This is a genomic window from Ferrovibrio sp., assembly GCF_025869515.1.
Classification (GTDB): Bacteria; Pseudomonadota; Alphaproteobacteria; order Ferrovibrionales; family Ferrovibrionaceae; genus Ferrovibrio.
The window spans coordinates 56,747-112,725 of record NZ_JAOZVR010000093.1; the positions used below are offsets into that span (position 1 = coordinate 56,747).

The following is a 55,979-nucleotide window of genomic DNA, read 5'->3' on the forward strand; positions in this document are numbered from 1 at the left end:
CCGGCCCCGCTGCCTATGGTCGTGGCGGTACATTACCGACACTGACCGATGCGCTGGTGGTGCTGGGCCGCCTGCCTGCAACACTCGCCGGCGGACTCGCGCTCGATACGGCCGCGGCACGCCGGGTGATGGGCGACATTGCCGAGACGCTGGGCTGCGATGTCGTGGCTGCTGCAACCGCCGTGGTCGCCGCGGCTGCGACGACAATTGCCGAAGGCGTGAAGGCGCACGCCTATCGTCACGGCATAGATCCGACCGGCGTCCGGCTGATCGCCGGCGGCGGTGGCGGTGCCCAGCATGCTGCCGAAGTCGCGGAGCTGCTGGGCAGCGACAGCGTACTGATCCCCGCAGATTCCGGCATGGTGTCCGCGTTGGGCTGTCTTGCCGCTCCTGAGAGTGCAGCATCGGAATGCGCCCTCGACCTTGCGCTGAGCGATGCCGCCTGGCCGGCACTGATGAAGGCCGTGCAGGCCATTGCGGTCCAGGCCGATCCGGATACTGCCATCGCGTGGTCGCTCGAAGCCGTTTATCAGGGGCAATCTGCGGCACTGGAATTCCCCTTTCATCTCGATCGCGACGACGCGGTTACGCTGGCGCGGCGGTTCGATCAGGTCCATGAACGGATACGCGGTCATGCTTTTGCACGGACTGCGCGGTTGTTGCGTCTTCGCGGACAGTGGGTGAAGCGTCCTGCCGTGCTGCAGAAAACCGTCGGCGCGGAGACTTTGGTAACGGCCGGAGAGTCCGACCGGATCGGCCCAGTGGCCATTTTCACCGAAACCACCAGCCTCTGGATTCCTGCCGGCTGGTTCTGCCGCCAGGAGGCCGATGGCACCCTGGAGATGCGGCATACCCGCGAGCCGGAAACCCATCGGCACAAGCTGAAAGGCGCGGCATGACTGTCCGCCTGCCTTCCGCCCTTATGCCGCGGCTTGAGCCGGTGCGCCTGACACTGCAGGCCGCTGCCGACCGTATGCAGGACAGCCTGATCGGCGGCGCCTATTCGGCCATTGCACGCGAGGCCGGCGATGGTGCTGCCGCATTGTTTTTACCCGACGGCCGTCTGCTGGTGCAGGCGCGCTCGCTGCCGCTGCTGCTGGGATCGTTGATTCCCGCCGTCGAAGCCGTGCTGAAACAGTTTTCAGCTGCCGCCATGCGCGAGGGCGAGGGCTATCTGCTGAACGACCCGTTCATGGGCGGCACGCATCTGCCGGATTTGACGCTGGTGCGTCCGGTTTTCCTGCGCGATATCCTGATCGGCTTTACCGCGGCGAGCCTGCATCACCAGGATGTTGGTGGTATCACGCCGGGGTCGATCCCGCCGCATGCCACCTCGATCTTCCAGGAAGGCCTGCGCCTGCCGCCGGTGCAGTCGCATCGCGACGACCGGCTCGATCCGGTACTGAAGGTTCTGTTCGAGGCCAACAGCCGCACGCCGGACCTGTTGCTCGGCGACCTGTCCTCGCAATGGTCGGCGACATCGATGGGCGGCCGCGAGTTGCAGCAGCTGGCGATTCGCGAGGGTGAGTATTTTCCGGTTCTGTGCAATGCGCTGATTGATCAGACCGAGATTCTGACTCGCCAGGCGCTGCTGTCCTGTCCGGATGGCATTGCCAGCTGGAAGGATGCGCTGGACAGCGATGGTGTCGGCGACGAACCCGTGCCAATCCGTGTCACGCTGGAAAAGCGCGGCGACCGTCTGCGCATCGACTTCACCGGCTCGGCACCGCAGACGCGCGGACCGGTCAATGCCGCGCCGGCTGCCGTGCTGTCGGCAGCGTTGTATTTCATGCGCAGCCTGGTACCGGATGCCCCCAACAATGCCGGCTGCCTGCTGCCGCTGGATCTCCTGCTGCCCGAGGGCAGCGTGGTCAATCCGCGCTGGCCGGCGGCAGTGAATGCGCGCACCGGCACGGTGAAGCTGGCCTGCAACGCGATCATTGGCGCCTGGAGCAGGATTGCACCGGATACGGCCGTGGCGGCCAATGCCGGTGTCGCTGCCGTCATTGCCTTTGCCGGCAAAAGCGCGGACGGCCGGGATTTTGCCCTGACCGAAGTGGTGGCCAGCGGCGCCGGCGCCCATGCCGGCGGCGATGGTACTTCTGGGGTTTCCACCGATGTGAGTAACGCGCGCAACACGCCGATCGAAATTGTCGAGGCCCGTACGCCCATTCGCATCGAGCATTATGGTTTTGCCACCGATTCCGGCGGCGGCGGACGCCATCGCGGCGGTGACGGCCTGCGCCGGGTTTACCGTCTCGCAGATGGCAGCGGCACCGTATCCTATCGTGGCGAGCGACACCGACTTGCCGCGCGCGGCGCGGCCGGCGGCGCAGCCGGCGCAGTATCGCGTGCCTGGATTGAGCGCGCCGATGGCCGCATCGAGGCGCTGGGCGCAAAGGCCCAATTCGAATGGCAAGCCGGAGACCGGCTGCATGTGGAGACCGCCGGTGCGGGAGGGTGGGGAGAGTCCGAGTAACAACTGCGACTGCGACAATGATAGGAGACTGAGATGACCGGGGTGTTTTATCGAAATGTGTTGAAGGGGGTGGCGGGCCTGATGGTCGCCGCGGGTGTGACGCTGGTGTCTGCAACGCCGGCTCTGGCACAGGCGTATCCGTCCAAGCCAGTAACTCTGATCGTGCCGTTCGCGGCCGGCGGTTCAACCGACCTGCTGGCGCGCCAGATCGGTGCCAAGATTTCCGGTCCACTGGGGCAGCCGGTGGTCGTCGAGAATCGCGGCGGCGCCGGCGGTGCGCTGGGCGCCAATCTGGTCGCCAAGGCTGCACCGGATGGTTATACGCTGCTGATGGGAGTTTCAGGCTCCAATGCGATCAGCGCTGCCCTGCGTCCGGACCTGCCCTACGACCCGGTGAAGGAATTCGCACCGGTCAGCCTGGTGGTCAGCTCGCCGCTGGTTCTGGTGGTCAATGCCAGCAGCAGCTTCAAGTCGGTTCAGGATGTGATCACCCATGCCAGGGCCAAGCCCAGCACCTTCACGCATGGTTCGCCCGGTATCGGCACTTCGATGCATATGGCCGGTGAATTGTTCGGCCTGGAAGCCAAGGTCAAGCTGGAACACGTGCCCTACAAGGGCAGTGCTGCCGCCTTGCAGGATCTGCTTGGCGGCCAGATCGACAGCATGTTCGGTGATCTGCTCGTTGTGCTCGAGCATGTGAAATCCGGCCGGTTGCGCGCGCTCGGCGTCACGTCCCTGACCCGGCATCCGATGTTGCCGGATGTGCCGACCGTGTCCGAGGCGGGCTTGCCGAAATACGAAGCAATCTCCTGGCAGGGTGTTTTCGCCCCGGCCGGCATCCCGGAGCCGATCCTGGCGCGGCTGTATCAGGAAGTATCCAAGGCGCTCACGGGCGATGACCTGAAAACCTTCTTCACAGAACGCGGTTTCATGGTGGAAGCGCGCAAGCCGGCGGAGTCGAAGGCCTATGTCGCTGCCGAGGTGACGAAATGGAAGGCTGTGGTGCAGGCTGCCGGGATCAAGCCGGAATGATCGAGCATATCGGCGGGCCTGTCCTTCGCGGAGGACAGGCCCAATCCATCACATCCGTGATCCGCGTCGATGCGCCGTTGGTTTTCGTCGCCGGTCAGGTGCCGATGCTCAACGGCCAGCCGGCAGCACCGGATATCGCCGGCCAGACGCGCTACGTCATCGGCATGATCGAGGCCGAGCTGAAAAAAGCCGGCTGTGGCCTTGCCGATATCGTCAAGGTCACAGTCTGGCTCACCGACAAGGCCGACTATCCGGCCTTCAACGCGACCTATGCGGAAATCTTCGGAACCGAGCGGGCACCGACCCGGTCGACCGTGGTGTCCGGTCTCATTGCCCCGGTGCGGATCGAGATGGAGGTTATCGCGGCCGCGCAGCGATAGGTACCAGTGTCGCGTTTGTTTCTGAGATCGGGGCCGCGCAGCATCCGCATCCGTCCTCCTGATGGTTTGTGAAAGCGGTTCCTTGAAGCGCATCCTCATTATGCTTACCGGGGGGCAAATGAATATCAGGTCCGACGAAGCGATGGTGGCCGGAGGTATTCCCCCCAAGGCCGGCTTGATCTTTAAGTGGAATTTTCAGATTTCGCTTCTGGGGGCGGCGACATTCGGCCTGCGGATTTGTCCGCATACACCTTTTCGATTTGGACGAATAGGGATGTTCGATAGTCTATCGTACGTTGTCGTCCCATCAGATCGGCACCAGGCCAAACAAAAAAGGCAAATGGCAAGGTAAATTGGCCGCGCATCTACAACGAGGAGGTCGCGATGCGCCGCAAGCCAAATATCGACAAATACATTACTCTTTTACTGGGGTCTCTGGATGCCAGGGGCTTCTTTATCGAGCAGGATCCAGACCTGTCTCGCTGGCGGCGCTGCCTGGAGGGTATGCCTGGCATCGTTGGCATCAATCCCAGCTTCGATCCGGCCCATCACGATTTCGAAATCGGCGGCCCACAATATTGGCTGCGCCTGTCGACCATTCCAAATCACCCCGCGCACCAGATGCGGAAATCGAGTGAACTGGCAGCTGTCATCGCGTTTCGGGTAATTGAGACGGGCAGGGACGGCTGGACCGAGCTTTTGCGCAGCGGCAGACTATTCTCAGAGCGATTCGAGCCGCTCGGGGTACCGAAGATTCTGCAGCCGCGTGACTGCAATTGGACAGGACGGATTGGTCATCACGGTGGCCTTGTGGTCAGCGAGGCCTTTCGCAGTCAGAGGCTAGCTTATCTGCTCACCCATCTTGTCCGTGCGATCAGTATCAAGCGGTACGACGTCGACTATCATTGCGGGCTCGTTTACGAGAATCTTTATCGTAGCGGCATCCCGCTTCGTCCGGACGGTTACGGCTATACACGCGCCGATCTGGCAATGGATGGCTTTATTGCTGCTGTCGGCCGTACAGCCCGCATGTATACAACTCAGATCGACCGTATCGACATGTTAGCCCAGATAGAGGCCGGGCCATTGCCGCAACTGCTCGCCCCGGATGTTACGATGGCAGCTTAAATGTTAATGCGAGACGGCTGCGAGCGCCACACCTGGCGTGAGCGGCCGTATCAGCGTGACGACGTGCGAGACACTGCCGTCTTTTTCGAAGAATGGAAACATGGCGCGCTGGTAAACACGAACGCTCATGGAAACCTGAAAACAGGCCGGCAATTTTTCGGCCACGACTGCGGCATAGGTTTGTTCGGCAGCGATGCGGGCGGGTGCCTGGCGAATGGCGCCAAGGCAGAGATTGCTGGCATCTTCGCCATCGAGCACGAAGGGGTGGTGGTCGAAGTCGATAATGCGCCAGGCCATGACATTTTGTGGCGTCGTGTCGATGACATGGGCCGGGTCCGGGCTGAAAAGGCGGCGCATATCGGCAGTGAAAGACAGGGCGGCGCCTGCCGCACTGTCGCGACACCACAGTGTTTCGGCGAAGCTGAATTTACCATCATTCAAACGGGCTGTGGGCAGGGGAATGCGATCGACGCGGACAAGGGCGTGATCGCTGGGGATGAATATGGGCTCGGCAGTCATGCCGGCAGTCTGTCGAACGCGCCTGCAGAACACAATACTGAAGCTGGTCCCATCCGAGCCTATTGCTTCTTCCTGATCCGCTCGGCCAGGGCCGCGGCCCGCCCCAGGGCGGCTTCAAGGCTGGAACCGCCACCGGATTGCTGCACCGGATTGTCCGGTTGCCGGGCGACATAATATTGTATGAGCGTGTTGCGCTGCCGTGCCGTCAAAGGCAGGCCGAGTCTCTCAGCTTCTGTCAGAGCGAAGAGATCGGCATGTGCAAAACAGATCGCCTCGTTGTCGCGCTGCCTAAGCGTCTTGAGGATCAAAGTGATATATCGGTTTTCATCAGCAGGCAGGTCAGAGACTTCGATCACTGTTGCCGATTTTTCAGCCGCAATGCTTTGATCGGGCGAATCTGAGAGGGCCTGCAGGCAAGCTGCGCGTACTGCAGGTGAGGCAGCCTGGAAGAGGTCGAGCAACTGTACGGCGTCTTCGGCCGGCATGAAGTCTTCAGGAAGCTGAAGGGTCAGCTGCCCATTCTGATGCTGCACCGTAATGGCGGACATATGATCCATCCTATGGAGGGGTATCTAATATTCAGATTAGCCTGACCCGTAATCGGCGTCGATTGTGGGGAAATCTCGGCCGCCCGTCCCTGTGGCACTACGTGGCCGTGTTTTTTGTTGAGCGAAACAGCAGCCGTGGCAAAAAATGGTTGACCATTGCCCAATCCACCTATTGTATTATCAATGTAACAAATCAGAGTCGCCGGCGGTTGCCCCGCCGGCAGGACGCGGGATGCAGGCATGAGCCGGAGGAGCGAGGCGGTGGTGGACGAGCGGCTGCCGACGCCGCTGTATCATCAGATATTTCTGATCCTGCATGGCCAGATCGTCGAAGGCCGGCTGGTGGCCGGGGCGCAGGTGCCGGGCGAGGAGGAGCTGGCACGCCAGTTCAATGTCTCGCGCATCACTGCCCGTCGCGCTTTGGCCGAACTGGCCGCCGAAGGTATGGTTACCCGCAGCCGTGGGCGCGGCACGCATGTGACAGCGCGCGATCATGAGCCGCCGCCGGTGCATGGCGGGGTTGAAGGCCTGATCGAAAACCTCATGGCCATGGGACTGAAAACCCAGGTCACACTGCTGGATTTCGGTTACGAACCGGCGGCGCCGGATGTGGCTGCCGCATTGCAGGTGGCGCCCGGCGCCGAAGTGCAGCGCGCCGTACGTATCCGCTCGCTGGCCGACGGGCCATTCTCGCACCTCACCACCTATGTCCCGGCCGATATCGGCCGCAAATTCGGTCGCAAGGAAATGGCGCGCGAGCCGTTGCTCGGGCTGCTGGAGCGATCGGGTGTGGTGATCGGCAGTGCCGAACAGACGCTGTCAGCCACGCTGGCCGATACACGCGTGGCGCCGTTGCTGAAAACCTCGATCGGCGCGCCGCTCTTGCGCATCAGCCGCATTGTGCAGGACAGCCATGGCCGGCCGGTCGAATACATCATCGGGCTCTATCGTCCGGACCGCTATCAGTTTCGCATGAGCCTCGACCGCGTGCGCGGCGAGGATCGCAATACTTGGTCGGCCAGCGTGGCGCCGGCGACCGGGGAACCCAGCGCTGCGCCACGATCCAGAAACAGGGAGAAAAAGTGATGATCAAGACCCCACGTGTATCCCGCAGGCTTTTCCTGGCCGGTACGGCCGCTACCGCCGGCCTGGCCGGCTTCCCCGCCATCCTCAAGGCTCAGCCGCGCACCATCAAGGTCGGCATTCTGCACCCGGTGACCGGTCCGCTGGCGCCGTCGGGCCAGCAGTGCCGCCTCGGCGCCAAGCTGGCGATCGATACGATCAATGCCAATGGCGGCATCGCCTCGATGGGCGGCGCCAAGCTGGAACCGATCTATGCCGACGCGCAGTCCAAGCCCGATGTCGGTGCCGCCGAAGTCGAGAAGCTGAACGAGGCCGGCGCCACCGCCATCGTCGGGCCGTTTGCATCGGGCATCGCGCTGGCCACCACGCAGGCCGCCGCCAAGCATGGCATCCCGCATATCGTCGATGTCGGCGTGGTCGACCAGGTGGTCACCCGTGGACTGACCAATACCTTCCGCTTCGGTCCTGGCCTGAACAAGATCGTCGACAGCGCCATCGAAAACTTGGTCGCACTGAACACCCAGGCCGGCAAGCCGGCCAAGACCGTGATGATCGTGCACGAGGAATCTGCCTTCGGCGCAGGTATGGCCAAGACACTGAATGAGAAGCTGCCGAGCATGGGCTTCGAGGTGCTGGAGACCATCGCTCATGCCAACCCGACGCGCGATTTCAACAATATCGCGCTGAAGATCAAGGGTCGTAACCCGGATCTGCTGATTCCGTCGAATTACTACAACGAATTCGTGCTGCTGGCGCGTACCCTGCGGCAGCAGAAGATCCGCCCGAAGGCGATCTATGCCATCCTCGGCGGCGCGGCCTCGCAGTATCGTTTCGTGCAGGAATTCCCCGATGCGGCGGAATTCATCATGGACTGCAATCACTGGTTCGACCCGCGCAATCCGGTGGCGCTGGAACTGAAGAAGAAGGTGGAAGCCGAGAAGGCTTTCTTCTCCTATGAGGTGTTTCTGAACCACGAATGCGTGCGCCTGCTCGCCGATGCGCTGGAGCGTGCCAAATCGGCTGATCGCGCTGCCGTCACTCATGCGCTGGCGTCGTCGGGCTGGTCGAACCACTTCATGCCCTATGGCCCGACCCGCTTCGTTAACGGCCAGAATGAAGGCGCGGCTCCGGTTAACACCCAGATTCTGAACAAGGATATCAAGGTGATTTTTCCGAAGGATTTTGCCAACGCCAAGCCGGTCTTCCCGGCACCGAAGGCCTGATCCATCTGTCGTGGCGGGGCCGGTACGCCGGCTCCGCCGCAATTCTTCCAGCGTGACGCTATGCTTGAGTTATCGATCCTGTTGCCGGCGATCCTGAACGGGCTGACCACCGGCGCGATCTATGCCCTGATCGCGCTCGGTCTCACGCTGATCTACGGCGTCCTGCACATCATCAATTTCGCCCATGGCAGTCTGCTGATGTTGGCGCTGTATGGTGTGTTTTTCCTGCACAACCTGTTCGGCATCGACCCCTATCTGGCGCTGCCGGTTGCGGCCATTGCCCTGTTCGGCATCGGCTACGGCCTGCAGCGTTTCGTCATCGGCCACGCCAGCCATGGCAAGGACGAGAATATCCTGCTCGTCACACTGGGACTGTCGGTGGTCATCGAGAATCTGGCGCTTTATCTGTGGCGTTCGGATACACGCACGATCGAGACGCCGTATTCCTTCGAGGTTCTGGATTTCGGTGTCGCCTTCATTCCGGTGCCTAAAGTGGTTGCGTTTGTCGGGGCTCTGCTGGTCGCCGGTCTGCTCTGGCTGCTGATGACGCGCACGGATCTCGGCCGTGCCATCCGTGCACTGGCCAGGGAACGTCAGGGCGCCAAGCTGGTCGGCATCAATGTCGAGCATATCTTTGCCATGTCGTTCGGCATCGGCTGCGCTTGCCTGGGGATCGCTGCCTGCCTGCTGCTGCCCAGCTTCTATGTCAGCCCGCAGGTCGGCCATGCCTTCGTGCTGGTGGCATTCACCGTGGTGGTGCTCGGTGGCATGGGCAGTTTCGTCGGCGCCCTGCTCGGCGGCCTGATCATCGGCGTCACCGAAAGCCTCGGCGGACTGTTCCTTGGTGAAAGCCTGGGGCAACTCGGCATCTTCCTGATCTTTATTATCGTGCTGCTGTTCCGGCCCACCGGACTGCTGGGGCAGAGGACCTGAGTCGCATGCGTATCCTGATCGCGATCCTGGTCTTCTTCCTGGCTCTGCTGCCGCTGCCGCTGCTGATCCATTCCGACTTCTGGATCACCTGGCTGACGCTGGCGCTGTTTTATGCCTATCTCGGTCAGGCTTGGAACCTGCTGGGCGGTTATGGTGGGCAGTTCTCCTTCGGCCATGCGTTGTTCTTCGGCACTGGCGCCTATTGCACGGCGGTATTGCAGATCCAGTTCGGGGTCAACGCCTGGGGCGGTTTCGTGCTGGCAGCAGTGGCGGCCGGCATTGTCGGCGCCGGCACCGGTTGGCTGGTCTTCCGCTACGGCCTGCGCGGCTCGTATTTTGCCCTGGTGACGCTGGCCTTTGCCGAGGTCTTCCGTATCCTCGCCAATACCTTCTCCTTCACCGGCGCCGGTGTTGGTCTGCTGGTGCCGCTGCAGCCTGGCATTGCGCAGATGCAGTTCGAAACCAAGGCTGGATTCTTCTGGCTGCTGCTGCTGCTGGTCGTCGGCTGCCTGCTATTCACATGGTGGATGCAGAATGCCCGCTTCGGCGCCCGTCTGATGGCGGTGCGCGAGAACGAGGATGCCGCCCGCGCGCTGGGCGTCGATCCGTTTTCCACCAAGCTGCTGGCGATCACTGCATCCGGCGCTATCGCCGGTTCGGCCGGCGCAGTCTATGTGCAGCTGTTCCTTTATATCGACCCGAATATCGCCTATGGCCCTGCCATGTCGGTGGAGGCACTGCTGGTGCCGATCATCGGCGGACTGGGCACCATCTTCGGCCCGGTACTGGGCGCCTTTGCCCTGCATGCGATTGCCGAGATCGGCCAGCTGGTCTTCGGCGAGGCGCCCGGCCTCAATCTGGTTCTCTACGGTTTGCTGCTGGTTGTGATGGTGCTGTTCCTGCCCAATGGCCTTTTCGGGCTCGGTCGTGTGGGTTTCGGCAGCGGCGCACTACGCCGCCTGTTCAAGCGGAGCGCCCATGCTTGAGATCGTACAGCTCTCCAAACGCTTCGGCGGCCTGGTCGTAACCAACGATGTCAGTTTCACAGTGCAGTCCGGCAGTATTTCGGCCCTGATTGGGCCGAACGGCGCGGGCAAGACCACGATCTTCGCGCAGATTTCCGGCTTCCATCAGCCAGATGGCGGCGATATTCGCTTCGAGGGGCAGTCGATCATCGGGTTGACACCGGAGCGGATCTGCCTGCGCGGTATCGCTCGCACCTTCCAGATCGTGCAGCCTTTTGCCGGCCTGAATGTGCGCGAAAATATTGCTGTCGGCGCGCATCTGCACCGTGCCGGCCGCCGTGCCGCGCTGGAGCATGCCGAGAGCATCGCGCACCGCGTCGGCCTCGGAGCGCAACTCGACAAGCCGGCTGCGGCGCTGACCGTGGCTGGCCGCAAGCGGCTGGAACTGGCCAAGGCGCTTTCCACCGACCCCAAACTGCTGCTGCTCGACGAGGTGATGGCCGGGCTCAATCCGGCCGAAATCGACGAGATCATTCCGATCATCCGTGGCATCCGGCAATCCGGCGTTACCATCCTGCTGATCGAGCATGTCATGCGGGCAGTGATGAACCTGTCCGACCATACCTGGGTACTGAACAACGGCCGGCTGATTGCCAGTGGTACGCCGGCACAGATCGCCACCGACCCGCAGGTAATCGAGGCCTATCTCGGCCATGGCGCCGCCGCACGTATGCAGGCGCAGCGGACTGGAGTGCACCATGCTTGAAGTTCGGGATCTACAGGCCGGTTATGGCGAAGTGGCTGTGCTGCGCGGCGTCGATCTCGATGTGGCGAAGGGTGAGATTGTGGCATTGCTGGGCGCCAACGGTGCCGGCAAATCGACGCTGAACAACACACTCTCCGGCCTGTGCCGGCCAATGGCCGGGCAGATACGCTTCCTGGGCGAAGATATCGCCGGCGCCGGCTCCGACCGCATCGTCAGCGCCGGCCTGATTCAGGTGCCCGAGGGGCGCCGTGTGTTTCCGAATCTGAGCGTGAAGGAGAATCTGGAGCTCGGCAGTTACCGCCGTGGCCGGGCATCGCGCAACGCCAACCTGGAGCGGATCTATGGCGTGTTTCCGCGTCTGAAGGAACGCATCGACCAGTTTGCCGGCACATTGTCGGGTGGCGAGCAGCAGATGCTGGCCATCGGTCGCGGCCTGATGGCGGAACCGGAATTGCTGATCCTGGATGAGCCATCACTGGGTCTCTCCCCCTTGCTGGTCGAGGAGATGTTCAGTCTGATCCAGAAACTCAACCGCGACGGCCTGTCGATTCTACTGGTCGAGCAGAATGTGGTGCAGTCGCTGGCCATCGCCCATCGCGCATTTGTGCTGGAGCATGGCGTAATCGCCTTGTCGGGTGCCGCCGCCGACCTGTTGAACGATCCGGGGCTGAAAGCTTCGTATCTGGGGATATGACGATGACCCAGGCAATACCGATGACCCTTGCCGAGAAACTGGTGGCCCGCGCCGCCGGACGCGAGAGCGTGCGGCCGGGCGAGGTGGTCACGGCGAAAGTCGATCTGGCGATGATGCACGATTCCGGCGGGCCGCGCCGCGTAGCGCCGATGCTGGAACGCCTGCAGGCCAGACTGTGGGACCCTGACCGCGTGGTGGTGATTTCCGATCATTACGTGCCGGCGGTGGACGCGGAAAGCGCCGGCATCCTCGATCTCACCCGCAAATGGGTGAAGGCGGCGGGCGTGACGAATTTCCATGACATGCAGGGTATCTGCCATGTCGTGCTGCCCGAGCGCGGCCATCTGCGGCCCGGCCTGTTCGTAGTGGGCGGTGACAGCCATTCGCCGACCGGCGGCGCCTTCGGTACCTACATGTTCGGTGTCGGCGCCACCGAAATGTGCGGCGTGCTGGTCACCGGTGAGATCTGGCTTCGGGTGCCCGAAACCATCCTGCTGCACTGGACTGGCCGGCTGGCGCCCGGCGTCGTGGCCAAGGATATGATCCTGGCGATGTGCGCGAAGCTCGGCATGGATGGCGGCCGCTACCAGGCGATCCAGTATGCCGGCGATACCGTCGCCGGCCTAGCGATGCAGGAGCGCATGACGCTGAGCAACATGGCGGCCGAGCTTGGCGCCCAGACCGGCCTGATCGCGCCGGATACCGTGACGCGGGATTATCTGCTGGCCGCTGGCGTACCGGCCGGCGAGATCGAACTGGCCGCCTGGCAGGGCGATGCAGCAGCCGCTGCCGAACGGCATGATTTCGATGCGGCCACGCTGTCGCCCATGGTGGCGGCACCGCACAGTCCGGCCAACAGTGCTGCCGTCGGCGAACATGGAAATGTCAGCGTCGATCAGGCCTATATCGGCGCCTGCACCGGTGCCAAGATCAACGACCTGCGCATGGCCGCCGGCGTGCTGAAGGGCCGCAGGGTAGCGAGCGGCACGCGGCTGTTGATCGCGCCGGCCTCGGCCCGCACCACGGCAGAAGCCGCGGCGGATGGCACGCTGGCGGTACTGACCGAGGCCGGTGCCATCCTGCTGTCTTCGGGCTGCGGCGCCTGTGCCGGTTATGGTGCCGGCGTGCTGGCCGAGAACGAGACCTGCATTGCTTCCACTGCGCGCAACTTCAAGGGCCGCATGGGGGCGGGGTCGTCGAAGGTGTATCTCGGCTCACCCTATACTGTGGCGGCCTCTGCCGTTGCCGGCCGCATCGCCGATCCGCGTGAGTTCCTGGCATGAGCAGTGCCGCGAACAACGCCGGCCGGGTCTGGAAATTCGGCGACAATATCGACACCGATGTCCTGGCGCCCGGCCTCTATATGAAAAGCCCGCTCGCCGAACTGGCGCGGCATTGCCTCGAATCTGTCGAGCCGCGGTTTGCCAAAGAGGTGAAGCCGGGCGATATCGTGGTGGGCGGGCGGAATTTCGGCATGGGCTCGTCTCGCGAGCAGGCTGTGATGGCTTTGCGCGAACTTGGCGTCGCCGCCGTTGTGGCACCATCCTTTGCCGGCATCTTCTACCGCAACGCCCTCAATCTCGGCCTGCTGGCGCTGGTCTGTCCGGAGGCGGCACAGATCCGCACCGATGCGGTTCTGGCTGTCGATGCCACGGCTGCCACGCTGCGCGACCTCGAAACCGGCAAGATTTATGTCTGCGAGACCCTGCCGGCACACTTGCTGCAAATGATTGCCGACGGCGGCCTGCTGCCGCACCTGGAAAAGAAACTGAACGCTCAACGGTCAAAGGAGGCGCAGGCATGAGTCAGCTGCGCGAACGTCTGCATAGTGGCGATATCATTGTCGCGCCCGGAGTCTATGACGGCCTGAGCGCACTGGTGGCCAGCCAGGCTGGGTTCGAGGCGCTGTATCTGTCTGGTGCCAGTATTGCCTATACGCGCTTCGGCCGTTCCGACATCGGGCTGGTATCGATGACCGAAGTGGCAGATACGCTGGGGGCGATCCGTGAACGAGTCGATACGGCCATCATCGTCGATGCCGATACCGGATTCGGCAATGCGCTCAACGTGCAGCGCACCGTGCGCCTGTTCGAGCGCAATGGCGCCGCCGGCATCCAGATCGAGGATCAGGCCAGCCCGAAACGCTGCGGTCATCTGGATGGCAAGACGCTGGTTTCGCCGGCCGAGATGGTGGGCAAGATAAAGGCGGCGCTCGATGCGCGTCAGTCAACCGATACCCTGATTGTTGCCCGCACCGATGCCATCGCCGTGGAGGGCATCGGCCCGGCCATGGAGCGGGCGGACCGCTATATCGAAGCCGGCTGCGATGTGCTGTTTGTCGAAGCGCCGCAGAGCGTGGACGAGATGCGCAGCATCATCAACCGCTTCGGCAATCGCGTGCCGCTGCTGGCCAATATGGTGGAGGGCGGCAAGACGCCGCTGCTCTCGTCGGCCGAACTGGCCGAGATCGGCTATCGCCTGGTGATCTTCCCGGGTGGTCTGACCCGCGCATTGGCACATTGCATGACCGCCTATTTTGCCTCGCTGAAACAGGCCGGCAGCACGACGCCGTTCCGCGACCGCATGCTGGATTTTTCGGCGCTCAATGCCCTGATCGGCACGCCGGAACTGCTGGCCGAGGGCCGCAAATATGATCCCGCCCGGTACGAGGACCTGCCATGATCGATCCCATCACCCTGGCCGTGCTGAAAGGCCGGCTCGAACAGGTTGCCGACGAGATGGACGCGACCCTGTTTCGTTCGGCCTTCAATCCGATCATTGCCGAGGCGCATGATGCCAGCCATGGCCTCTATCATGCCGTCACCGGCGAAACCCTGATACAGGGCAAGTCCGGTCTGCCGATCTTCGTCGGCGCCATGGCCTTTGCCGTGAAGGCCGTGATCGACAAGGCGGTGCGCGACGGCGACCTGAAGGATGGCGACGTCTATATCTTCAACGACCCTTACGATGGCGGTACGCATTTAAGCGATTTCAAGCTGGTGCGACCGTTTTTTCGCAACGGCAAGGTCTTCTGTTATCTGGCTTCGGTCGGTCACTGGCACGATGTCGGCGGCAATGTGCCGGGCAATTACAACCCGGTCGCCACCGAATGCTTCCAGGAAGGCATGGTGATCCCACCGGTGAAGCTCTATGTCGCCGGCCAGCTGCGGCAGGATGTGGTAGATATCCTGCGCGCGAACACCCGTTTGCCCGACAGCCTCTATGGCGATATGAACGGCCAGGTGAACGCGCTGGACCTGGGCAGCAAACGCCTGCATGCGCTGCTGGACGAATATGGCGATGCCACCGTCGATGAAGCGCTGGCCGAGCTGAAAAAGCGTGCGGCGATCCAGTTCCGCAGTTTGCTGCGCGACCTGCCCGACGGGCGCTACGCCGCCGAGGACTTCTTAGATAATGACGGCATTCGCGACGAGGCCTTGCGCATCGGCCTGGAGGTGGTGATCGAGGGCGAGGCGCTGACGCTGGATTTCTCGCGCACCTCCGATGCCTGCGCCGGACCGGTGAATATCGCGCGCTCCACCGCGATTGCCGCCTGCTATGTCGCGATCAAGCATATCTTCCCAGATGTGCCGGCCAATTCCGGCGTACTGGAGCCGGTGACATTCATTATCCCGGAAACCAGCCTGATCAGCGTGAAAGCACCCAAGCCGGTCGGCGGTTACACCGAGACAATCCTGCGTGTCATCGATGTGATCTTCGAGGCCTTTGCCCAGATCGCGCCCGACCGTGTCAACGGGTGCGCCTATGGCACCATCAACGCACTGTCGCTGGCCGGTCACCGCAGGGACGGGCGGCGCTGGGTGATGTTCAGCTTCTTCGGCGGCGGGCATGGCGGTCATCCGCAAGGCGACGGCCTGAATCATGGCAATGCGCCGATCTCGATGGCGACGATCCCGCCGCTGGAAATCCTCGAAGCCGCTTACCCGGTGATGTTCACCGAATGGAGCCTGCGACCGGATAGCGGTGGTGCCGGTCGCAATCGCGGCGGGCTTGGTGCTGTTTATGAAATCGAGCTGCTGGAAGAAGAGGCTGACCTTTTCCTGTTCGGCGAGCGCGGCAAATACGCCCCGGCCGGCGTGCTGGGCGGCCATGCCGCGCTGCGTAACCGCTTCGTCTATCCGAAAGATGGCAAGCTGGTGGAACCCGGGATGGTGTCCAAACTGCACGATGCCAAACTGAAGAAGGGCGATCGCATCCGTCTGGAAACGCCGGGCGGCGGCGGCTACGGCCCGCCGGCCGAGCGCAAGGCGGAGAAAATCGCCGAAGACCTGCGCCTGGGTTATGTCACCAAAGAGGGTGCCACCCGCGATTACGGCCGTAAAGCCAAGGAGGCCGCAGAATGACCAACCAGAGCAGCATCCCGCGCTACGCCGTTGGCGTCGATGTCGGCGGCACATTCACCGATGTATTTTTCCTCGATGAGGCACAGGGGCGCATCGATATCGCCAAGGTGCCATCCACGCGCGGCGACCAGGCGACAGGCTTTATCGAAGGTCTGCGCAGCAAAGCCGAGCCGAAGCAGATCGCCACCGTTGTGCATGGTACCACGGTGGGCACTAATGCATTGCTGGAGCGCAAAGGGGCCCGCACTGGAATTATAACCACGCGTGGTTTCCGCGACGTGCTGGAGATGCGGCGCCGCGACCGGCCCAGCACCTGGGGATTATGGGGCCAGTTCGTGCCGGTGGTGCCGCGCGACCTGCGGCTGGAAGTGGGCGAACGCGTGCTGGCCGACGGTACGATCCGTCAGGCGGTCGACCCGGCCGAAGTGAAACAGGCGGCGCAGGAGCTGCTGGCACACGGCGCCGAGGCCGTTGCCATCATTTTTATCAACGCCTATGCCAATGCGGAAAACGAGCGGGTGGCGCTGACGGCACTCCGCGAAGTCTGGCCGAATGACTATGTCACCGCCTCATCCGACATCCTGCCTGAAATCCGCGAGTTCGAGCGCACCTCCACGGCGGCACTGAATGCCTATCTGCAGCCGCCGGTGGGGAGCTATCTGCGCAAGCTGGAAAGCCGGCTGCAGGGCGACGGTTTCACCGGCCAGTTCCTGATCGTGCAGTCGAATGGCGGCGTGATGAGCGTGGACAGCGCCGCGAGTCGCCCGGTGCGCACCGCGCTGTCGGGTCCGGCGGCCGGCGTGATCGCCTGCCAGCATATCGCGGTGGCGGCCGGTTTCCCCAATGTCGTGACCTGCGATATGGGCGGCACCAGTTTCGACGTCTCGCTCATCGCCGGAGGCGAGCCGGCGATGAGCGCACAGACCGCCATCGATTTCGGCATGGTGGTGCGCGCACCGATGATCGAGATCACCACCATCGGTGCCGGTGGCGGTTCGATTGCCTGGATCGACCGTGGTGGCATCCTGCAGATCGGTCCGGAAAGCGCCGGCTCCGATCCAGGCCCGGTGGCCTATGGCCTGGGCAGCGACCGGCCGACCGTGACGGATGCCAATGTGGTGATGGGCCGCATTGATGCCGAGCGACCGATCGGTGGCAAGCTGAAGCGGCTGGATGTCGAAGCGGCCAGGGAGGCTATCCGCAAGCATATCGCGGAGCCGTTAGACCTCGATGTGATGGCGGCAGCCGAAGCCATCATCAAGGTGGCGAATTCACGTATGGCCGGCGCGATCCGTCTGGTTTCCATCGAACGCGGCCACAACCCGCGCGACTTTGCTGCGATGCCGTTCGGCGGCGGTGGTGCGCTGCATGTCGGCGCATTGATCAAGGAAGTCGGTCTGGCTTCGGCGCTGGTGCCGCGCTTCCCCGGTGTCACCTCGGCGCTGGGCTGCGTGATCGCCGATATGCGGCATGATTTCGTCCGCACGGTGAACCGCACGCTGGACGATACCGATCCAGTCATTCTGGATGCCGCCATCGCCGAGGCGGCGGGTGAGGGCGGGCGCCTGCTCGATCAGGCCGGCATCGCCTTCGAGGGGCGCGCCATCTCGGTCGAGCTCGATATGTCCTATCTGGGCCAGACCCATACCGTCGCTGTGCCGCTGTCGGGTGATTTTTCTGTGCCGGTGAATCTGACCCGCGAGGGTATCAAGGCCGCCTTCGAGACTGCTTATGCCGCCGCTTTCGGCCGCGTGCTGGACAGGATCGGCATCCGCGTGCTGAACCTGCGCGTCGCCGCCATCGGCAAGCGCAAGAAATTCGACCTCGCCCTGCTGGCACCACCGACGGAGGGCACGGTGGAGGCGGCGAAGCGCACCACGCGCCAGGTCTGGCTTGAGGGTGCCTGGCACGAGGCTGGCATCTATCGTCGGCTGGACCTGCCGCTCGGCGCGGTGATCCCGGGTCCGGCGATCCTGGAACAGTCCGACACCACCATCCTGATCGAACCCGACCTGGTGGGCGAGGTGGACCGGTTCGGCAACCTGGTGGTGAAGCGGAAAGCGATATGAGCAGCACGAGACTTGATCTGAAGCACACGGCCCTGTTGATCGTCGACCTGCAGAACGATTTCCTGCATGCCGATGGCGCCTATGCGCGTGGCGGCGCCAACCTGCCCGGCGCCGCCGCCTTGATCGCCAACATGAAGGCGGTGACCGACGCGATGCGCGCGGCCGGCGGCTGGATCGTGTCGACGCAGTTTACGCTTGTGCCCGGCCGCGGTGGCGAACCGCTGATCAGTCCGCATCTGCAACAGCTGCGCCCTTTCCTGCGCAAGGGCGACTTCCAGCCCGGCGCCTGGGGCCATGGCCTGATCGACGAACTGGCACCGGCTGACTTCACGGTGGAGAAGGTGGCTTATTCCGCCTTCTACATGACGCGACTTGAATTCGTGCTGCGCAAGGTCGGCATCGATACCCTGCTGATTGGCGGTATTGTCACCAATGGCGGCGTCGCCAGCACGCTGCGCGACGCCCATGTGCGCGACTTTCACGCCTTGCTGCTGACCGACGGCTGCGCCGCCTTCAGCAAGGAGGCCCATGAGGCGAGCCTTTCCTCGTTAGGCACCATCGCGCCGAAGCTGACCTGCGCCGAGGTCGTGGCGGCGATCCGCGCCACATGAGCAAGGTCCTGCCTGCGGCGGGCCTGGATTTCCCGCTCTCGGTTCCGGTTCTGGTGATCGGCGGCGGCGCCTGTGGACTTACGGCAGCACTGACCGCTCATGATGCCGGCGCCGAGGTGCTGGTGCTGGAGCGCGATCCGTCCCCCAGCGGCTCGACCGCCATGTCGTCGGGCATGATTCCCGCGGCTGGCACGGCGCTGCAGGCGGTGCGCGGTGTGCAGGACACACCGGCGATCATGACGGCGGATATCCAGGCCAAGGCACATGGAGAGAATGACCCGGCCATGGTGGCGGCAGTCTGCGCGGCATCCGGTCCCACGGTGGATTGGCTGGTGCAGCAGCATGGTGTGCCGCTCACACTGGTGGAAGGCTTTCTCTATCCCGGCCATAGCCGGCCGCGCATGCATGCACCGGCTTCGCGCAGCGGGGCCGATCTGATCGGCGGCCTGCTGGCGGCAACCAATACCGCCGGCATCGACATTGTCTGCAATGCAACGGTGACGACATTGTTTGCCGATCCGGACAGCCGTGTGCGTGGCGTTGAGCTGGCGCGACCCGATGGCGCGACCGAGCGTATCGGTTGCGACACGCTGGTGCTGGCTTGTTCGGGCTTCGGCGGTAATAGCGATCTGGTAACGCGTCACATCCCGGAACTCGCCGGTGCGCAGTATTACGGCCACACCGGTAATCGCGGCGATGCTCTGCTGTGGGGTGAACAGCTCGGCGCCAGCGTACAGCATCTCGGCGCTTATCAGGGTCATGGCTCGCTGGCCATGCCGCATGCCATCCTGATCACTTGGGCCCTGATGATGGAAGGCGGCTTCCAGGTTAATGCGCACGGTGAGCGGTTTTCCTGCGAGCATGACGGCTATTCCGAACAGGCGATGCGCGTGATTGCGCAGCCCGGCGGCGTAGTATGGAACATCTATGATGCCCGCCTGCACAGGCTCGGCCTCGATTTTGAGGATTATCGCGAGGCTGTCAGCGGTGGCGCGATCAAAAGCGCTGACAGCATAGAGGCGCTCGCCGCTGAATGCGGCCTGCCGCCACAGGCGCTGGCAGCGACACTGGCGAAAACCCGTGCGCTGGCCGCAGCTCAGGGCCAGGACCGTTTCGGCCGCGATTTCACCGCCAGACCGACACTGGAAGCGCCATTGTATGCGGTGAAGGTGACCGGCGCGCTGTTTCACACCCAGGGTGGCCTCGCCATCGATACAGAGGCCGCTGTGCTGCGCAGAGACGGAACGCGGCTGCCGAACCTGTTTGCCGGCGGTGGCGCAGCCTGCGGCCTCTCGGGGCGCGGACGTGACGGGTATCTCTCTGGCAATGGCCTGCTCACCGCCGTGGTGCTCGGCGCAAAGGCGGGCAGATCCGCCGCGGCACTTGCATTGTCATTGTCATCGCGTTGAGCCTTGTCGGTACCCTGCTTGACTGCTGTGAAAGCGTCAGCTGAAAATTCATTATACGATAAATTGTTCGATACCAAGTCGGCCTCCTATCGATCCTGACCGATGCAGCCGGGGGCCGCGCCGTTCTGCACGGTGGAGCATGACATCGGCCTGAAGCCGGCATAATATCGGCCATTCCGGCGAACCCGGGGTGGGAGACGGCCATGCTGTTCTGTTTTCACAATATCGACAAACCGGATTCCGCGGCCCTGCGGCAGGCCTGGCGCCCGCAGCACAAGGCATATCTGGGCAAGGTGGCCGACCGGATTGCCTTTGCCGGCCCGCTGCTGGCCGATGACGGCACCACCATGCAGGGCAGCCTGCTGGTGATCGATTTCCCGGATCGCGCCGCGGCCGAGGCCTGGCTGCAGCAGGAACCGTTCACCCAGAACGGCGTTTATGCTTCGGTTTCGATCCGCGCCTTTGTTAATCTATGGCCACAGAAGACAGGCTTCCCGCCGCAATGATCAGCGGGCCTGTCGGCAGTCACTAATCCGCGGCGACAGCTTTCATGAGATCGATCGCGGAGTCGCCCTGCGAACCGTAATAGGCGAAGAAGACGAAGCTTCGCGCATAATTGACCACGTCAGCATTCATGCTGGTGCGGTTCGCCATCATGTTGTTAATTTCATATTCATGGAAGAAATCGAATTTCTGTAACCCGTGCATCAGGCAGTACTGATAGGCCAGAGAGAAGCCGGTCTGATCGATAAACTGCTCGATATGCTGCCGCTGCAGTGATTTGCGCAGGAAGAGTCGCAACAGACGGGCAAACTGGCGTCCGGTTGGTGACGGTTTCGCCAGCAGTAGATTCGCCGTGTAGCGGGAACCAAAAGATACCGATATTTCATTGCGGTTCAGCACGACATCGGAGCCGGCATGCCGTTGCAGCAGTGCGGCGACGCTGCCATTGAGCTGTAGGTCTATGTCGCTGACGATGAGCGGAATTTGGAGTGTTTCAAGCAGGAATTCGAGAGTCAGGAAACGTACCGACTGATAATAAGCTCTGGCGCAATTGGGTTCGCATCCGGTCAGGGTATAATACGAGACGGCATAAGCCGGGTTGAGCTCATTCACCAGGAAAACGAGGCGTCGATCCTGGATGCCAAGTTCCTCGATAATGCCTGACAGGCTCTTGGCGGAGCCAATCATGCAGACGATGATGACGCAATCCGTGTCGCAACGTTCGAGAATGGATGTCAGATAGCTGCGGCCATAGAGCTTCAGGTATTTTTCGTCGGCAGCGACCAGAAAAGCCAGTTGCGGGGACAGTTTTTCGACATGCGACCGCAGCGTGGAGAGATTCAGCCAGTTGCCACTGAAATCAGCGAGGGCCATGTCAGGCTGCTCGGGTAGTTCCTCGGACAGTGGCTCATTCAGAATAGTCAAATCCAGGCATTCCAGGCTGACCCGCGTCGCCCTGTCGAGCCGCTTCTGGCTCTCTGATTCAATCTCTTCCGGTCGTGCGGCAACATCAGCCTGCATGCGCTGAATGAGCTGCATTCTGCCAGGGCTGAGCGGGTGGCAAAGGATTTCGCCCACCCCGTGATAGATTTCGAGGGACAGCATTCTGTCTGGATCATTCGCCGTTCTGGGACGATGCAGGATGGCCCGCGCCTGGTGGCGCAACCGGCTGTCGATATCGCCCCGGATTTCGGCAACATCGGCCAGCGCCGCATGAGCCAGCCAGGAATTCGGATCCCGGAGCAGAAGCGCGGTCGCATACTCGATCATTCTGTCGGCATTGCGCAGTGCGCGCGCCACATTGAGAGCGGGTTCCAGGAACTTGTGCGGATAGAGTGCCGCCAAGCCGTCGATGATCGGTCCGGCACGACGGAAATCGCCGGCGGCCAGCTTTCCATTGAATGCCGTGACAGACGCGAGAACGACTTCCTGCAGATATGCGGTCTGGTCTATCCCGGGAATGACCTGGCGGCCGATCTTGCTCATGCGGCTGAGCGCTTCGGTGCAGTTTCCGGTTTGCGCCAGCGCCCTGGCAGAGGACAGCAGGATCGGCAGATTGTGCGGTTCGATGCCAAGCGTATACTCATACAAGGTCAAGGCCTGTTCAGCACGACCCTCCGCGAGCAGAGCGTCTGCCATGGTAACCAGGGCAGAGAAATCCGGCTTGTCAGCGGCCAGGAATACGCCCCGCACTGCGAGAGTGTCGTATCCGTTGCTGTGCATCATATAGCCCAGAGAACGCAACATCGCTTCGGCGGCGCGCTTATCCTGCGGCGAAAGATGCTGGCATTCATAATGAACGATCGAGGGCCGATGGTGACCGAAATCGAACATCTTCAGCAGTTCGAAGTCATAGCCTTCGGTATCGATTTGCAGCAGGTCGATCTGCTGCAGGCCATTTCTGGCAATGATGCTGTCAAAGCTGCTGCAGCGGACCGTGAGCGCTTCAGTGAGAGACAGAAGAATCTCTCGATTGGTTTCCGAATATAGACCACCCAGCGTGCCGGTTTTCTCCAGCAGGTCCGGCAGGATGAACGAGGTGATGCCGCCAAAGACGGCACCGATCGTGCCGTTTGCCAGGGCTTCGCGCGAAAATTGCCACATGGTGCGCTCGCCCTCGGCAATATCCACCGCGCAGTTCTCGATCCTGATTGCAGTGGAATCGCCATAGAGCGCCTTGAGCTTTTCAAAATGAGCCGGCACCGGTTCGACGATCACCCCGGTCAACTTCCCAGTCAGGATATGCTCGCGCAGGGGATCGTAACTGACGCCGTCATAGCCGCCGACCTGCAGGAAGGTGATCTGTCCATGGGCCTGGAGGAAGCCCTGTACGACTTGGCGGAAGCTGAAGGAATGATGCGTAGCGGCTGGCATGGACACGGTCTGTTTTGGTTATGGCTAAAGTAAGCGGACGATTGGCAGAGGGGTCTTTTGCTTATTATGCGCCAGGCCGGTCCGGTCGGTATGCTCTGCGGACTTTGAGGGAGACTGCGGCGACAGTCAGCCCATGAAGCGCCGGGCCCGCCGCACCATTGGCCATCCTTTTCCAAAGCTCTTAAGAACTGCTTAAATGCCGAATAAGATGGATTGGGTAGTCTGCTGATCAGGCCGGACGGAAACCGGCATTCTCAATCGCGGTCGCCATCCCGGCAGTGGCCGAGCGCAGACGCTGGCGGATCAGGGCGGCACTGGCCTTGGTAAAACGCACAGTCGGCACGGCGAGGTTGATGCTGCCGGCTAGCTCGCCTTGCACCAGCACGCCGGCCGCAATGCCGGTGATGCCGACGGTGAATTCCTCCCGCGCATAGGCAAAGCCTTCCTCGCGTGCCAGCCGGATCTGCTCCCAGACCTGCTTTGCCGTGGTGAGCGTCTGCGACGTGAAGCTCTCGAATTCGGTGCGCGCCAGATAGGCCTTGATCTCCTGGTCGCTCATATGGCTGAGCGCGATCTTGCCTGAGGAGATCGCATAGAGCGGCGCCTTTTCGCCCACCCTCATGGTATAGGCCAGCGCCTGCCCGCCGGTCTGGGTGGCGATTGCCGTCACATGGTCGCCGTCGCGCACATAAAAGCCGGTGGTTTCGCTGGTTTCCTGGCTAAGGCGCTGCAGCCACGGCAGCACGATCGCCTGCAACGGCAGGGCAGGGCGCCGCTTGGCCAGATCGGCGATCTTTTCTCCCAGGGCATAGCGCGATGTTGCCGCGTTCTGCAGCAGATAGCCGCGCGCGGTGAGATTGCCGAGCAGCTGAAACAGGCTGCTGCGCGGAATACCCAGCACGGTCATCAGCTGTGAGAACGAGTCACGGCCCTGTGCCACGGCCTCGAGGATATCGAGCACGCGGTCGGCCGACTTGACAGTCGCAGACGAAGCCTGTTTCATATTATGAACCAGTTTATATATATGAACTTGTTAAATCAAGTCCGAGAGGAGGAAAAATGACGCCGGAACAGGAAGATCGCCTCATCATTGCCGATCTGCTGCAGAACTGGGCGATGTGGCGTGATGCCGGCGACTGGGAACGCTTCCGCACCGTCTGGCATGATGACGGCTGGATGATGGCGACCTGGTTCCAGGGGCCGGCAGCGGATTTCATCCGCGTCAGCCAGGAGGGCTGGGCCAAGGGCGTCAGCATCCTGCATTTCCTCGGCGGCATTTCGATCGATCTCGCCGATAACCGTGCGGTCAGCCAGACCAAGATGACGATCTCGCAGCGTGCGCCCGTGCATGGCGTGATCTGCGACGTGGTCTGCACCGGCCGTTTCTACGACTTTCTGGAAAAGCGCAATGGTCGCTGGGGCGTCGTGCTGCGCCAGCCGATCTACGAGAAGGACCGTATCGATCCCGTCGAACCGGCCGCAATGCCGAAGATCGATGTGGCCAAACTGGCGACCCTGCCGGAGGGCTATCGCCATCTGGCCTATATCCAGGAAGAGATCGGGTACAAGGTGAAACGCGACATGCCGGGCCTGAAGGGTGCCGAGGTCGAGGCACTGTATCGCCGCGGCGCTGCCTGGCTGCGCGGCGAGGCCATCACGCCGCAGATGTTCATGCAGCCGATCGCGGCATAACGGGACCTATAAATATCCACGGATAAAAATCCGGGATTCGGAGGAGGAAACCATGAAAAAGATTGCAACCGTATCACTCACGCTTGCGATGGCAACCACACTGGCTGCCGGCGCGGCGATGGCGCAGGCCTGGCCGGAGCGTCCGATCCGCATGGTGGTGGGTTTCGGCGCTGGTGGCGGCACCGACATCATCGCCCGAATAGTGGCACAGCCGTTGTCGGACATTCTCGGCCAGCCGGTCGTGGTGGAAAACAAGCCCGGCGCAGGCGGCACCATCGGCGCCGATTTCGTCGCCAAGGCGCCGAAGGATGGTCACACCATCTTCATGATGAATAACGGCCATGCCGTATCTGCCACGCTCTACAAGAGCCTCCCGTATGACTCTGAAAAATCATTTGCGCCGGTTTCGCTGGTGGCGACCATGCCTCTGGTGATCACCGCCAACAAGGACTTGGCTGCCACCGATGGCAAGAGTCTGATCGCCCTGATCAAGTCGCAGCCGGGCAAGATCCGCTTCGCCAGCGTCGGTGTCGGCAGCACGCAGCATTTCGCCGGCCTGGTCTTCCGTAACATGAGCGGCGGCGAAATCCGTCATATTCCCTATCGCGGTACGCCGGCTGCCATTGCAGCGGTGCGTGGCGGTGAAGTCGAGTTGCTGTTCGAGGTGGCGGCCCCGGTGGTTGGGCAGATCAAGGGCGGTGAGCTCAAGGCGCTGGCGGTGACGTCGGCCAAGCGCTTTCCGGCGCTGCCCGATGTGCCGACCGTGGCCGAAGCCGGCCTGAAAGCTTACGACGTCACCACCTGGTACGGTCTGGCTTTCCCGGCCGGTACTCCGGAGCCGATTGTCGCCAAAATGAATGCGGCGATCAAGACGGCGCTTGGTAAGCCGGAAGTGCGCAAGCAGGTGGAAGAGGCGAATTTCCTGCCCGAAATCAGCACCGCGCCGGCTTTCACCGCGCATCTCGGCAGCGAGATCAAGCGCTGGGGCAAGGTAATGCAGGATGATGGCATCCAGCAGCAGTAACGTCTGTTCTTGATGTCGCGTCCGAAAACCATATCCAGAGACATATTCGCCGGCGGGCTGTTGCTGCTCGTCGGCGGAGGCATTTTTGTGCTCATCTGGCATTATCCGAGCGGCACCATGTCGGATATGGGGCCCGGCATGGTGCTGCAGATGGCAAGTGGCGTCATCGCGCTGCTCGGCATAATCCAGATTTTGCGCAGCCTGAAGCAGTCGGTCGATCCGGTGGAAGGTCTGCAACTGCGACTTGTGTTGCGGCCTTTTGTCATCCCCGCTGCCATGACGGTCTTCGCTCTGCTGCTGCCCTGGCTGGGACTGGCCGTGACGGCCGCATGCGCCACCTTCATCGCCAGCTACGGTTCATCCAGCCTGTCGCGGCGCGAACGCATCGTCTTGGCACTGGTGCTGGCTGCCTTCGTCACCCTGCTGTTCGGCTATGGCCTGCGCCTGCAGGTGCCGATCTGGCCAGAGTTCCACGCATGATGCAATCGCTGGAGTTTTTCATCTCCGGGCTGGGCATCGCGCTGCAGCCTGAGAACCTGTTGTTCTGCTTCCTCGGCGCGCTCTGTGGCACGCTGATCGGCGTGCTGCCCGGCATCGGACCGGTCGCCACCATCGCCATGCTGCTGCCGGTTACGTTCTACCTGTCGCCGGTGGCGGCCCTGATCATGCTGGCCGGCATCTATTACGGTTCGCAGTATGGCGGATCGACCACCTCGATCCTGATGAAGGTACCAGGCGAATCCGCTTCGGTCGTCACCTGTCTCGACGGTTACCAGATGGCGGTCCGCGGCCGCGCCGGTTCGGCCCTGGCAATTGCCGCTTTGGGCTCGTTCTTCGCCGGCATTGTCGGCACCATGCTGAATGTGCTGTTCGGTCCGGAATTTGCCAGGATCGCCCTGGCCTTCGGCTCGACGGAGTATTTCGGCCTTATGCTGCTCGGCCTGTCGATTTCGATCGCCATGTCGCATGGCTCGATGATCGGCTCGATCGCCATGGTCTGCCTTGGCCTGATCCTCGGCGGCGTCGGGCGCGACATCAACACCGGTTACGGCCGACTGACCTTCGATATCCCCGAACTGTCGGACGGCATCGGTTTCGTGCCGCTGGCGGTCGGCCTGTTCGGCATCGCCGAAGTGATGCGCAATCTGGAAGGCGGCGAAGGCGCCGGCAATATGATCAAGGCGGTCGGCCGGCTATGGCCATCGCGCGCCGAGGCGCGGCGCGCGGCACCGGCAGTGCTGCGCGGCACCATCCTCGGCACTATTCTCGGTATCCTGCCGGGCGGCGGCTCGATTCTGGCGGCCTTCACCTCCTACGGGCTGGAAAAGCGGCTGTCGCGTCGGCCCGAGGAATTCGGCCACGGCGCCGTCGAGGGGCTGGCCGGACCGGAATCGGCCAACAATGCCGCCGCCCAGGCTTCCTTCATTCCACTGCTCACGCTGGGAATTCCGCCCAACGCGGTGCTGGCCCTGCTGGTCGGCGGCATGATGATTCACGGTATCGCGCCGGGGCCGACGGTGATGACCGAACGGCCCGACCTGTTCTGGGGTCTGATTGCCAGCATGCTGCTCGGCAATATCATGCTGGTGATCATCAACCTGCCGCTGGTCGGCATCTGGGTGCAGTTCCTCAAAGTGCCGTACCGGCATATGTTCCCGGCGATCTTCCTGTTCTGCTGCATCGGCGTCTTCGGCGTGAACGGCAGCGTCTTCGAGGTCTTTCTGGCGGTCGGTTTCGGCCTGCTCGGTTATGTCATGTCGAAACTCGATCTCGAACCGGCACCACTGGTCCTTGGCTTCGTGCTCGGGCCGCTGATCGAAGAGCATCTGCGGCGCGCTCTGGCGCTGTCGGATGGCGATCTGAGTGTCTTCGCGACACGGCCGCTGGCTGCTATCCTGATCGGACTGGCGCTGCTGATTCCCTGCCTGGTCCTGCTGCCGCATCTCGGCGCACGGCGTCGCGAGATTTTCCAGGCCGAGCCTTAAGGAGTTTACTATGTCCGATACCATTCGCGTGGCCGCCCTGTGCGGCAGCCTGCGCAAAGCCTCCTACAACATGATGGCGCTGAGCACCGCCATCGAGGTCGCGCCGGCGGGCATGACCATCACACCGGCCGAGATCGGCGACCTGCCGCTCTACAATGACGACATCCGGCAGCAGGGCTTTCCGGCACCGGCCGAGCGCCTGGGCAAGGCGCTGGGCGAGGCCGACGCGATCCTGATCGTGACACCGGAATATAATTTCTCCATCCCCGGCGTGCTGAAGAATGCCATCGACTGGGTCTCGCGCCTGCAGCCGCAGCCTTTTGACGGCAAGCCGGTCGCCATCATGGGCGCTGCCATGGGTCCGCTGGGCACGGGGCGCGCGCAATACGACCTGCGCAAGATGATGGTGTTCCTGAACGCCCACCCGGTGAACAAGCCGGAAGTCTTCATCGGCATGGCGCAGACTAAGTTCGATGCCGATGGCAAGCTGACCGACCAGCCGACGCGCGAGTTCATCCAGAAGCTTCTAGTCGCCTTGCAGGCCTGGACCGTCAGGCTGAAGGGGTAGGGAGTCTCTTCATATCATTTCGAGCGGGCGGGCCTTTTTCGGCGGCGGGAAAGCGGCATCGAGCGCCACCAGATCTTCCGCCGTCAGCATCAGATCGAGCGCGGCGTGATTATCGCGCACATGCTGTTCGGCGGTGGCCTTCGGAATCGAGATCACATTGTCCTGCCGCAGCAGCCAAGCCAAAGCGATTTGTGCCGGCGTCGCTGCATGCTTCTGCGAGATTGCCTGCAATGCCTTATGCCTTGCCAGGCGGCCCTGCTCGATCGGGGAATAAGCCATGACCGGCTGCTGTTGCTGGCGCTGCCAGGGCAGCAGATCGAATTCGATACCGCGGCGCGTCAGATTGTAGAGCACCTGGTTGGTGGCGCAGGCGGTGCCGCGCGGATCGCGCGACAGCTCTGCCATGTCACCGGTGTCGAAATTGCTGACGCCCCAGTGGCGGATTTTTCCGGCCTGTTGCAGGGTTTCGAAAGCATCCAGCGTCTCGGCCAGCGGCGGGCTGCCTCGCCAGTGCAGCAGGTAGAGATCGATCCGCCCGGTGCGCAGCCGCTTCAGGCTGCGTTCGCAGGCGGCCAGCGTGCCTTTGCGGCTTGAGTTGCTGGGCAGAACCTTGCTGACCAGAAACACCTCGTCGCGCCGACCGGCAATCGCCTCGGCGACCAGCTCCTCCGAACCGCCATCGGCATACATCTCGGCGGTATCGATCAGCGTCATGCCGAGATCGAGGCCGAGCCGCAACGCGGCGATCTCGGCCTTGCGCAGGCCCGGTTTCTCGGCCATCTGCCAGGTTCCCTGGCCCAGGCGAGGTATGGTCTCCCCGCCCGGCAGGCGCACAGTTCTGTTCGTCGTCATGGCGGCTCCGTCATTGGCCCGGATGCCGCCAGACTACCGCCGTTGCACGGGTCTTTCGAGCCCCGGTTATTCTGTTTCCGTCGCCACGGCGGTTGTCACCGTCAGGTGATGTACCAGGCCAAGGCTGTCGCTGGCCAGTTGGCGCACATCCTGGAAAAGAACGGCAAGTTCCAGTGTGGCGAGGAAGGCGAGGCAGTAGAAAGATGTGGCATGGCGGGCCTCCCAGCGCAGCAGCGGCTGTGCCAGCAGAGCCGGCCGCAGCAGCATGAAAGCCAGCTGCATGATCACTGCACCGATGGCGGCGCCGACCAGAATGTCGGTGGCGTAATGATAACCGAGATAGACGCGCGGCAGGCAGATCGCCATGGCGCTCCACAGAAAGGCCAAAACACCGAGCGGCCGATGCAGTCGCCATACCGCCATCGCCAGGGCGAAAAACAGCACGGCATGGTCGCTGGGGAAAGAGCTCCAGCCATCCAGCGTATCCGGATTGACCCCGACAGGCGTGATCATGGTCAGGCTGTCGGTGTGCAGCGGTCGTTCTCGGAACGGCAGCATGATCTGCAGCACACGGGCGACGCCGATGGCGAGAATGGCGCCGGCCAGGGCGGTGAGGATGGTTTGGCGGCGCTGCGATGTCGCTGCGTCGCGCTGAAACCATTGCCACCACAGGAAGGCCATGAACAGGCCTCCTTTCAGCATGGCGGAATCGGCGAGATTGTAGATGAAGCGATCGACGGCGACATGGTCGCCGGCGAACTGGTTGAGCCAGAGGCTGATTGCGTGATCCCAGGCGATGATGGGGGCGAGAAGCATGGCGAGGTCGGTCTGCATGGCGAGCACCGTTTGACTGCGTTTTCTGTCCCCAATCTGTCACGAATCTGACATCTCGACCGTAGTCAAACGACAGGAATGCGATGACCAAACGGTGACCGGACCAGGAGACAAAATATGGCTAACGAAAATTAATACTGGATCTGTAATTTGTTACGCAGCATTGCGGCATTCAGGTTTTGCATTTTTCGCCGATTACGTTGCGCTAGACCGATGGCGAACTCTTCGGAAGGAGAACAGCCATGGTCACCGCAGTCAGCTCCACCAGCACAACCTCCGCCTCGGCCGCCAGTAGCGCCTCCAGCGTGTTGGCCAGCGATTTCGATACCTTCCTGCAGCTTTTGACCACCCAGCTCAAGAACCAGGATCCGACCGATCCGATGGATGCGAACCAGTTCACCGAGCAACTGGTTCAGTTCAGTCAGGTCGAGCAGCAGATCAATATGAACAAGAACCTGGAAACCATGATTGCGATGCTGCAAAGCCAGCAGTCGAGCGCCAATCTCAGCTATATCGGCAAGGTGGTCGATTTCGACAGCAACGAGGTCGAGCTGGCCGAGGGTGGTACCGCCTTCTGGTCCTACGATTTGCCCGAAGATGCCCAAACCGTGCAGTACAAGATTCTCGATGAGGACGGTAATGTGGTGCGCAGCGGCAGCATGAGCGCGGAGGATGCCGGCGCAGGCACCAGTGGCCGCATTGAGGTCGCCTGGGACGGCACGGATGCCGATGGCAATGCCTGCGAGCCCGGCACCTATACGCTGGAAGTCACGGCCAAGGATGCCTCCGGACAGGTGGTGGATGGCACGAATGTTTATGCCCGCGGCTATGTCGAGGCGGTCGAGAGCATCGATGGCGAGCAGTATCTGATCGTCTCCGGCATGAAGGTTCTGCCCGAGGATGTGATTGCCGTCTTCGCCATGACTGATACCGACGAATCCGACGCCTGAGTGCAGTGATGTCGCGTCCGTTCGTTTTTGTCGCCACCCCCTGCTATGGCGGGCAGGTTCACCAGGCCTATATGCAGTCGATCATCGGGTTGATGCAGCATGCCCGCAGCAGTTTCTTCGACGTTACCCTGGCGATGCTGGGCAATGACTCGCTCATCACCCGCAGCCGGAATACTCTGGTCGCGGCCTTTCTCGACATGCCACAAGCAACCCATCTTCTGTTTGTCGATGCCGACATTTCCTTCGATCCCAGGCAGGTTGAGCGCATGCTGCGGTTCAGTGAGGATGTCGTTGCCGGCATCTACCCGCTCAAGGTGCTCGACTGGGATCATGTCCGCGCGACCCGTCAGCGCGACCAGGAAAGTAACTGGGGGGAGGAGGACGCGCTGCGCTACTGCGGTACGCCATGCGGCGCGAAGGACTTGGAAATTCGGGACGGTTTCATGACCGGGATTCATGCCGGAACCGGCTTCATGTTGGTTACCCGCACAGCCATCAAGCGCATGATTGGATTCTATCCGGAACTGCGTTACAGCAGCATGTTGGTGCACCCGCCGGTGCGTGGAAACCAGACCTATCACGCCCTGTTCGACTGCATGATCGATCCGGATACCGGTACGTATCTGAGTGAGGATTATGCCTTCTGCTGGCGCTGGCGCCGCGCCGGCGGCAAGGTCTGGCTCGACACAACCGGCCGTCTCACCCATACCGGCGCACATGATTTCCATGGCAATCCGGCGCCGCGTTATGCATCGCGGCTGCAGCCATGACGGCACATAGTGAAATCCGCCATCTGTTTGCCACGCCGCTGGTGCAGGTCGATCTGGCCGGACAGCGGGCGCTGTTGGATGCGTTGCATGCGGTAATCCTCGATCGATCAGCTGTCGAACCTGGTGTGCGGCACAGCAATCGTGGAGGCTGGCAATCGCGCGATGATTTTTTCGACTGGGCCGGTGTCGCAGGTAAGGCACTGTATGCCGTGATCGATGAGGCGGTTCACAACATCACCATGGTTTGCGGGTCGAATGGCCTGGAACGGCAGCGCCTGGCCTGGAAGGTGAATGGCTGGGCCAATATCAACGGGCCCGGGGATGGCAACGATATGCATTGCCATCCCGGAGCCTTCTGGTCGGGCTGCTTCTATGTCGATGACGGCGGTATCGCCGGTGCCGAGGGGCGCGGTGGCGCAATCGAATTCTACGATCCGCGCGGCCCCTTGCCTATGGCCTATAATCCATTGGTCAAGATGGCGATCAAGGGCTGCGTCACTGCCGGGCTTGGTGAGCGGATTTTTCCGCGCAGCGGCCTGCTGCTGATCTTTCCCTCTTGGCTGCTGCATGCGGTACAGGCTTACGAGGGCGATTCCAAACGGATTTCGGTTGCCTTCAATCTGTCGCTTTGAATCCTGCGCAGGTTGCGACAACGCGTCGCGATCTCTGCACGGAAAAGCCCCTCGGTGTGAGCACTGTCACCTTGGTAAACAAGCGTTAACTGCAGAAGGCAACACTTCGTTACAAACTCATGCTTTCGCATTGCGGCATCGACTGGCATCATATGCGGACACGAAACAGTGATTCCCGCAGTGCATATTCCGATGTCCCGTACACCTCACATTCTGATCGTCGATGACGACCGCGAGATTCGTACTCTCCTGATGCGGTTTCTCACCGAGCATGGATTTCGCGTCACCCCCGCTGCCGATGGTCGTGGCATGCAGTCGGCTCTCAAGAACGGCCGCTTCGACCTGATCGTGCTTGATCTGATGCTGCCGGGCGAGGATGGCTTGCAGCTCTGCCGCCGTCTGCGGCAGGAGGTTTCCATCCCGATTCTGATGCTGACCGCGCTGTCCGGGGAGGCTGATCGTATCCTCGGCCTGGAAATCGGTGCCGACGACTATCTGACCAAGCCGTTCAGCCCGCGCGAGCTGGTGGCCCGCATCAAGGCGATTCTGCGTCGTGCCGCCACGGCATCCGCCGACGAGATCGACCGGCCGCAGGCCTATGCCTTCGGGGGCTGGACGCTGGAGATCGGCAAGCGCCACCTGCGTTCGCCTGACGGCGCCCTGTTGCCGCTCACCTCGGGTGAATTCGATCTGTTGATCGCCTTTGCCGAGCATCCCCAACGGGTGCTGAGTCGTGACCAGTTGCTGGATCTGACGCGCGGCCGCTCCACTGTGCTGTTCGACCGCAGCATCGATGTACAGGTCAGTCGGCTGCGGAAAAAGATCGAACTCGACCCGAATATGCCTGAACTGATAAAGACAGTCCGCAGTGGCGGGTATATTTTCACGCCAGAGGTACAGGCACTGCAGGCGGCATAATGAAGTTCATCGGACGGTCGCTGCGCCGGTTTGGCAGCGATCGCATCGTCTGGCGCATCGCGGGAACGATTATTCTGGCGATCCTGTGTACCCAGGTCGCCACGGTGCTGCTGTTGCAGGCAACGCGCCCGCGCGACATCCCGCATTACAGCGTCGATGCGCTCACCGCCGAGATGCGGCGCCATGTTTCCGGCCAGCCGGCTGCCGACTCCGATATCCTGATGCGCCTGGTCGATCCGGGTGAACCGCCATCGGCGCCGGCCAACCAGTCTTTCCTGCTGCGTGAATTCCAGCGTCGCATCCAGCTTGCGCTGACCGACGGACTGGTGGATCACATGATGGTGGAACTGGATCTGCCACGGCCGGGCTACATGCTGCTCTGGTCGATGATGGGGCCGCGCATAGGGCCGCCGCCAGGACCTCCGCCCGGAGTGCCGCCCGGAACGCCGCTCGGACCCCCTCCTGGTCCGCCACCCGATTTTTCGCTCGGTGATCGGCCGCCGCCACCATTGTTCAGCGCTGGGGCGGGAGATGATTTCAGCGTGCCCGGCATGTTTGCCATCTGGATCCAGCAGAATGGTCGCTGGCAGGCGTATCGCGCCAAGATCAGTTTCGAGCCGTTATCCCCGCTTGTTGTCACCCTGCTGTGGTTTGTTCTGCTGACCAGTATCATCGCCGGCCTGGCTTTCTGGTCGACCTGGCGCATGTTGCGTCCGTTCAAGCAACTGGTGACAGCGGCGCAGGGCTGGCGGGCGGAACAGGAGCCGGTCAGCCTGCCCGAGAAGGGCCCGGTGGAATTCCGCGCCATAGCAGCCGCTTTCAACGACATGCAGGACAAGATCAACCGCTTTGTGCGCGACCGCACCGAACTGGTTATCGCCCTGTCGCATGACCTGCGCACGCCGCTGACCCGGCTGCAGCTGCGGGCGGAGTATGTCGATGATCCGGAGCAGCGCCAGCGCATGCTGGATGAACTGCATTTCATGGAAATGCTGACCGATCAGCTGCTGTCCTTCGCCTCCTTCAATCCGCGCAACGAACCGATGGAGAAAGTCGATTTTGCCGTGCTGCTGGTCACGCTCTGCGACGACCGCACCGATGCCGGCGCGGTGATCGAATATTCCGGACCGTCGCATCTGGCGCTGCACTGCCGGCCGACCGCCATTCTGCGCGCGATCGTGAACCTGATCGACAATGCGATCAAATACAGCGATTACGCGTATGTGTCGCTGATCCCCGAGATCAATGGCGTACGTATCTTCGTCCGCGACAGTGGTCCAGGCATTCCGGAGGACGAGATGGAAAAGGTGTTCCAGCCCTTTTACCGCGTCGATGCCTCGCGTAGCCGCGAGACCGGTGGCCTGGGCATGGGGCTGAGCGTCGCCCGCGCCATCATCCTGGAGCATCGCGGCGCTATCCACCTGCGCAACCGCCAACCGCATGGCCTTGAAGTCGAGGTGTTTCTGCCTTTCGGTCTGGCCTGACCGCACCACTCAGCCTTTCATATCCATCACCGTGCTCATCATGGCATTGGCGGTCTGGATCACCTGCGAATTCATCGAATAGGCCTGCTGCGCCACGATCAGTTTGGTCATCTGGTTGGCGGTATCGACAGTGGATTGTTCCAGTGCACCGCCAACGATGGTGCCGATTCCGGCCCGATTGGTGCCGGCCATCGGATTGCCGTAGACGGCCGCGCCCGAATCAGTGGTGGCGATGAAGGCATTGCCGTCCACGCGATCCAGCTTGTCGGGTTCGCGGAAATTTGCCAGCAGCACCTGGCCCTGGGCGGACGTCGTCTTGTCGCTGTAGTGCGCCGTGATTACGCCCCCGTCGCCGATGCTGACCCCGGTGAAGCCGCTGCCGGCGGCATTGTCGCCGGTATCGATGGTCAATACCGATGGCGTGGTGCCGGTTCCGCTGGCCGATCCCATCAGGTAATAGCCGGCGGAATTGACCAGGCGGCCGCTGCTGTCGAGGTGGAAGTCGCCCTGGCGGGTATAATAGACGGCATTTTCAAAGCCGGTCGGTTCACCGGTTTCCGGGTCCACGCCGGTCGGTTTGGCAACCGCAAAGAAGCCGTTGCCGCTGATTGCCGCCGAAGTGTCGCTGTCGTCGTCGACGATCTGGCCCTGGCCGCGATTGGCAAAATCAGCATAGGCGATAACACCGCCCTGCTTGGTGCTGCCCAGTACCGGACTGCTGGTGGCCTGCATGCCCTGCAGCACATCGAGGAACTGCGTCTCGACCGCCTTGTAGCCAACGGTGGTGGCATTGGCGACGTTGTCCGAGATGTTGCTGATCGCCATCGACTGTGCCGTGATCGCCTGCACCGCCACGCTCATCACACCATTGATCGTCATCGCTCTGCTCCGGTTTGTCCTGTGCCGGCAGGAGCAAGGCGCGTGCCGCAGGCCGCCATCACCGCGTGACGGCGGCAGCCGGGTTTTCGACACGGTCCGCAACATGATGACGGGGCGGCGGAAATGGCCTGTGCAGGCGCCGGTGCGTGGGAGCGGGGCAGGGCGCAAGATGCCGATAAGTCGTTCTCAGAGCATCGAAAATTGTTCCTGAAATATTCTTTCAGAATGTCCCTAACCGACCTTAAGCTTTCAGTCATGCTGTTAATATTTGTTACTGGAAACAGGACCGACATAATGTACGGAATAGTATTAAAATCATTGAAACTACGCATATTTTTCCCAGCCGGCAGTTTTTGCCGGGACGGGCGGAAAGGCCGAATCGTTAACGGCACTTCACCCTTTGGCAAGAAATCCCGCTTTCCCGAGAATTTAGGATCAGAGTCATAAAGCGGCACGCTCCTTGCTGAGGAGATCGGCGACACCGCCATCCAGCCAAGGAGCCAAGCCATGTCGATTACCGGTGCAATGCAGACCGCCATCTCGGGTATGACCGGCCAGTCAACCGCGATCGGCTACATCTCGGACAACGTCGCCAATGCCAGCACCACCGGTTACAAGAAGGTGGAATCGCGGTTCCAGACGCTGATCACACAATCGAGCGCGCAGTCGAATACGCATTCTTCGGGCGGCGTGCTGAACCAGCCCTTCTTCGCCAATAACGCGCAGGGGTCGATCACCCAGGTATCTTCCACCACCTCGATTGCCATTTCCGGCAACGGCTTCATTCCGGTGTCGAAGGTCACCGGCGTCGACTCCGCCACTGGCCTGCCGACCTTCGAGACCACGAGCTATTACACGCGCGTCGGCGACTTCAATCAAAACTCGGAAGGCTTCCTGGTCAATTCGTCCGGCTATTATCTCCAGGGCTGGTCGGTCGATCCTGTCACTGGCGTGATCGATACCTCCAGCACCACCGAGGTGCGGGTGTCCAATCTGCTCGATGCGCCGGTAGCAACCAGCACGGTGGATTACGCGGCCAATCTACCGTCCAATGTCCTAGATGCGAACGACAGTTTGCCGGCCACTCTGCCGGTCAGCTCGATCGAGATTTTCGATGCGCTCGGCAACGCGCGCACGCTGAACCTGACCTGGACCCGCATCGGCGACAGCGAGTGGACCCTGTCTGTCGAGGCGCCGGACAGCACGCCGTCCAGCTTCGGGCCGGCGACAGTCAGCTTCGGTGGCTCGATCAGCGGCGCCGGCCCAGTGGCGGCCGGCGGCACCATCGGAACGATGAATTCGGCCGGCGGTCTGACGGCGAGCTTAGGCGCCGCGCTGAACGACAATGCCGCTTTCAGCTTCTCGCTTGATTTCGGATCCGGTGCGCAGGATATCACTCTCGATCTCGGCTCTTACGGCAGCACGGCCGGGACCACGCAGTTTGCCGGCGACACATTGACGCTCAACGACTTCCATCAGAACGGCGTGCCGCAAGGCACCTTCAAAAGCCTGGCGATCGACGAGCAGGGTTTCGTCTCGGTCACCTTCGACAACGGCAATGTGAAGACCTTCTACCAGATTCCGATCGCACGATTTAACGATCCCACCGAACTGGATCGTGTCAACGGCAACGCCTTTGTCGCGACGCCGCAATCGGGCTCGCCCATTCTGGCTCAGCCCGGCTCCAGCGGTGTGGGCGATTTCGTTTCGGCCGCCATCGAAGGGTCGAATGTCGATATCGCCGATGAATTCTCCAAGCTGATCGTCGCCCAGCGGGCCTATTCCGCCAATGCGAAGATCATCACGGCGACCGACGAGCTGTTGCAGGAAACCATCAGCATCCTGCGCTGATCCGGAGCAATCTGAGGAGGCACCATCATGTCCCTGACAGCGGCGCTCAACACGGCGGTCACGGGCCTGGCCACAATCCAGACCCAGACCAGCGTGGTTTCGGCCAATATCGCCAATGCGCAGAATGCGAATTACACCCGCAAGACGGTCCAGCTGACCACGCCGACCGCCGGCGGCGAACCGCAGGCCGCTCTGGTGGCGGCGGTCACGCGGGCCACCGTGCCGGAATTCCTGCAGGATTATTATGACGCGATGGCGGATTACGGCCAGCTTTCCGTCTCGGCCGACCGCGCCCGTGCGCTGGCCGAGGCACTGGGCGCCGACGACACCAGCGGCGGTCAGACCACGCTGGAATCGATGCTGACCAATTTCGAGGAAGCATTGAAGAGCCTGGAGGCAACACCGGAGGATACCTCGCTCAAGGCGCTGGTGGTGCAGCGCGGGGAGGAGCTTGCAGGCGAGATCAATCGGATGGCCGGCCTGCGCAGCAGCCTGCAGACCCAGGCCTATGACGATATCGGCACCGGCCTGGAGACGCTGAACGAGGCGAGCAAAAATATCGCCAAGCTGAATGCCCAGATTGTCAGCCAGAAGGCGGCCGGTTATCCGACCGGCGATCTGGAGGATCTGCGCGATGCCGAGGTGACCAAAATCTCCGGCCTTGTCGGCGTGCGCACGGTGACCAGCGAAACCGGTGTGATGACGGTCTATACCGATTCCGGCACTCAGTTGGCCGGCAGCAGAGCGCAGACCTTCAGCTACGATGCCACCACCAACACGATCAGCAATGGCAATGGTGATAATGTCACCGCCGGTTTCCGCACCGGATCGCTGCGCGCCAATGTCAATTACCTCGATACCAGTGCGGCGGCGCTGGCTAATTCGGACGGAAATGTCGGCACGCTGGAGAAGTTTTTCAACCAGCTCGATTCTCTGGCGCAGAATATCGCCGATGTGGTGAATACCGCCTACGGTTCGAATTTCTTCAACTATACCGCCGGCGATGCCGCCGGCACGCTGGAGGTGGACGGTTCATTCGTGGCCGACCCAACCACGCTGGATGCCACGGTCATGGGTGACGTGCAGCAGGCGATGCGCAACACCACGCTGACGGCGGCTCAGGTCAATCCGGCCGGTGATCCGAACGGGCTGAGCGTTTCCAACGTCACCATCTTCGGTCTGGCCAGCGGCATCATGGCCTATAACGCCAGGCAGACCAGCGAAAACGAAACCAACCGCGACACCGCCGAAAGCCTGATGTCTACGGTAGAGCAGAAATTCCGCAATCTCACCGGCGTCAATGTCGATGACGAATTGGCGCAGCTGACCATGCTGCAGAACAATTATGCAGCGCTGGCGCAGATCATGAACGCCATTAACGAAATGTTCGATCAGGTTATCGCTATCGGGAGCTAAATCATGGTTGCCATCACCGCTACCACCCAACTGGCCAGCCAGCTGGCCATGAGCCGCAATATCAGCCTGCTGACCACCATGCTGAACCAGCAGAACCAGCAGCTTGCCTCCGGCCTCAAGCTCGATGGCCTGATCGGCGTGTCCAGTCAGGCGCAAGAGCTGGGCACGCTCAAATCCAAGCTCGGCACGTTAGAGACCTATAACAGTGGTGTGCAGACCGCGATCAACCGCACCGATCTCTATGCGCTCTCGATCGAGAAGATCATCGACCTGGCCACCGATGCCCAGAGCATGATGATCCAGAACCGTGATACCGCTTTTGCCGCCACCTCGGCGCCAGCGGTACAGGCCAGTACGCTGCTTGACCAGATCGGCAGTATCCTGCAGACCAAGGATGGCGACCGCTATCTCTTCTCCGCCAGCAATTACGGCGACAATCCGCTGAATGGCGCGTTGTCGGCGATCCCGACCGCCTACGCCGCTGGCGCAGTGCCGGGGGTGACGCCGGGCTATGACGACCCGTTGCAGGTGGTCACCAGTGCCATACCGCTGAACCAGCCGCCCTATCTGAACACTGCGGCTGCCGACGTGCAGAACTTCTACGACATCGGCGAGGTCGGCCTCTATGTCGATGACAAAGAGAAGGTGTCCTATGGCGTTTCGGCTGCCGAATCCGGATTCCAGCGCGTGATCGACGCGGTGGTACGCTTCCGTGATGCGACGGCCGACCTCGGCACCGACGACGTCAATTATCAGACCCGGGTCGACGATGCGATCAAGCAGCTCAACACGGCGATTTCCGAACTCAAGGGCATCGCTTCGCGCAACGGCTACAAGCAGCAGCAGCTGACCGAGGTGCAGGAGCGCCATCTGCGCAGCAAGGATCTGCTGACCATCCGGATCGGTAATATCCAGAATGCCGATACGGCCGCGGTCTCCACCAGCATCGCCAACCTGCAGACCGCGCTGGAGGCCTCCTATCTGGTGACGAGCAAGACCCTGGCGCTGTCCCTGGTGAATTATCTATAAGATACTCCGGGTTGCTTGTTGGCCGGCTGGGCCGGTCAGTCCGGGGGAGCATGAAAGCTGTCATCATATCGGCCGTCCTGCTGACGCTGCCCATCCTGGCGTTGCTCGGCGGTTGCAGTTCCGCGCCAGGACGCCCGCCGGAACCGCAGCCGATCGCCAGTCCGAATGGCGAGCCGCTCGGCTATGTCACCGATAGCCGGCGTTGCGAGGCCCTGCTTGCCGACTGGTTTCAGCGCACGGATACCGACCGCGACAGCACGATCTCGCTGGCCGAACTGGAAGCCGATGCCCGGCGCTGGTTTGCCCGCGGCGATACCGATGGCGACGGGGTGATCATCGTGACCGAATTGACGGCCCTGCGCCGCAGCCTTGAACCGCCGGCCGCGCCGCGTCCCGTACGACGGTCAGGCCTGTTCGACGACGGAGACACGACAGCCCGCCGCGAGGTCGATCTGGTGATGGCTGCCGATGTGAACCTGGATTTCCGCGTCACCCTGGACGAGATGCTGGCCCTGACGGCGCGGCGCTATGCCATCGCCATCCGGCGCGGACCGTATGATCGCTCTGTGGCGACGGCCGACTGCGAGCGTCGCCGTTTTCGCTAGACGCGCCCCGATCAGGCAAACAGGTTGAGCAGGTAGCTGTCGCCGCTGCCGCTGCTGGTGCCGGCACTGTCCTTGATGCTCAGATAGCGCAGCACCATCTTCTCGATCTGGTCCGGGTCGTTCTTCAGCTCGTTGACATCGACCTTCTTTTCCACCGTGGCGATCTGCGCCTCGGTTTCCTGATAGGCCAGTTCGTCCGGAATATAGTTGGCCTTGGTGATCACCTCGCGCAGCACGGAATCACCCAGCAGCTGCACGGTGGTGCTGACATCCTCCAGCCGCCGCTTGAATTCGATGGCAATGCGCACGCCGGGTGCCTGCTCATCGAGATTCTTTTCATAGGCGGTCTGCTGGTATTTCTCGGTGATGTTCTCGATGGTCGTTGCGCTGGTCAGGGTGGTGACGCCGGAGGCGAACAGGTCGAGGTCAGCGGCCAGATTCTCGTAGCGCGGATCGGTGAAGCGGTTGGCCAGTGAATTGCTGTCGGTGAGGTCGCTTTCCAGGATTTTCCGGATCTTGCCCGGATACTGCGCCTCGCTCTCCATATCATAGGCCTTGAGGATGAAATTGAGCAGGCGCTGGTCGGCGAACAGATCATCGACCGAAGTGACGCTGCCGATATTTTCTTCGAAATAGGTTACGTCCTTCTGGATATCGGTGCGCCGGGTGAAACGGTCGAAATCCTCGCCGGCATAGACGTAGGGCTCGTCGGCATCGGTCGGCGCGGTTTCCTCGGTCAGCAGCGTCTTGGTGCGGGCCTCGCTGTAGGCCGTGGCATCGTTCGTCTTCAGGTTCGTGCCGTAGATCAGTGCGCCATCATTGTCGAGCAGGGCCTGGCCACTGCTGTCGACGGCGAGGCCGCGCAGCTTGGCCAGACCGGCGGGCAGGGCAGTTTCCACTGTATCGTCGTTGACGATATTGCCATCGGCATCCAGGCCGACCGTATTGCCATCGACATCGGTCAGCGTGCCGGTGGCGCCAAAACCGTATTTCTGCGCCAGCTCCAGATCCTTCAAGGTGCCCTGACGCGCCACCGAACTGGCATCGCTCGGGTCGCTGGTCAGGATGTCGCGCAGCTTCTGCTTGTTGCTGAGATACAGGTCTTCATAACCATTGGCATAGGCGATGACCTTGAGAAAACGGTCATCGTTCATCAGCTCGTCCACCGTGGTGGCACTGGTCACCCGGTTCTGGAAATAGCTGATATCGTTGGAAATCTGTGCGTTGACCTGTTTGTACTGGGCATTGCGCGCCTTGATGACGGCATTGTTCATCTCGCGAATCTGCGTCTGGACTTTTTCGGCCTCGGCAGCCTCGCTGGTCGCGCTTTCGTTTTCCTCTGCCGTCTTCTGCAGCTTCTTGTACATGGCGAGCGCCGACATCGAGGCGGTGCTGCTTGTGCTGCTGGTGCCGTACAGAACGCTGAGGTCGATGGTCATGACAGGCCGCTCCTGCGGGAGTCTGAGGATGCGCCGATTTTACCGGCAGTAAGGATGGCACTGGCGGTTTCCGCATCCCTGACATGAAACGTAACAACGTTTCCGGCGCAGGTTTTGCGTTGGTTAAGCGGACATAAATTTTCCTATCACGTTGTAACGGCAGGTTTCTTCCGCCGTTTCGCGATTGTTGGCGTGGCGGCCGGTTTCTAGGGTGGCGCGGCTGAAAGGCCGCCATGACGGCGGCTTCGATCCTAGAAAGGGACTGTTCATCATGACGAATTCAGTCAACACCAATATCGGCGCGCTGGTTGCCCTGTCCTCGCTGCGCGGCGTCAATTCCGAACTCGACACCACGTCGAAGCGGGTGCAGACCGGCTACAAGGTGGCCGACGCCTCCGATGATGCAGCGGTCTTCGCCGTCGCCCAGGGCATTCGCGGCAATATCAAGGCCTATGCCTCGGTGCAGTCCTCGCTGGCGGCCGGCGAGGGGCTTGGCCAGGTGACGGCCTCCGCGCTGACCGGCATTTCCGACCTGATCGGCGACATCAAGGCGAAATTCGCCAACCTGGCCGATGGTTCGCTCACCTCCGACCAGCGCACGGTCTACCAGAATGACGTGAACCAGCTGGTCAGCCAGATTCAGAACTACATCGGCCAGGCCACCTATAACGGCAAGAACCTGCTGACCGCCGATACCTCAGTCACCTTCGTCGCCGATGTGTCGGGCACCACGCTCACCCTGCAGACCGGGTCGTCGCTGTCGGCGGCGGCAGCCAGTTTCTCCAGTATGTTCACCGGCGGTTATACCGCGGCGTCGAATTACAGCTCGGCCATGGCCGATCTCGGCACGCTGGAAACCCTGGTCAATTCGATCTCGGCGCAGGTCGCGGCGCAGTCGCGGTCTATCACGCTGCAGAAGGATTTCGTCGACGATCTGGTCGATGCCACCAAAACCGGTCTCGGTGCCCTGGTCGATGCCGACGTGGCCGCCGAAAGCGCCACGCTGCAGTCGCTGCAGGTGCGCCAGCAGCTGGCGATCCAGGCGCTGTCGATTGCCAACCAGCAGCCGAATACGCTGCTCAGCCTGTTCCGCTAAAGACAGAAGCAGACAGAGGAAAGGGGCCGTATGGCCCCTTTCCTTTTGCTCACTCGACCGGATGGTCGCCATGGCCGAGATGGTTCTGGTCGCGGCTGTCGGGCATCCACAGCACGGCGAGCAATGCCAGCACGGCCATGCCGCAGACATAATAATAGAACAGTTGCTCGCTCCCGGCCTGCTTGAACCACAGCGCAACATATTCGGCCGTGCCGCCGAACAGTGCATTGCCGATGGCATAGGACAGGCCGACACCGATGGCGCGCACCTCGGTGGGGAAGAGTTCGGCCTTCACCAGACCGCTGATCGAAGTGTAGAAACTGACGATGACCAGCGCGGCCAGGATCAGGGCAAAGGCGATCCAGGGATCGGTTACCTGGCCGATCGCACGCAGCAGCGGCACGGTGGTCAGTGCGGTCAGGATGGTGAAGCAGAGCAGGGCCGGCTTGCGGCCGATGCGGTCGGCCAGCGCACCGAACAGCGGTTGCAGCAGCATGTAGACGAACAGCACGCCGGTCATCACCAGGCTGGCCGTCTTGGCATCCATGCCGGCGGTGTTGACCAGGTATTTCTGCATATAGGTGGTGTAGGTATAGAAGGCGAGCGAGCCGCCGGCAGTGAGGCCGAGCACCTGCAGGAAGGCCTTGTAATGTTTGCGCAGGCCCAGGATGGTGCCGGCTTCCTTGTTCTGGCGATCCTTGGCCGAAAGGGTTTCGGGCAGCGTCCGGCGCAGGAACAGCGCCACGATGGCCAGTATGGCACCGAGGAAGAACGGTACACGCCAGCCCCAGGCCATCAATTCCTCATGGCTCAGAATCTGCTGCATGATCACCAGCACCAGCACGGCCATCAGCTGGCCGCCGATCAGCGTGACATACTGGAAGGACGAGAAGAAGCCGCGGTGTTTGGCCAGGGCAACTTCGCTCATGTATGTGGCGCTGGTGCCGTATTCGCCGCCGACCGACAGGCCCTGCAGCAGCCGGGCGATCACCAGCAGTACCGCAGCGGCCGCGCCGATGGTCTCATAGGTCGGCAGCACCGCGATTAGCAGGGAGCCGCCGCACATCATCAGCACCGACAGGACCATGGCGGCACGCCGGCCCTGGCGGTCGGCGAAGCGGCCGAAGAACCAGCCGCCGATCGGCCGCATCAGGAAGCCGGCGGCAAACACGCCGGCGGCGCTCAGTAGCTGCGTCGTGGTATCTCCCTTGGGGAAAAAGGCCGGCGCGAAATACAGCGCGCAGAAGGAATAGACGTAGAAGTCATACCACTCGACCAGATTGCCCGACGACCCGGCGACGATGGCCATGACGCGACGCCGTGTTTCGTGCTGGGCGGCAGCTGGCTTTATGGTGCTGGACATGACGACTCCTGAATAGCAAACCGGTATGAGGCAGAACGATCTAGGTGCCTTCGGGTTGCCGTATAGGCGGCGGATCGCCGCAGGCCAAGCAAGGGACATGATGGTGTCCGGCTGCTCTGCCGCGTCGGTGTCGGGCATCACAGTTGCGTTTCGCTTTTTGCATGGCACCTGCAACACCTGCGCATGCAGGCGCCGCGGTATTTACAGGAATTTTATACGCTGAGAATGCGACGTGTCTGCAGGGCGGCGTTTTCGACGCGAATACGATGCCACAGCAATGCGGCGTTGAGCAGGCTCCAGACCAGCGCCACCGGCCAGGCGCCGAAGGCAAGCGGCAGCACGGCGATCTCTGCCACCACCACGGTGTAATTGGGATGCCGCAGCCAGCGGAACGGGCCGCGCCTTACCAGTGGCGCATCATCCAGCGTGATGATGCGTGTGGTCCAGTAAGGGCCCAGAGTGGCCACCACCCAGATGCGCAGCAGCTGCAGCAGGGCAAACACACCGAGCAGGGACCAGTCGGGCTGCGTCTCTGCCGGCACGGTCAATGCCAGTGCTGCCAGCCACGAGGCATGCAGCAGCACGAAGAGTGGATAATGCCGGGCACCGATTTCGCGGCCGCCGCGCGCCAGCAGGCGCCGTGTGTTGCGTGCCGACCAGGCCAGCTCGGCCAGGCGCTGCAGGATCACGAAAGCCAGCACGGCGTGAAAAATCGTCATGGCAGGTCGATCACCTGCAATGCCGCGGTGAAGCCCGGGCCGAGCGCCGTCAGCAATTGCCGCCCGTGCAGGCCATCGGCCATGGCGGCTGCCAGCACGAACAGCACGGTGACGGATGACATATTGCCGTGCTCGCGCAGCACCGCGCGGGCATGCCGCATCGCGCCGGGCTCCAGGCCGAAACAGTCCTCCAGCGCATCGAGAACCTTGGCGCCGCCGGGATGGCAGAGATAGCCGTCGATTTCTTCTGCCGCAATGCCATGCGTGACGAAGAAGCGATCGATCACGGGCCGCAGGTCATGGCGTACCAGGTCCGGGATATTGCCGGAGAACACCACCTTCAGCCCGTCATCGGTGACATCCCATCCCATCACCCCCAGGCTGTCGGGCCAGGTATGTTCGGCAGCCGCCCCGAGCCGCGGCCGGCCGGCATAGAGGCTGCGGCAGCTGACCACGGCCGCCGCCGCACCATCGCCGAACAGGGCTGTCGCGACGATATTGCTTTTCGAACGGTCCTGCGCGCGGAAGGTCAGGCCGCAGAGTTCGACCGCCAGCAGCAGCACATGCGCTTCCGGCTGGGCTTTGGCCAGGGCTGCCGCGCGCGACAGGCCGAGTACGCCGCCGGCGCAGCCCAGGCCAAAAACCGGCAGGCGCTGCACATCGGGCCGCAGGCCGAGCCGACCGATCAGGCGCGCGTCCAGGCTCGGCGTGGCGATGCCGGACGAGCAGATGGTGATGACCATGTCGATCTCATCTGCCTGCAGGCCGGCGGCATCCAGCGCCCTGGTCGCGGCCTCCGCCAGCAGCGTTGTCGCATTGTCGAGGAACAGCGCATTGCGATCGCCGAATGTGTGCTTCTGGCTGTACCAGTCGATCGGCACGCAGGAATGCCGATGCTCGATCTCGGCATTGCGGTAGATCGGCGTCAGCCGCTGGAAATCCGCCACCATAGGCGCGAACAATTCACCGGCGCGGCGCGCCACTTCGTCCTGCGGCAGGCCGAAGCCAGGCACGGCGGTTGCCAGCGAAACCAGATATGGTGCCGGCTGCCGGGCGATACTGCTGTTCATGAGAGCTCCGATTGAGGGCACTCAGACTAACTCTGCTGCTGCTGCGCGGTTCCTCAAGCTTTGGTGATCACCCGGGGTTCGGCCGCGTCATTCCGCCGCGGCCTGCAGCGGGGGATAGTCAGTATAACCCTCGGCGCCGCCACCATACAGTGTAGCGCGGTTGAGCTGCGCCAGCGGCGAATCGCGGCGCAGGCGTTCCACCAGATCGGGGTTGCTGATGAAGGGGCGGCCGAAGGCGACCAGATCGGCGCGGCCGCTGGCAATCGCATTCTCGGCCATGGCGCGGTCATAGCCGTTGTTGGTGATCCAGGTGCCGCGAAAGCGGCTGCGCAGGGCGCCGTAATCGAAGGGCGCGCCATACTCGCGGTCGGCGCCGGTCGAGCCCTCGATGACATGAATATAGACGAGGCCGAGGCGGTCGAGCTGTTCGACCACATGATTGAACAGCGGTTGCGGATTGCTGTCGGCGGCATCGTTGGCCGGCGTCACCGGCGAGAGCCGGATGCCGGTGCGTGCGGCGCCGATCTCCTCCACGATGGCCTGGCTCGCCTCCAGCATCAGGCGGGCGCGGTTTTCGATGCTGCCGCCATAGGCATCCGTGCGCTGGTTGATGCCGTCGCGCAGGAACTGGTCGAGCAGGTAGCCGTTGGCGCCATGAATCTCGACGCCATCGAAACCGGCGGCAATCGCATTGGCCGCACCCTTGCGATAACCGGCGACAATGCCCGGCAGTTCATCGAGCCGCAGGGCGCGCGGTTCGGACACATCGGTGAAAGTGCCATTGACGAAGGTCTTGGTCTTGGCGCGGATCGCCGAGGGTGCGACCGGCGCCTGGCCGCCGGGCTGCAGCGACACATGGCTGACGCGGCCGACATGCCAGAGCTGCAGGAAGATGCGACCGCCTCTGGCATGCACGGCGTCGGTCACGCGCGTCCAGCCCGCAACCTGTTCGGCCGAATGGATGCCGGGCGTGTCCTGATAGCCCTGGCCTTCCGGCACTACCTGGGTCGCTTCGGCCACGATCAGGCCGGCGCTGGCGCGCTGCGCATAGTATTCCGCCATCAACGCGGTCGGCACATTGCCGGCACCGGCGCGGTTGCGGGTCAGCGGCGCCATCACGATGCGGTTGGACAGCGTGAGGTCGCCGAGGCGATAGGTATCGAACAGGCCGGTCATGTGGAATCCGTCGCGCGAGAGAGGAAGACAGGAGCCATACAGAAAGTGCGCACCGGCGAAAAAGCAAGCCTGACGCCGGCGGCAGGCCAATGGTTACATGGCGGTGACTTATGCGGCGGCATGCCGCGGCGGTGTCGCCGCGCTCTGCTGCTGCAGGTAGCTGTCGAAGGCGGCGCAGACCTGCCGCACCAGCGGTCGTCCTGTTTCGGCGATCTGCAGCCGGTAACCCTGTCGCGTCACCACGCCATGCTCTTCCAGCAGCGCCAGCCGCGGCAGATCGGCATCGAAAATACGCGGTGCCATGCCATGGCGGATCGCCAGATCGGCAAGGTTGACCTGCAGATGGCACATCAGCTGTTCGATCGCGGCGCGACGCAGGCGGTCTTCCATAGTCACGGCACGCATGCGGGCAACCGGCAGATGGCCGGCTTCCACCGCTGCACGCCACGGCGCAACGGCCGGGATGTTTTGCGCATAGCCCTGCGGCAGGGTGCTGATCGCCGAGGGGCCGAAGCCGAGCAGCATGTCGCCAGCCTCGGTGGTATAGCCCTGGAAATTGCGGTTCAACTGGCCGGCGGCGGCCTGCTGCGCCAGCGCATCCTGCGGCCGCGCGAAATGATCGAGGCCGACGCGGCAATAGCCGGCATCGATCAGCACCTCTGCGGCCGCCGCTTCCTGGGCGAAGCGTGCCGCGGTATCGGGCAGGGCGGCCGTATCGATGCGGGCCTGATGCGGTTTCATCCAGGGCACATGCGCATAGCCGAACAGCGCGATGCGGTCGGGCTGCAGGGCCAGGCTGGCGCGCACGGTCTCGATCACATTCTCCACCGTCTGGCCCGGCAGGCCGTAGATCAGGTCGAGGTTGATGGAGGGTATCCCGGCATCGCGCAGCGCGTCGGCGGTGCGCGCCACCATGTCGAGCGGCTGGTGCCGGTTGATCGCGGCCTGCACGGTTTCATCCAGGCTCTGCACACCGAGGCTGGCGCGGTTGATCCCAAGGGCTTTGAGGCCCGGCAGCAGCCCGGCATCGAAATGGCGCGGATCGAGCTCGATGGCGATCTCGGCATCCGGCGTGGCCCGGAAGCGGCGATACAGTTTATCGGCGACGCGCTGCAGCCCGTCGCTGCCCAGGATGCTGGGCGTGCCGCCGCCGAAATGCAGGCCGCTCATGCGCGGCTGCGCCGGCAGATACGGCATGGCGAGATCGATCTCGCGCAGCAGCAGACCGAGGAAACGTTCCAGCGTGCCGTCGCTTTTCAACACCTGCGTATTGCAGCCGCAGTACCAGCACATCTGGCGGCAGAAGGGCACATGCACATACAGGGCAAAGGCGCTGTCCGCCGGCAGGTCGCCGAGCCAGCCGCGCCAGATCCGGTCATCGGTGGCAGGCTGGAAATGCGGCGCCGTCGGGTAAGAGGTGTAGCGCGGTACCGGCCCGATACGGGCGGCCAGGGCAGCAAGCTGGGCGGAATCTATCATAACAGCAATAGAAGCATGCCAGGCTGACGGACGGCTTTGACCTGGCGCAATGCTGCCGATGGAAAAAGAACCAGACCAGTATGATATTGTAATGAAACGATTTTATGAATTGAGTGCAATTCTTGCGAGAATAACGATTGCCAAGAATTAACTACTGGGCAATGAACAACTGTTACTAGAGTTTTCTACCCAGAACTGTGTGAGCCTATTTCGGCATGAGCCTGATCGACATCGCCATCGCGACCATTCCGGGCATGATCCTGCTGCTGGCCATCGGCATCGGCGGCGATGCCCTGTCGCGCGTGGTGAAGACCATGGCGACCAATCGCTACGATCTGCCGCGGCTGACGGCGGCCACGGAGAGCGCCCGCCGGGTCTATCAGGAAGCGGCCGGACTGCTGGCGAACCGGAACAAGGACCTGCAGGCCGTGGAATCGCAGTATCTGGGTGTGTTCCGCGAGATACAGGCGCTGCGCAATGCCGAAGAGGCACTGCAGGATCCGCAGAACAATACCGTCTTCGAGATCGGCCGTCCGGCCGCGGATGCCAGCGGCTGGTATGTCCGTGTGCTGTTGCGCCGCAAGCACGGCATGTTCAATGGTCTGGGTACAATATCCAGCGGCAGCGAAGGCTATCGCATGGGGCGGCTGGTACTCTGGGGTGTCGATGGCGACACCGCGCGGCAGCTCTGCCGCCAGCGGTTCAACAAGGAAGCCTCGGTCCTGTCGATCATGCCCTTCCGCGGCAGACTGAAGCGCGCCGATGTTTGATTTCAACCTTGATGTGATGGCGCTGACCTACCTGCTGGTGCTGGCGGCGAATCTGGCGCTGATCCTGCTGATCGGCAATCTGACCTTCGAGCGTGCACGCGATGCCTGGTTCTCGGTCAGCAATCGTGCCGGTTCCCTGCAAGCCAATCTGACCCAGCTGCAGACCGCGACGGAGACCGCCGGGACGCAGACGGCAGAAACCGTCCAGAATATCGAGGCTGCGAAACAGAAGCTGGCCAATGCCGAGGTCGAGCTTGCGGCCTTGAAGAAACGCCATGAGGAAGAACCGCTGCCCTTCGTCTATTGTGTGACGCCGACGGAGAATTTCGATCCCGGCGGTGTGATCTGGGAATTCGTCGTCCATCACGACAGCGAAGGCCAGCAGGAAAGCGATCCACATCATCCGGCCCGGCAGTGGGCTGGTGGCCGGCGCTATCTGATTCAGGCGGCAACCCAGAAGGCGGCGCATCGCCAGCTCGAACGCCATGTACCGGAAGCGGTGGGCTTCCGCATCGCCCTGGTGAAGAACCATGGCGATGCGGGTTATGCCAAAGCCGGCTGATCTGCCATTTTATCCCCGGCCTGCTGCGCGGTTGCATGACGCCGGGATGACAATTGTCATGGGTTCCGCACACGCCGCCCGGCCTGTGACCGCGGTCACAGTCACAAACGCGTGGGGCATGGAATAAGTGGTGGGTCAGCGTCGAGGGATGACCCTCGTGTTCCCCAACTAGAGACCCCGGAGCCATGTGCCCCGGGGTTTTCTTTTTGCTGCGTCGCTGTTGCCGATCAGCCGACAGACTCAGCCACCAGATTCAGCCAAACGTGTCGGCGATGATGCCGGCATACCAGCCTTCAGTATGTTCGGCCTCGGACTTGCGCTGCGCCGCGTTCGCCTGTGCCGGCGAGACGCCGCCCGAGTTCGGCACTTCGGCCACGCCCTGCGGGCCGGGACGGTATGTTCCGGTGACCGAGATGCCGTAATCCGGCGTCACCAGGCTGTAGCAGGTATTATGAAACACCGTGGCCGGCGCCGCGGCGCCGCGCAGCGACGACACGACATTGGCCGCCACCACCTTGGCCTGGCTGTTGGCCGCGGTGCCGGATTTCGGCATCGCGCCGGCGATCGAGGCATCGCCCAGCACATAGACATCGCGCGCCTTGCGTGAGGCGAAGCTGGCCGGATCGATGGCGCACCAGCCATTGGCTTCTGCAAGTCCGGCATCGATGGCGATCCTGCCGGCGGTCTGCGGTGGGATCACGTTGATCACCGCGCCTTTCTCCTTGCCGAAGCCGCCGGTGATCGTCATGCCTTTGGGGTCGACGCTTTCCACCTTGCCGCCGTCCTTGCCGGCGATCCAGGTGATCATGCCGGGATACTGGCTTTCCCAGCCGGCCATGAACAGGCCCTGCTTGGAGAAGGCATCCTTGGCATCCAGCACCAGGATTTTCGACTTCGGCTTTTTGTTTTTCAGATACCAGGCGATCATGCTGACGCGTTCATACGGCCCGGGCGGGCAGCGGAACGGATTGGCCGGCGGTGCCACGATCACCGTACCGCCATCGGTCATCGCTTCCAGCTGCTTGCGCAGCAGCAGGGTCTGCGGCCCGGCCTTCCAGGCATGCGGCATCACGGTATTGGCGGCCTGTTCGCTCCAGCCGGGCACGCCGGCATAGTTCAGCTCGATGCCCGGTGCGACCACCAGGCGGTCGTAATTCACCTGGGTGCCATTCTTGAGGCGCACGCGTTTGGCTGTGGTATCCACGGCGCTCGCCTCACCGCGCAGGATTTTCACGCCATAGCGCTGCTGCAGAGGATCGCGGCGATGGGTGATATCCTCCAGCTGGCGAAAGCCGCCCAGCACGTAGTTCGAGAACGGACAGGTGATGTAGCTCGGATCGCGCTCGATCAGCGTCACCTCGGTATTGGGCGAGAACAGCCTGATGTAGCGCGCGGCCGTGGCGCCGCCGAAGCCGCCGCCGATCACGACGACACGGCCGGCTGCTGACTGGGCGCTGGCGAGATGGGGCAGGGCGAAGCTGCTGGCGGCAGCGGCGGCACCGGTGAGAATCTGGCGACGGGAAAAATGGGTCATGGCTCTGTCTCCCGCTCAGTTTTTCGACAGGTAGTCGGCCAGCGCCTTGAGCTGCGCATCGGAATAGCCGCGCGCAATCCGGCCCATGATCGTGTAGGGGCGCTTGTCGGTCTTGAAGTCGATCAGGGCGCCGTAGATCGCATTGGCATCGGCGCCATGGATCGGCGGCATGGTGGGTGAAATGTAGGAGCCGCTGCCATGGCAGACATTGCAGGTCTGTGCCGCCAGCGCGGTATCGTCCAGCACGGCGATGCGCTGCTGTGCCGAGACGGGTCCTGCCGCCAGCAGACAAGTGGCGGCCAGAGCATAAAACCGGATTCGCATGATGCGTCCCTCCCTCTCTTCTGGAAGGAGACTAGGCGCGCCGTCTTATTTTATCAAATCAATATGTTGTTGAATTCCATATACACATAAAAAGTGTTTTAATCCGCATGCGGCCGGTTCGCTTCGCCGCGCGCCGCCAGCAGGATGGCGCCGATGATCAGCCCGGCACCGACCAGCATTGTGCCGCTCAGGGCTTCATCATAGACCGCTACGCCGACGATCAGCGCGGTAACCAGCTCGCTGGCGCCGGCCACCGCCGTGCGTTCGGCGCCGGCGATCGGCGCGCCATAGAGCAGCAGGCCGAGCGCGAAGACCGTGCTGAGCAGGGCCAGCGCCACGGTCGCACCCCAGCCGGCCGGGCTGGCCGGTGCGACGATGCGGCCGTCGATGACGAGGCCCAGCACCAGCATGGCGATCAGCCCGCCGAGAAACACGCCGCCGAGCCGCACCGGGATCGCCATGCGGCTCAGCCGCCTGGCGGCGATATGCACGAACAGCGCATAGGCCGCCGGCGGCACGAAGGCCATGGCGATGCCGGTCATGTCGATGCTCTCTCCAAATCCTGCCGGCGCGAGAATCAGGATGGCGGCCAGCAGCACCAGCAGGGCAGCGACGGCATTCGGCCAGGTCAGCCTTTCGCGGAAGCCGAGCCAGCCGATCAGAATGGTGAACAGCGGATAGGTAAAGAGGATCAGCACCGTCAGCGCCACGGTCAGCCGCTGCAGCGCCAGGAAGTAGAACAGGTTGATGCCCATATAGCCGGCGCCGGCCAGGACCGCGACGAGAGTGTCGCGCCGTGCAGCCAGCAGGCGCGGCAGGAACGGCAGCAGGCAGAGGAAGGCGAAACCGAAGCGCCAGCTCAGCAGCGACAGCGGCGGCAATCCGTCGGCATAGGCGGTGCGGGCGAATAACGGCATCAGGCCGAAGCCGATGGCGCCGAAGGCGACCAGCGCCATGCCGGCGGCAGGAGTTCTCATCTGGCCCATTTTTACCGTCATGCCACGGCTTGGCCGTGGCATCCACGAGTTTTTATGCTTGCAGGTTGGCTCAGGCGGCGAAGCTCGCGGTGATCGGCGGCATGCCGGCGATCCATCCGGTCAGTGTCGTGCCCGGCTTGAAAAACCGCAGGCCGGTGAAGGACCCGGTGGTGACGATCTGGCCCGGCTGCACTCCGCCGCAGTGATCGCCGCAGGTCCGCACCAGATCGGCCAGAGCCGTGAACGGCGTGCCGCCGGGCAGTGTGGCGGGACCGGCGCAGAGTTCCGCGCCATCGGCCACCAGCCGCACCAGCGGCCGGTCGAAATCTTCTGCGCGCCAGTCGCTTTCGAATGGCGTGCCGTAAACCAGTCCGGCATTGATCTGGAAATCGGCCAGGCGCCAGAGCGGGCTCGCCGCCTGCGGATCGGCCAGTCGGCTGTCGACGATCTCGAAGACCGGCAGTGGCGTTACGGCATCGGCCAGCCGTTCCAGGAAATCCGGCGCATCGGCGGCCGGCAGCGTGGCATCGATGCGGAAACCGATCTCCAGTTCCAGGCCGCGCAGCCGTGCTTCGGCGGGTTGCCATACGGCCGGCGAGGGACGGATCGCGGCGGCGCGGATCGGTGCGCGCACGGCCGGCTGATCGGCAGCGGAACGTCCCACCTTCCAGCCGCCCACTGGTCCCAGTGCGGCCATCACGCCGGCCTGGATGGCATAGACGTCGTCGAGAGTCTCGGGGCCGGCCGTTGCATGCACCGCATCCACCAGCGGCCCGCCGCGCCTGGCCGCCAGCAGGCGGGAGATCACATCGGCTTGGCGCGGAGTGGCTGGGGACATCGCGGCGGCTACTTGGCGATGCCGCAGAAATCGCGCGCGGAAATCCACTCGCCGTGATGCGTGCAGCCCGCTTCGCCGAGCGCGACGAAAACCTCGGTGATGTCTTCCGGTTTCGGCAGGGTATTCGGGTCTTCGCCGGGGAAGGCTTCGGCGCGCATCCTCGATTGCGTGCCGCCCGGGTTGACCAGGTTCACCCTGATGTTGCCCTGCGCCACTTCCTTCGCATAGCCCAGCACCATGGCATCGAGCGCGGCCTTGGAGGCGGCATAGGCGCCCCAGTAGGCGCGGATGTCACGCGCCACGCTGGAGGTGACGAAGATCGCGCGGCCCGATGGCGAGGCATGCAGCAGCGGATGCACGGCGCGGATCAGGCGCTGGTTGGCATGCACGTTGAGCCTGAACACCTGTTCCCACAAGTCCGGCGGATACTGGTGCAGCGGCGTCATGCGGCCGAAGATGCCGGCATTGCCGACCACGATGTCGATCCGGCCGAAGCGTTCGTAGAGCGGCGCCGCCAGACCGTCGATCATCTCGGTCTTCAGCAGGTCCATCGGCACCAGCGTGGCCGAACCGCCGGCGGCACGGATTTCGTCGTCGAGTTCTTCCAGCCCGCCAGTGGTGCGGGCGACGCAGATCACATGCGCGCCCTCGGCGGCATAGCGTTTGGCAATCGCGGCACCGATGCCGCGGCTGGCGCCGGTGATCAGCGCGATGCGGTCTTTCAGACGCATGATAAGGCTCGCTTTCTGGAAGGCGGCGGTGCCACCCGACCGGGCTAAATAGCCCAAATGGCCGGCCCGGAGAAGCGCCGGGCCGCAGTCAGGGCTGGATGATTTGCCGCAAGGCCCCATTGCTGGCCATGCGGTCAAGGGCGGTATTGACCTCGGTCAGCGGCAGCCGGTGGGTGATCAGGCGGTCGACCGGCAGCAGGCCGCGCCGATACAGTGCCATGTAGCGCGGGATATCGCGCTGCGGGTTGCAGCTGCCGATATAGCTGCCGCGCAGGGTCTTGGCGCCGGTCACCAGGGCGGCGACATCCAGGCTGAACGGCGTTTTCGGGTCGATCAGGCCCACGGTCACCACCTGGCCGCCGCGCCGCACGGCATGATAGGCGGTCTGGAAGGCCCCCAGCGTGCCGGCGGTCTCGAACGCATGATCGGTACCGCCATGGGTGAGTTCGATCACCTGCGCGGCGCCGTTGCCGCCCTCGTCCAGTACTGTGTCGGTGGCACCGAGCTGGCGGGCGGTCTCCAGCCTCGCCGGATCGATATCGACCGCGACGATACGCTCTGCACCGGCCAGTTTCGCGCCCAGCAGGGCGCTGCTGCCGACGCCGCCGGCGCCGACGATGGTGACGCTGTCGCCGGGCCGCACAGCTGCCGTGTTCAGCACGGTGCCGGCGCCGCACATCACGGCGCAGCCGAACAGCGCGGCGATCTCCGGCGCGATGCCGTCGAGCACCGGCACCACGGATGCCTCGGAAACCACGGCATAGTCGGCGAAAGCGGACAGGCCCATATGATGATGCACCGGACTGTCGCCGCTGCGCAGCCGTGTGCCGCCGCCGAGCAGCCCGCCGCTGCGGTTGGCCTGCAGGCCGGGACTGCACAGATAGGCATCGCCGGATACGCAGCTGGGGCAGATGCCGCATTGCGGCTGGAAGACCAGCACGACGGCATCGCCGCGCTTCACCCGCGTTACACCCGGGCCGGTGTCTTCCACCACGCCGCTGGCCTCATGGCCCGGCACGATCGGCATCGGCCAGGCGCGGCGGCCATTCACCACCGAAAGATCGGAGCGGCACAGGCTGGCCGCCTGGATACGCACCAGCAATTCGCCCGCGCGCGGACCTTCGGTGCTGACCTCTTCGATGCGCAGCGGGCGCGACTGCGCATAGGGTTCCGGCAGGCCGGCTTCACGCAGCACCGCAGCCTTGAAATGCAATGGCATGGAATCCCCCGGATGATTTTTGCCGGGCGGTCTGCGCCGCCCTGTCTGCCGCCGTCTGGCTGTCGCCGTCGACTAGCCGGTTTCGGCGAGCAGGGTGAGCTGGCGCGGACCGC

At 62.8% G+C, this 55,979-nt stretch carries 56 protein-coding genes (2 of these 56 running past the window's edge); 36 read left to right on the forward strand and 20 right to left on the reverse strand.

The features are described from left to right. From OJJ21_RS15695 to OJJ21_RS15715, 5 genes are all read left to right on the forward strand, one after another. Positions 1–899: the final stretch of a hydantoinase/oxoprolinase family protein gene (locus OJJ21_RS15695; protein ID WP_297687568.1), read on the forward strand. 1,075 nt of this gene lie to the left of the window's left edge; only the last 899 of its 1,974 coding nucleotides appear in the window; its start codon lies off the left edge, out of view; it ends in the stop codon at positions 897–899. Continuing rightward, positions 896–2,479, forward strand: a complete 1,584-nt coding sequence (locus tag OJJ21_RS15700) for a hydantoinase B/oxoprolinase family protein (protein WP_297687570.1) — start codon at positions 896–898, stop codon at positions 2,477–2,479. The genes OJJ21_RS15695 and OJJ21_RS15700 overlap by 4 nt, the downstream gene beginning before the upstream one ends. A 33-nt stretch (positions 2,480–2,512) precedes the next feature. Then, positions 2,513–3,511: a tripartite tricarboxylate transporter substrate binding protein gene (locus tag OJJ21_RS15705; RefSeq protein ID WP_297687571.1), complete on the forward strand. Its 999-nt coding sequence runs from the start codon at positions 2,513–2,515 to the stop codon at positions 3,509–3,511. Further along, a complete protein-coding gene (locus OJJ21_RS15710; protein WP_297687574.1) occupies positions 3,508–3,891 on the forward strand; it encodes a RidA family protein in 384 nt (127 codons plus the stop codon). The genes OJJ21_RS15705 and OJJ21_RS15710 overlap by 4 nt, the downstream gene beginning before the upstream one ends. Before the next feature lie 384 nt (positions 3,892–4,275). After that, a complete protein-coding gene (locus OJJ21_RS15715) occupies positions 4,276–5,019 on the forward strand; it encodes a hypothetical protein (RefSeq protein WP_297687576.1) in 744 nt (247 codons plus the stop codon). A gap of 3 nt (positions 5,020–5,022) precedes the next feature. Here OJJ21_RS15715 and OJJ21_RS15720 read toward each other — a convergent pair whose 3' ends face one another. Further along, a complete protein-coding gene (locus OJJ21_RS15720) occupies positions 5,023–5,538 on the reverse strand; it encodes a hypothetical protein (RefSeq protein WP_297687578.1) in 516 nt (171 codons plus the stop codon). A gap of 59 nt (positions 5,539–5,597) precedes the next feature. After that, on the reverse strand, positions 5,598–6,086 hold the full coding sequence (locus OJJ21_RS15725; RefSeq protein WP_297687580.1) for a hypothetical protein: 489 nt from the start codon (positions 6,084–6,086) through the stop codon (positions 5,598–5,600). Positions 6,087–6,326: 240 nt separating this feature from the next. Here OJJ21_RS15725 and OJJ21_RS15730 point away from each other — a divergent pair, with 240 nt between their 5' ends. The 14 genes from OJJ21_RS15730 (at position 6,327) to OJJ21_RS15795 (ending at position 20,709) form a co-directional block, all read left to right on the forward strand. Beyond that, complete coding sequence (locus tag OJJ21_RS15730) at positions 6,327–7,172, forward strand: GntR family transcriptional regulator (protein WP_297687582.1); 846 nt, start codon at positions 6,327–6,329, stop codon at positions 7,170–7,172. Further along, positions 7,172–8,392: an ABC transporter substrate-binding protein gene (locus tag OJJ21_RS15735; protein ID WP_297687584.1), complete on the forward strand. Its 1,221-nt coding sequence runs from the start codon at positions 7,172–7,174 to the stop codon at positions 8,390–8,392. The genes OJJ21_RS15730 and OJJ21_RS15735 overlap by 1 nt, the downstream gene beginning before the upstream one ends. A 60-nt stretch (positions 8,393–8,452) precedes the next feature. Then, on the forward strand, positions 8,453–9,325 hold the full coding sequence (locus tag OJJ21_RS15740) for a branched-chain amino acid ABC transporter permease (protein WP_297687586.1): 873 nt from the start codon (positions 8,453–8,455) through the stop codon (positions 9,323–9,325). A gap of 5 nt (positions 9,326–9,330) precedes the next feature. Beyond that, positions 9,331–10,311, forward strand: a complete 981-nt coding sequence (locus OJJ21_RS15745) for a branched-chain amino acid ABC transporter permease (RefSeq protein WP_297687588.1) — start codon at positions 9,331–9,333, stop codon at positions 10,309–10,311. Continuing rightward, on the forward strand, positions 10,304–11,056 hold the full coding sequence (locus OJJ21_RS15750) for an ABC transporter ATP-binding protein (protein WP_297687590.1): 753 nt from the start codon (positions 10,304–10,306) through the stop codon (positions 11,054–11,056). The genes OJJ21_RS15745 and OJJ21_RS15750 overlap by 8 nt, the downstream gene beginning before the upstream one ends. After that, entirely contained in the window at positions 11,049–11,750 is a 702-nt protein-coding gene (locus OJJ21_RS15755; RefSeq protein ID WP_297687591.1) for an ABC transporter ATP-binding protein, read from the forward strand. The genes OJJ21_RS15750 and OJJ21_RS15755 overlap by 8 nt, the downstream gene beginning before the upstream one ends. A gap of 2 nt (positions 11,751–11,752) precedes the next feature. Further along, on the forward strand, positions 11,753–13,033 hold the full coding sequence (locus OJJ21_RS15760; RefSeq protein WP_297687593.1) for a 3-isopropylmalate dehydratase large subunit: 1,281 nt from the start codon (positions 11,753–11,755) through the stop codon (positions 13,031–13,033). After that, positions 13,030–13,554 carry a 3-isopropylmalate dehydratase gene (locus tag OJJ21_RS15765; protein WP_297687595.1) on the forward strand — a complete coding sequence of 175 codons (525 nt, stop codon included), beginning with the start codon at positions 13,030–13,032 and terminating at the stop codon, positions 13,552–13,554. Before OJJ21_RS15760 ends, OJJ21_RS15765 begins: the two co-directional genes overlap by 4 nt. Then, positions 13,551–14,432 (forward strand): isocitrate lyase/PEP mutase family protein, encoded by an 882-nt coding sequence (locus OJJ21_RS15770; protein WP_297687597.1) that lies wholly within the window; start codon positions 13,551–13,553, stop codon positions 14,430–14,432. The genes OJJ21_RS15765 and OJJ21_RS15770 overlap by 4 nt, the downstream gene beginning before the upstream one ends. Beyond that, positions 14,429–16,114, forward strand: a complete 1,686-nt coding sequence (locus OJJ21_RS15775; protein WP_297687599.1) for a hydantoinase B/oxoprolinase family protein — start codon at positions 14,429–14,431, stop codon at positions 16,112–16,114. The genes OJJ21_RS15770 and OJJ21_RS15775 overlap by 4 nt, the downstream gene beginning before the upstream one ends. Further along, entirely contained in the window at positions 16,111–18,183 is a 2,073-nt protein-coding gene (locus OJJ21_RS15780; protein ID WP_297687601.1) for a hydantoinase/oxoprolinase family protein, read from the forward strand. The genes OJJ21_RS15775 and OJJ21_RS15780 overlap by 4 nt, the downstream gene beginning before the upstream one ends. Further along, positions 18,180–18,794: a cysteine hydrolase gene (locus OJJ21_RS15785; RefSeq protein ID WP_297687603.1), complete on the forward strand. Its 615-nt coding sequence runs from the start codon at positions 18,180–18,182 to the stop codon at positions 18,792–18,794. Before OJJ21_RS15780 ends, OJJ21_RS15785 begins: the two co-directional genes overlap by 4 nt. Next, positions 18,791–20,203, forward strand: a complete 1,413-nt coding sequence (locus OJJ21_RS15790; protein ID WP_297687605.1) for an FAD-dependent oxidoreductase — start codon at positions 18,791–18,793, stop codon at positions 20,201–20,203. The genes OJJ21_RS15785 and OJJ21_RS15790 overlap by 4 nt, the downstream gene beginning before the upstream one ends. Positions 20,204–20,406: 203 nt before the next feature. Further along, positions 20,407–20,709 (forward strand): YciI family protein, encoded by a 303-nt coding sequence (locus OJJ21_RS15795; protein WP_297687607.1) that lies wholly within the window; start codon positions 20,407–20,409, stop codon positions 20,707–20,709. A 22-nt stretch (positions 20,710–20,731) separates the two neighbouring features. On the opposite strand, the gene OJJ21_RS15800 is transcribed toward OJJ21_RS15795, so the two are convergent. Beyond that, on the reverse strand, positions 20,732–23,080 hold the full coding sequence (locus tag OJJ21_RS15800) for an FkbM family methyltransferase (protein WP_297687609.1): 2,349 nt from the start codon (positions 23,078–23,080) through the stop codon (positions 20,732–20,734). 229 nt (positions 23,081–23,309) lie between these two features. Next, positions 23,310–24,083 (reverse strand): IclR family transcriptional regulator, encoded by a 774-nt coding sequence (locus OJJ21_RS15805; RefSeq protein ID WP_297687611.1) that lies wholly within the window; start codon positions 24,081–24,083, stop codon positions 23,310–23,312. A 56-nt stretch (positions 24,084–24,139) separates the two neighbouring features. On the opposite strand from OJJ21_RS15805, the gene OJJ21_RS15810 reads away from it, so the two are divergent. From OJJ21_RS15810 to OJJ21_RS15830, 5 genes are read left to right on the forward strand one after another with little or no spacing between them, the layout of a single operon-like run. After that, entirely contained in the window at positions 24,140–24,772 is a 633-nt protein-coding gene (locus OJJ21_RS15810) for a nuclear transport factor 2 family protein (RefSeq protein ID WP_297687613.1), read from the forward strand. A 52-nt stretch (positions 24,773–24,824) separates the two neighbouring features. Further along, entirely contained in the window at positions 24,825–25,796 is a 972-nt protein-coding gene (locus tag OJJ21_RS15815; RefSeq protein WP_297687615.1) for a tripartite tricarboxylate transporter substrate binding protein, read from the forward strand. A gap of 12 nt (positions 25,797–25,808) precedes the next feature. After that, positions 25,809–26,276, forward strand: a complete 468-nt coding sequence (locus OJJ21_RS15820; RefSeq protein WP_297687617.1) for a tripartite tricarboxylate transporter TctB family protein — start codon at positions 25,809–25,811, stop codon at positions 26,274–26,276. Beyond that, the gene (locus OJJ21_RS15825; protein WP_297687619.1) at positions 26,273–27,781 is read left to right on the forward strand and encodes a tripartite tricarboxylate transporter permease; all 1,509 of its coding nucleotides are present in this window, start codon (positions 26,273–26,275) and stop codon (positions 27,779–27,781) included. The genes OJJ21_RS15820 and OJJ21_RS15825 overlap by 4 nt, the downstream gene beginning before the upstream one ends. Positions 27,782–27,791: 10 nt before the next feature. Further along, positions 27,792–28,349, forward strand: coding sequence for an NADPH-dependent FMN reductase (locus OJJ21_RS15830; protein ID WP_297687621.1), 558 nt, complete (start codon positions 27,792–27,794; stop codon positions 28,347–28,349). Positions 28,350–28,358: 9 nt separating this feature from the next. Here OJJ21_RS15830 and OJJ21_RS15835 read toward each other — a convergent pair whose 3' ends face one another. Next, positions 28,359–29,201 (reverse strand): aldo/keto reductase, encoded by an 843-nt coding sequence (locus OJJ21_RS15835; protein ID WP_297687623.1) that lies wholly within the window; start codon positions 29,199–29,201, stop codon positions 28,359–28,361. Between the two features lie 66 nt (positions 29,202–29,267). Next, complete coding sequence (locus OJJ21_RS15840) at positions 29,268–30,035, reverse strand: phosphatase PAP2 family protein (protein WP_297687625.1); 768 nt, start codon at positions 30,033–30,035, stop codon at positions 29,268–29,270. Between the two features lie 242 nt (positions 30,036–30,277). Between OJJ21_RS15840 and OJJ21_RS15845 the strand changes: the two genes are divergently transcribed. The 5 genes from OJJ21_RS15845 (at position 30,278) to OJJ21_RS15865 (ending at position 34,789) form a co-directional block, all read left to right on the forward strand. Further along, positions 30,278–30,985, forward strand: a complete 708-nt coding sequence (locus tag OJJ21_RS15845; protein ID WP_297687627.1) for a flagellar hook capping FlgD N-terminal domain-containing protein — start codon at positions 30,278–30,280, stop codon at positions 30,983–30,985. Between the two features lie 8 nt (positions 30,986–30,993). After that, complete coding sequence (locus tag OJJ21_RS15850; RefSeq protein ID WP_297687629.1) at positions 30,994–31,755, forward strand: hypothetical protein; 762 nt, start codon at positions 30,994–30,996, stop codon at positions 31,753–31,755. Continuing rightward, the gene (locus OJJ21_RS15855) at positions 31,752–32,387 is read left to right on the forward strand and encodes a TIGR02466 family protein (RefSeq protein WP_297687631.1); all 636 of its coding nucleotides are present in this window, start codon (positions 31,752–31,754) and stop codon (positions 32,385–32,387) included. Before OJJ21_RS15850 ends, OJJ21_RS15855 begins: the two co-directional genes overlap by 4 nt. 192 nt (positions 32,388–32,579) lie before the next feature. Further along, positions 32,580–33,305, forward strand: a complete 726-nt coding sequence (locus OJJ21_RS15860; protein WP_297687633.1) for a response regulator — start codon at positions 32,580–32,582, stop codon at positions 33,303–33,305. After that, positions 33,305–34,789, forward strand: a complete 1,485-nt coding sequence (locus OJJ21_RS15865; protein WP_297687635.1) for a HAMP domain-containing sensor histidine kinase — start codon at positions 33,305–33,307, stop codon at positions 34,787–34,789. Before OJJ21_RS15860 ends, OJJ21_RS15865 begins: the two co-directional genes overlap by 1 nt. Positions 34,790–34,798: 9 nt before the next feature. Here OJJ21_RS15865 and OJJ21_RS15870 read toward each other — a convergent pair whose 3' ends face one another. After that, entirely contained in the window at positions 34,799–35,668 is an 870-nt protein-coding gene (locus OJJ21_RS15870) for a flagellar hook basal-body protein (RefSeq protein ID WP_297687637.1), read from the reverse strand. 507 nt (positions 35,669–36,175) lie between these two features. On the opposite strand from OJJ21_RS15870, the gene OJJ21_RS15875 reads away from it, so the two are divergent. From OJJ21_RS15875 to OJJ21_RS15890, 4 genes are read left to right on the forward strand one after another with little or no spacing between them, the layout of a single operon-like run. Then, positions 36,176–37,519, forward strand: a complete 1,344-nt coding sequence (locus OJJ21_RS15875) for a flagellar hook protein FlgE (RefSeq protein WP_297687639.1) — start codon at positions 36,176–36,178, stop codon at positions 37,517–37,519. Positions 37,520–37,546: 27 nt separating this feature from the next. After that, on the forward strand, positions 37,547–38,935 hold the full coding sequence (gene flgK / locus OJJ21_RS15880) for a flagellar hook-associated protein FlgK (RefSeq protein ID WP_297687641.1): 1,389 nt from the start codon (positions 37,547–37,549) through the stop codon (positions 38,933–38,935). 3 nt (positions 38,936–38,938) lie between these two features. Beyond that, positions 38,939–39,964: a flagellin gene (locus tag OJJ21_RS15885; protein WP_297687643.1), complete on the forward strand. Its 1,026-nt coding sequence runs from the start codon at positions 38,939–38,941 to the stop codon at positions 39,962–39,964. A 50-nt stretch (positions 39,965–40,014) separates the two neighbouring features. Then, positions 40,015–40,569: a hypothetical protein gene (locus OJJ21_RS15890; protein WP_297687645.1), complete on the forward strand. Its 555-nt coding sequence runs from the start codon at positions 40,015–40,017 to the stop codon at positions 40,567–40,569. A gap of 11 nt (positions 40,570–40,580) precedes the next feature. Here the strand turns inward: OJJ21_RS15890 and OJJ21_RS15895 are convergent, their stop codons facing one another. Next, positions 40,581–42,008 (reverse strand): DUF1217 domain-containing protein, encoded by a 1,428-nt coding sequence (locus tag OJJ21_RS15895; RefSeq protein WP_297687647.1) that lies wholly within the window; start codon positions 42,006–42,008, stop codon positions 40,581–40,583. Between the two features lie 271 nt (positions 42,009–42,279). On the opposite strand from OJJ21_RS15895, the gene OJJ21_RS15900 reads away from it, so the two are divergent. Continuing rightward, a complete protein-coding gene (locus OJJ21_RS15900) occupies positions 42,280–43,104 on the forward strand; it encodes a flagellin (protein ID WP_297687649.1) in 825 nt (274 codons plus the stop codon). Positions 43,105–43,153: 49 nt separating this feature from the next. On the opposite strand, the gene OJJ21_RS15905 is transcribed toward OJJ21_RS15900, so the two are convergent. From OJJ21_RS15905 to hemN, 5 genes are all read right to left on the reverse strand, one after another. After that, complete coding sequence (locus OJJ21_RS15905; RefSeq protein WP_297687651.1) at positions 43,154–44,467, reverse strand: MFS family transporter; 1,314 nt, start codon at positions 44,465–44,467, stop codon at positions 43,154–43,156. Positions 44,468–44,679: 212 nt separating this feature from the next. Then, entirely contained in the window at positions 44,680–45,186 is a 507-nt protein-coding gene (locus tag OJJ21_RS15910) for an isoprenylcysteine carboxylmethyltransferase family protein (RefSeq protein WP_297687653.1), read from the reverse strand. Then, positions 45,183–46,256, reverse strand: coding sequence for a 3-oxoacyl-[acyl-carrier-protein] synthase III C-terminal domain-containing protein (locus OJJ21_RS15915; protein ID WP_297687655.1), 1,074 nt, complete (start codon positions 46,254–46,256; stop codon positions 45,183–45,185). Before OJJ21_RS15915 ends, OJJ21_RS15910 begins: the two co-directional genes overlap by 4 nt. An 87-nt stretch (positions 46,257–46,343) precedes the next feature. Continuing rightward, positions 46,344–47,432, reverse strand: a complete 1,089-nt coding sequence (locus OJJ21_RS15920) for an alkene reductase (protein WP_297687656.1) — start codon at positions 47,430–47,432, stop codon at positions 46,344–46,346. A 108-nt stretch (positions 47,433–47,540) separates the two neighbouring features. After that, the gene (gene hemN, locus OJJ21_RS15925; protein WP_297687658.1) at positions 47,541–48,911 is read right to left on the reverse strand and encodes an oxygen-independent coproporphyrinogen III oxidase; all 1,371 of its coding nucleotides are present in this window, start codon (positions 48,909–48,911) and stop codon (positions 47,541–47,543) included. A 215-nt stretch (positions 48,912–49,126) separates the two neighbouring features. On the opposite strand from hemN, the gene OJJ21_RS15930 reads away from it, so the two are divergent. Continuing rightward, complete coding sequence (locus OJJ21_RS15930; RefSeq protein WP_297687660.1) at positions 49,127–49,681, forward strand: hypothetical protein; 555 nt, start codon at positions 49,127–49,129, stop codon at positions 49,679–49,681. Beyond that, positions 49,674–50,243 carry a hypothetical protein gene (locus tag OJJ21_RS15935; RefSeq protein WP_297687661.1) on the forward strand — a complete coding sequence of 190 codons (570 nt, stop codon included), beginning with the start codon at positions 49,674–49,676 and terminating at the stop codon, positions 50,241–50,243. Before OJJ21_RS15930 ends, OJJ21_RS15935 begins: the two co-directional genes overlap by 8 nt. Before the next feature lie 253 nt (positions 50,244–50,496). On the opposite strand, the gene OJJ21_RS15940 is transcribed toward OJJ21_RS15935, so the two are convergent. The 7 genes from OJJ21_RS15940 to purF all read right to left on the reverse strand — a co-directional run. Next, the gene (locus OJJ21_RS15940) at positions 50,497–51,777 is read right to left on the reverse strand and encodes an NAD(P)/FAD-dependent oxidoreductase (protein ID WP_297687663.1); all 1,281 of its coding nucleotides are present in this window, start codon (positions 51,775–51,777) and stop codon (positions 50,497–50,499) included. A gap of 15 nt (positions 51,778–51,792) precedes the next feature. Continuing rightward, positions 51,793–52,101, reverse strand: a complete 309-nt coding sequence (locus OJJ21_RS15945) for a hypothetical protein (RefSeq protein ID WP_297687665.1) — start codon at positions 52,099–52,101, stop codon at positions 51,793–51,795. Positions 52,102–52,199: 98 nt separating this feature from the next. Then, complete coding sequence (locus tag OJJ21_RS15950; RefSeq protein WP_297687667.1) at positions 52,200–53,078, reverse strand: DMT family transporter; 879 nt, start codon at positions 53,076–53,078, stop codon at positions 52,200–52,202. 70 nt (positions 53,079–53,148) lie between these two features. Beyond that, the gene (locus OJJ21_RS15955; protein WP_297687669.1) at positions 53,149–53,916 is read right to left on the reverse strand and encodes a hypothetical protein; all 768 of its coding nucleotides are present in this window, start codon (positions 53,914–53,916) and stop codon (positions 53,149–53,151) included. Between the two features lie 8 nt (positions 53,917–53,924). Beyond that, complete coding sequence (locus tag OJJ21_RS15960; RefSeq protein WP_297687672.1) at positions 53,925–54,647, reverse strand: SDR family NAD(P)-dependent oxidoreductase; 723 nt, start codon at positions 54,645–54,647, stop codon at positions 53,925–53,927. Positions 54,648–54,735: 88 nt separating this feature from the next. Continuing rightward, complete coding sequence (locus tag OJJ21_RS15965) at positions 54,736–55,866, reverse strand: zinc-binding dehydrogenase (protein ID WP_297687673.1); 1,131 nt, start codon at positions 55,864–55,866, stop codon at positions 54,736–54,738. A 72-nt stretch (positions 55,867–55,938) separates the two neighbouring features. Then, positions 55,939–55,979: the 3' portion of an amidophosphoribosyltransferase gene (purF, locus tag OJJ21_RS15970; RefSeq protein ID WP_297687675.1), read on the reverse strand. The gene runs 1,417 nt beyond the window's last position; 41 of the gene's 1,458 nt are visible here — the last part of the coding sequence; the start codon falls outside the window, past its right edge — the gene reads right to left on this strand; the stop codon is at positions 55,939–55,941.

Bases quoted from the DNA above. Each gene is read 5' to 3' on its own strand.
- OJJ21_RS15700 (WP_297687570.1), top strand. From the start codon at position 896: ATGACTGTCCGCCTGCCTTCCGCCCTTATGCCGCGGCTTGAGCCGGTG.
- OJJ21_RS15705 (WP_297687571.1), top strand. From the start codon at position 2,513: ATGACCGGGGTGTTTTATCGAAATGTGTTGAAGGGGGTGGCGGGCCTG.
- OJJ21_RS15710 (WP_297687574.1), top strand. From the start codon at position 3,508: ATGATCGAGCATATCGGCGGGCCTGTCCTTCGCGGAGGACAGGCCCAA.
- OJJ21_RS15715 (WP_297687576.1), top strand. From the start codon at position 4,276: ATGCGCCGCAAGCCAAATATCGACAAATACATTACTCTTTTACTGGGG.
- OJJ21_RS15720 (WP_297687578.1), bottom strand. From the start codon at position 5,538: ATGACTGCCGAGCCCATATTCATCCCCAGCGATCACGCCCTTGTCCGC.
- OJJ21_RS15725 (WP_297687580.1), bottom strand. From the start codon at position 6,086: ATGTCCGCCATTACGGTGCAGCATCAGAATGGGCAGCTGACCCTTCAG.
- OJJ21_RS15730 (WP_297687582.1), top strand. From the start codon at position 6,327: ATGAGCCGGAGGAGCGAGGCGGTGGTGGACGAGCGGCTGCCGACGCCG.
- OJJ21_RS15735 (WP_297687584.1), top strand. From the start codon at position 7,172: ATGATCAAGACCCCACGTGTATCCCGCAGGCTTTTCCTGGCCGGTACG.
- OJJ21_RS15740 (WP_297687586.1), top strand. From the start codon at position 8,453: ATGCTTGAGTTATCGATCCTGTTGCCGGCGATCCTGAACGGGCTGACC.
- OJJ21_RS15745 (WP_297687588.1), top strand. From the start codon at position 9,331: ATGCGTATCCTGATCGCGATCCTGGTCTTCTTCCTGGCTCTGCTGCCG.
- OJJ21_RS15750 (WP_297687590.1), top strand. From the start codon at position 10,304: ATGCTTGAGATCGTACAGCTCTCCAAACGCTTCGGCGGCCTGGTCGTA.
- OJJ21_RS15755 (WP_297687591.1), top strand. From the start codon at position 11,049: ATGCTTGAAGTTCGGGATCTACAGGCCGGTTATGGCGAAGTGGCTGTG.
- OJJ21_RS15760 (WP_297687593.1), top strand. From the start codon at position 11,753: ATGACCCAGGCAATACCGATGACCCTTGCCGAGAAACTGGTGGCCCGC.
- OJJ21_RS15765 (WP_297687595.1), top strand. From the start codon at position 13,030: ATGAGCAGTGCCGCGAACAACGCCGGCCGGGTCTGGAAATTCGGCGAC.
- OJJ21_RS15770 (WP_297687597.1), top strand. From the start codon at position 13,551: ATGAGTCAGCTGCGCGAACGTCTGCATAGTGGCGATATCATTGTCGCG.
- OJJ21_RS15775 (WP_297687599.1), top strand. From the start codon at position 14,429: ATGATCGATCCCATCACCCTGGCCGTGCTGAAAGGCCGGCTCGAACAG.
- OJJ21_RS15780 (WP_297687601.1), top strand. From the start codon at position 16,111: ATGACCAACCAGAGCAGCATCCCGCGCTACGCCGTTGGCGTCGATGTC.
- OJJ21_RS15785 (WP_297687603.1), top strand. From the start codon at position 18,180: ATGAGCAGCACGAGACTTGATCTGAAGCACACGGCCCTGTTGATCGTC.
- OJJ21_RS15790 (WP_297687605.1), top strand. From the start codon at position 18,791: ATGAGCAAGGTCCTGCCTGCGGCGGGCCTGGATTTCCCGCTCTCGGTT.
- OJJ21_RS15795 (WP_297687607.1), top strand. From the start codon at position 20,407: ATGCTGTTCTGTTTTCACAATATCGACAAACCGGATTCCGCGGCCCTG.
- OJJ21_RS15800 (WP_297687609.1), bottom strand. From the start codon at position 23,080: ATGCCAGCCGCTACGCATCATTCCTTCAGCTTCCGCCAAGTCGTACAG.
- OJJ21_RS15805 (WP_297687611.1), bottom strand. From the start codon at position 24,083: ATGAAACAGGCTTCGTCTGCGACTGTCAAGTCGGCCGACCGCGTGCTC.
- OJJ21_RS15810 (WP_297687613.1), top strand. From the start codon at position 24,140: ATGACGCCGGAACAGGAAGATCGCCTCATCATTGCCGATCTGCTGCAG.
- OJJ21_RS15815 (WP_297687615.1), top strand. From the start codon at position 24,825: ATGAAAAAGATTGCAACCGTATCACTCACGCTTGCGATGGCAACCACA.
- OJJ21_RS15820 (WP_297687617.1), top strand. From the start codon at position 25,809: ATGTCGCGTCCGAAAACCATATCCAGAGACATATTCGCCGGCGGGCTG.
- OJJ21_RS15825 (WP_297687619.1), top strand. From the start codon at position 26,273: ATGATGCAATCGCTGGAGTTTTTCATCTCCGGGCTGGGCATCGCGCTG.
- OJJ21_RS15830 (WP_297687621.1), top strand. From the start codon at position 27,792: ATGTCCGATACCATTCGCGTGGCCGCCCTGTGCGGCAGCCTGCGCAAA.
- OJJ21_RS15835 (WP_297687623.1), bottom strand. From the start codon at position 29,201: ATGACGACGAACAGAACTGTGCGCCTGCCGGGCGGGGAGACCATACCT.
- OJJ21_RS15840 (WP_297687625.1), bottom strand. From the start codon at position 30,035: ATGCAGACCGACCTCGCCATGCTTCTCGCCCCCATCATCGCCTGGGAT.
- OJJ21_RS15845 (WP_297687627.1), top strand. From the start codon at position 30,278: ATGGTCACCGCAGTCAGCTCCACCAGCACAACCTCCGCCTCGGCCGCC.
- OJJ21_RS15850 (WP_297687629.1), top strand. From the start codon at position 30,994: ATGTCGCGTCCGTTCGTTTTTGTCGCCACCCCCTGCTATGGCGGGCAG.
- OJJ21_RS15855 (WP_297687631.1), top strand. From the start codon at position 31,752: ATGACGGCACATAGTGAAATCCGCCATCTGTTTGCCACGCCGCTGGTG.
- OJJ21_RS15860 (WP_297687633.1), top strand. From the start codon at position 32,580: ATGTCCCGTACACCTCACATTCTGATCGTCGATGACGACCGCGAGATT.
- OJJ21_RS15865 (WP_297687635.1), top strand. From the start codon at position 33,305: ATGAAGTTCATCGGACGGTCGCTGCGCCGGTTTGGCAGCGATCGCATC.
- OJJ21_RS15870 (WP_297687637.1), bottom strand. From the start codon at position 35,668: ATGACGATCAATGGTGTGATGAGCGTGGCGGTGCAGGCGATCACGGCA.
- OJJ21_RS15875 (WP_297687639.1), top strand. From the start codon at position 36,176: ATGTCGATTACCGGTGCAATGCAGACCGCCATCTCGGGTATGACCGGC.
- flgK (WP_297687641.1), top strand. From the start codon at position 37,547: ATGTCCCTGACAGCGGCGCTCAACACGGCGGTCACGGGCCTGGCCACA.
- OJJ21_RS15885 (WP_297687643.1), top strand. From the start codon at position 38,939: ATGGTTGCCATCACCGCTACCACCCAACTGGCCAGCCAGCTGGCCATG.
- OJJ21_RS15890 (WP_297687645.1), top strand. From the start codon at position 40,015: ATGAAAGCTGTCATCATATCGGCCGTCCTGCTGACGCTGCCCATCCTG.
- OJJ21_RS15895 (WP_297687647.1), bottom strand. From the start codon at position 42,008: ATGACCATCGACCTCAGCGTTCTGTACGGCACCAGCAGCACAAGCAGC.
- OJJ21_RS15900 (WP_297687649.1), top strand. From the start codon at position 42,280: ATGACGAATTCAGTCAACACCAATATCGGCGCGCTGGTTGCCCTGTCC.
- OJJ21_RS15905 (WP_297687651.1), bottom strand. From the start codon at position 44,467: ATGTCCAGCACCATAAAGCCAGCTGCCGCCCAGCACGAAACACGGCGT.
- OJJ21_RS15910 (WP_297687653.1), bottom strand. From the start codon at position 45,186: ATGACGATTTTTCACGCCGTGCTGGCTTTCGTGATCCTGCAGCGCCTG.
- OJJ21_RS15915 (WP_297687655.1), bottom strand. From the start codon at position 46,256: ATGAACAGCAGTATCGCCCGGCAGCCGGCACCATATCTGGTTTCGCTG.
- OJJ21_RS15920 (WP_297687656.1), bottom strand. From the start codon at position 47,432: ATGACCGGCCTGTTCGATACCTATCGCCTCGGCGACCTCACGCTGTCC.
- hemN (WP_297687658.1), bottom strand. From the start codon at position 48,911: ATGATAGATTCCGCCCAGCTTGCTGCCCTGGCCGCCCGTATCGGGCCG.
- OJJ21_RS15930 (WP_297687660.1), top strand. From the start codon at position 49,127: ATGAGCCTGATCGACATCGCCATCGCGACCATTCCGGGCATGATCCTG.
- OJJ21_RS15935 (WP_297687661.1), top strand. From the start codon at position 49,674: ATGTTTGATTTCAACCTTGATGTGATGGCGCTGACCTACCTGCTGGTG.
- OJJ21_RS15940 (WP_297687663.1), bottom strand. From the start codon at position 51,777: ATGACCCATTTTTCCCGTCGCCAGATTCTCACCGGTGCCGCCGCTGCC.
- OJJ21_RS15945 (WP_297687665.1), bottom strand. From the start codon at position 52,101: ATGCGAATCCGGTTTTATGCTCTGGCCGCCACTTGTCTGCTGGCGGCA.
- OJJ21_RS15950 (WP_297687667.1), bottom strand. From the start codon at position 53,078: ATGAGAACTCCTGCCGCCGGCATGGCGCTGGTCGCCTTCGGCGCCATC.
- OJJ21_RS15955 (WP_297687669.1), bottom strand. From the start codon at position 53,916: ATGTCCCCAGCCACTCCGCGCCAAGCCGATGTGATCTCCCGCCTGCTG.
- OJJ21_RS15960 (WP_297687672.1), bottom strand. From the start codon at position 54,647: ATGCGTCTGAAAGACCGCATCGCGCTGATCACCGGCGCCAGCCGCGGC.
- OJJ21_RS15965 (WP_297687673.1), bottom strand. From the start codon at position 55,866: ATGCCATTGCATTTCAAGGCTGCGGTGCTGCGTGAAGCCGGCCTGCCG.